Annotated in this window: 51 protein-coding genes and 1 riboswitch; of the genes, 39 read left to right on the top strand and 12 right to left on the bottom strand. The window is 50.0% G+C overall.

Going from position 1 to position 54181, the window contains the following annotated elements:
* Positions 1–82: 82 nt before the first annotated feature.
* Complete coding sequence (locus tag HJV72_RS16735; RefSeq protein ID WP_208072700.1) at positions 83–832, bottom strand: EFR1 family ferrodoxin; 750 nt, start codon at positions 830–832, stop codon at positions 83–85.
* A 42-nt stretch (positions 833–874) separates the two neighbouring features.
* Entirely contained in the window at positions 875–1453 is a 579-nt protein-coding gene (locus HJV72_RS16730; RefSeq protein ID WP_208072698.1) for a TetR/AcrR family transcriptional regulator, read from the bottom strand.
* 150 nt (positions 1454–1603) lie between these two features.
* Between HJV72_RS16730 and HJV72_RS16725 the strand changes: the two genes are divergently transcribed.
* The gene (locus HJV72_RS16725; protein WP_208072696.1) at positions 1604–2377 is read left to right on the top strand and encodes a nitroreductase family protein; all 774 of its coding nucleotides are present in this window, start codon (positions 1604–1606) and stop codon (positions 2375–2377) included.
* 120 nt (positions 2378–2497) lie between these two features.
* On the opposite strand, the gene HJV72_RS16720 is transcribed toward HJV72_RS16725, so the two are convergent.
* A complete protein-coding gene (locus HJV72_RS16720; RefSeq protein WP_208072694.1) occupies positions 2498–3742 on the bottom strand; it encodes an MFS transporter in 1245 nt (414 codons plus the stop codon).
* 458 nt (positions 3743–4200) lie between these two features.
* On the opposite strand from HJV72_RS16720, the gene HJV72_RS16715 reads away from it, so the two are divergent.
* The 20 genes from HJV72_RS16715 (at position 4201) to HJV72_RS16620 (ending at position 24475) form a co-directional block, all read left to right on the top strand.
* Entirely contained in the window at positions 4201–5658 is a 1458-nt protein-coding gene (locus tag HJV72_RS16715; RefSeq protein WP_208072692.1) for an FAD-binding oxidoreductase, read from the top strand.
* Positions 5659–5661: 3 nt separating this feature from the next.
* Positions 5662–6483 carry an electron transfer flavoprotein subunit beta/FixA family protein gene (locus HJV72_RS16710; protein WP_208072690.1) on the top strand — a complete coding sequence of 274 codons (822 nt, stop codon included), beginning with the start codon at positions 5662–5664 and terminating at the stop codon, positions 6481–6483.
* Positions 6480–7412 carry an electron transfer flavoprotein subunit alpha/FixB family protein gene (locus tag HJV72_RS16705; RefSeq protein WP_208072688.1) on the top strand — a complete coding sequence of 311 codons (933 nt, stop codon included), beginning with the start codon at positions 6480–6482 and terminating at the stop codon, positions 7410–7412. The genes HJV72_RS16710 and HJV72_RS16705 overlap by 4 nt, the downstream gene beginning before the upstream one ends.
* A gap of 17 nt (positions 7413–7429) precedes the next feature.
* Entirely contained in the window at positions 7430–8872 is a 1443-nt protein-coding gene (locus HJV72_RS16700) for an FAD-binding oxidoreductase (RefSeq protein ID WP_208072686.1), read from the top strand.
* Positions 8869–9666 (top strand): electron transfer flavoprotein subunit beta/FixA family protein, encoded by a 798-nt coding sequence (locus HJV72_RS16695; RefSeq protein WP_208072684.1) that lies wholly within the window; start codon positions 8869–8871, stop codon positions 9664–9666. The genes HJV72_RS16700 and HJV72_RS16695 overlap by 4 nt, the downstream gene beginning before the upstream one ends.
* Positions 9663–10682: an electron transfer flavoprotein subunit alpha/FixB family protein gene (locus tag HJV72_RS16690; protein WP_208072682.1), complete on the top strand. Its 1020-nt coding sequence runs from the start codon at positions 9663–9665 to the stop codon at positions 10680–10682. Before HJV72_RS16695 ends, HJV72_RS16690 begins: the two co-directional genes overlap by 4 nt.
* Entirely contained in the window at positions 10657–11172 is a 516-nt protein-coding gene (locus HJV72_RS16685; RefSeq protein ID WP_208072680.1) for a hypothetical protein, read from the top strand. The genes HJV72_RS16690 and HJV72_RS16685 overlap by 26 nt, the downstream gene beginning before the upstream one ends.
* Before the next feature lie 4 nt (positions 11173–11176).
* Positions 11177–12778, top strand: a complete 1602-nt coding sequence (locus HJV72_RS16680) for a BCCT family transporter (protein ID WP_208072678.1) — start codon at positions 11177–11179, stop codon at positions 12776–12778.
* A gap of 6 nt (positions 12779–12784) precedes the next feature.
* Positions 12785–13360, top strand: coding sequence for a glycerol-3-phosphate responsive antiterminator (locus HJV72_RS16675; RefSeq protein WP_208072706.1), 576 nt, complete (start codon positions 12785–12787; stop codon positions 13358–13360).
* A 16-nt stretch (positions 13361–13376) separates the two neighbouring features.
* Positions 13377–14261 carry a damage-control phosphatase ARMT1 family protein gene (locus HJV72_RS16670; RefSeq protein ID WP_208072676.1) on the top strand — a complete coding sequence of 295 codons (885 nt, stop codon included), beginning with the start codon at positions 13377–13379 and terminating at the stop codon, positions 14259–14261.
* A 247-nt stretch (positions 14262–14508) separates the two neighbouring features.
* The gene (locus HJV72_RS16665) at positions 14509–15294 is read left to right on the top strand and encodes an SDR family oxidoreductase (RefSeq protein ID WP_208072674.1); all 786 of its coding nucleotides are present in this window, start codon (positions 14509–14511) and stop codon (positions 15292–15294) included.
* Positions 15295–15380: 86 nt separating this feature from the next.
* A complete protein-coding gene (locus tag HJV72_RS16660) occupies positions 15381–16811 on the top strand; it encodes an FGGY-family carbohydrate kinase (RefSeq protein ID WP_208072672.1) in 1431 nt (476 codons plus the stop codon).
* A gap of 87 nt (positions 16812–16898) precedes the next feature.
* The gene (gene surE / locus HJV72_RS16655; RefSeq protein WP_208072669.1) at positions 16899–17687 is read left to right on the top strand and encodes a 5'/3'-nucleotidase SurE; all 789 of its coding nucleotides are present in this window, start codon (positions 16899–16901) and stop codon (positions 17685–17687) included.
* A 380-nt stretch (positions 17688–18067) separates the two neighbouring features.
* A complete protein-coding gene (locus HJV72_RS16650) occupies positions 18068–18748 on the top strand; it encodes a response regulator transcription factor (RefSeq protein WP_208072667.1) in 681 nt (226 codons plus the stop codon).
* Positions 18749–20215, top strand: coding sequence for a sensor histidine kinase (locus HJV72_RS16645; protein WP_208072665.1), 1467 nt, complete (start codon positions 18749–18751; stop codon positions 20213–20215).
* 39 nt (positions 20216–20254) lie between these two features.
* Positions 20255–20860: an imidazole glycerol phosphate synthase subunit HisH gene (gene hisH / locus HJV72_RS16640; protein ID WP_208072663.1), complete on the top strand. Its 606-nt coding sequence runs from the start codon at positions 20255–20257 to the stop codon at positions 20858–20860.
* A gap of 13 nt (positions 20861–20873) precedes the next feature.
* Positions 20874–21635, top strand: a complete 762-nt coding sequence (gene hisF / locus HJV72_RS16635) for an imidazole glycerol phosphate synthase subunit HisF (RefSeq protein WP_208072661.1) — start codon at positions 20874–20876, stop codon at positions 21633–21635.
* Positions 21636–21704: 69 nt separating this feature from the next.
* A complete protein-coding gene (locus HJV72_RS16630) occupies positions 21705–22373 on the top strand; it encodes a uracil-DNA glycosylase (protein WP_208072658.1) in 669 nt (222 codons plus the stop codon).
* Positions 22374–22396: 23 nt separating this feature from the next.
* Complete coding sequence (gene lpdA / locus HJV72_RS16625) at positions 22397–23824, top strand: dihydrolipoyl dehydrogenase (protein ID WP_208072656.1); 1428 nt, start codon at positions 22397–22399, stop codon at positions 23822–23824.
* A 120-nt stretch (positions 23825–23944) separates the two neighbouring features.
* On the top strand, positions 23945–24475 hold the full coding sequence (locus tag HJV72_RS16620) for a hypothetical protein (protein WP_066579220.1): 531 nt from the start codon (positions 23945–23947) through the stop codon (positions 24473–24475).
* A gap of 758 nt (positions 24476–25233) precedes the next feature.
* Here the strand turns inward: HJV72_RS16620 and HJV72_RS16615 are convergent.
* Positions 25234–26052 (bottom strand): zf-HC2 domain-containing protein, encoded by an 819-nt coding sequence (locus tag HJV72_RS16615; RefSeq protein WP_208072654.1) that lies wholly within the window; start codon positions 26050–26052, stop codon positions 25234–25236.
* 16 nt (positions 26053–26068) lie between these two features.
* On the bottom strand, positions 26069–26551 hold the full coding sequence (locus HJV72_RS16610) for an RNA polymerase sigma factor (RefSeq protein WP_208072652.1): 483 nt from the start codon (positions 26549–26551) through the stop codon (positions 26069–26071).
* A gap of 387 nt (positions 26552–26938) precedes the next feature.
* Here HJV72_RS16610 and HJV72_RS16605 point away from each other — a divergent pair, with 387 nt between their 5' ends.
* The 6 genes from HJV72_RS16605 (at position 26939) to HJV72_RS16580 (ending at position 34884) form a co-directional block, all read left to right on the top strand.
* Positions 26939–27784 (top strand): MerR family transcriptional regulator, encoded by an 846-nt coding sequence (locus HJV72_RS16605; RefSeq protein WP_208072650.1) that lies wholly within the window; start codon positions 26939–26941, stop codon positions 27782–27784.
* A 15-nt stretch (positions 27785–27799) separates the two neighbouring features.
* Entirely contained in the window at positions 27800–28510 is a 711-nt protein-coding gene (locus HJV72_RS16600; protein ID WP_208072648.1) for a cyclase family protein, read from the top strand.
* Between the two features lie 29 nt (positions 28511–28539).
* The gene (locus tag HJV72_RS16595; RefSeq protein WP_208072646.1) at positions 28540–29916 is read left to right on the top strand and encodes an APC family permease; all 1377 of its coding nucleotides are present in this window, start codon (positions 28540–28542) and stop codon (positions 29914–29916) included.
* Positions 29917–29955: 39 nt separating this feature from the next.
* A complete protein-coding gene (kynU, locus tag HJV72_RS16590) occupies positions 29956–31230 on the top strand; it encodes a kynureninase (protein ID WP_208072644.1) in 1275 nt (424 codons plus the stop codon).
* Positions 31231–31342: 112 nt separating this feature from the next.
* Positions 31343–33079 (top strand): CocE/NonD family hydrolase, encoded by a 1737-nt coding sequence (locus tag HJV72_RS16585; protein ID WP_208072643.1) that lies wholly within the window; start codon positions 31343–31345, stop codon positions 33077–33079.
* 14 nt (positions 33080–33093) lie between these two features.
* Positions 33094–34884, top strand: a complete 1791-nt coding sequence (locus HJV72_RS16580) for a CocE/NonD family hydrolase (RefSeq protein WP_208072640.1) — start codon at positions 33094–33096, stop codon at positions 34882–34884.
* A gap of 152 nt (positions 34885–35036) precedes the next feature.
* On the opposite strand, the gene HJV72_RS16575 is transcribed toward HJV72_RS16580, so the two are convergent.
* From HJV72_RS16575 to HJV72_RS16565, 3 genes are all read right to left on the bottom strand, one after another.
* Positions 35037–36008, bottom strand: a complete 972-nt coding sequence (locus tag HJV72_RS16575; RefSeq protein ID WP_208072638.1) for a LysR family transcriptional regulator — start codon at positions 36006–36008, stop codon at positions 35037–35039.
* A gap of 169 nt (positions 36009–36177) precedes the next feature.
* Entirely contained in the window at positions 36178–37440 is a 1263-nt protein-coding gene (locus tag HJV72_RS16570; RefSeq protein WP_208072636.1) for a Glu/Leu/Phe/Val family dehydrogenase, read from the bottom strand.
* Between the two features lie 23 nt (positions 37441–37463).
* Positions 37464–38729: an aminotransferase class I/II-fold pyridoxal phosphate-dependent enzyme gene (locus HJV72_RS16565; RefSeq protein WP_208072633.1), complete on the bottom strand. Its 1266-nt coding sequence runs from the start codon at positions 38727–38729 to the stop codon at positions 37464–37466.
* A 181-nt stretch (positions 38730–38910) separates the two neighbouring features.
* On the opposite strand from HJV72_RS16565, the gene HJV72_RS16560 reads away from it, so the two are divergent.
* From HJV72_RS16560 to trxA, 8 genes are all read left to right on the top strand, one after another.
* Positions 38911–40776, top strand: coding sequence for a PEP/pyruvate-binding domain-containing protein (locus HJV72_RS16560; RefSeq protein WP_208072704.1), 1866 nt, complete (start codon positions 38911–38913; stop codon positions 40774–40776).
* Positions 40777–40925: 149 nt separating this feature from the next.
* Entirely contained in the window at positions 40926–41633 is a 708-nt protein-coding gene (locus tag HJV72_RS16555) for a lantibiotic protection ABC transporter ATP-binding protein (protein ID WP_208072631.1), read from the top strand.
* Position 41634: 1 nt separating this feature from the next.
* Positions 41635–42417, top strand: a complete 783-nt coding sequence (locus tag HJV72_RS16550) for a lantibiotic immunity ABC transporter MutE/EpiE family permease subunit (protein ID WP_208072629.1) — start codon at positions 41635–41637, stop codon at positions 42415–42417.
* Positions 42414–43175 carry a lantibiotic immunity ABC transporter MutG family permease subunit gene (locus tag HJV72_RS16545; RefSeq protein WP_208072627.1) on the top strand — a complete coding sequence of 254 codons (762 nt, stop codon included), beginning with the start codon at positions 42414–42416 and terminating at the stop codon, positions 43173–43175. The genes HJV72_RS16550 and HJV72_RS16545 overlap by 4 nt, the downstream gene beginning before the upstream one ends.
* 2 nt (positions 43176–43177) lie before the next feature.
* The gene (locus HJV72_RS16540; RefSeq protein ID WP_208072625.1) at positions 43178–43837 is read left to right on the top strand and encodes a response regulator transcription factor; all 660 of its coding nucleotides are present in this window, start codon (positions 43178–43180) and stop codon (positions 43835–43837) included.
* Complete coding sequence (locus HJV72_RS16535; RefSeq protein WP_208072623.1) at positions 43828–45216, top strand: sensor histidine kinase; 1389 nt, start codon at positions 43828–43830, stop codon at positions 45214–45216. Before HJV72_RS16540 ends, HJV72_RS16535 begins: the two co-directional genes overlap by 10 nt.
* A gap of 83 nt (positions 45217–45299) precedes the next feature.
* Positions 45300–46982, top strand: a complete 1683-nt coding sequence (locus tag HJV72_RS16530) for a MutS-related protein (protein ID WP_208072621.1) — start codon at positions 45300–45302, stop codon at positions 46980–46982.
* A 70-nt stretch (positions 46983–47052) separates the two neighbouring features.
* Positions 47053–47364 (top strand): thioredoxin, encoded by a 312-nt coding sequence (gene trxA, locus HJV72_RS16525; protein ID WP_208072619.1) that lies wholly within the window; start codon positions 47053–47055, stop codon positions 47362–47364.
* Between the two features lie 46 nt (positions 47365–47410).
* Here trxA and HJV72_RS16520 read toward each other — a convergent pair whose 3' ends face one another.
* From HJV72_RS16520 to HJV72_RS16505, 4 genes are all read right to left on the bottom strand, one after another.
* The gene (locus HJV72_RS16520; protein WP_208072617.1) at positions 47411–48544 is read right to left on the bottom strand and encodes a glycerate kinase family protein; all 1134 of its coding nucleotides are present in this window, start codon (positions 48542–48544) and stop codon (positions 47411–47413) included.
* A 176-nt stretch (positions 48545–48720) separates the two neighbouring features.
* Positions 48721–49398, bottom strand: coding sequence for a Crp/Fnr family transcriptional regulator (locus HJV72_RS16515; RefSeq protein WP_208072615.1), 678 nt, complete (start codon positions 49396–49398; stop codon positions 48721–48723).
* A gap of 89 nt (positions 49399–49487) precedes the next feature.
* Positions 49488–50162, bottom strand: coding sequence for a hypothetical protein (locus HJV72_RS16510; protein ID WP_208072613.1), 675 nt, complete (start codon positions 50160–50162; stop codon positions 49488–49490).
* Complete coding sequence (locus HJV72_RS16505; protein ID WP_208072611.1) at positions 50159–50500, bottom strand: PadR family transcriptional regulator; 342 nt, start codon at positions 50498–50500, stop codon at positions 50159–50161. Before HJV72_RS16505 ends, HJV72_RS16510 begins: the two co-directional genes overlap by 4 nt.
* A gap of 150 nt (positions 50501–50650) precedes the next feature.
* On the opposite strand from HJV72_RS16505, the gene HJV72_RS16500 reads away from it, so the two are divergent.
* From HJV72_RS16500 to HJV72_RS16485, 4 genes are all read left to right on the top strand, one after another.
* Positions 50651–51808, top strand: coding sequence for an SAM-dependent methyltransferase (locus tag HJV72_RS16500; protein ID WP_208072609.1), 1158 nt, complete (start codon positions 50651–50653; stop codon positions 51806–51808).
* A 56-nt stretch (positions 51809–51864) separates the two neighbouring features.
* Entirely contained in the window at positions 51865–52620 is a 756-nt protein-coding gene (locus HJV72_RS16495) for a cyclase family protein (protein ID WP_208072702.1), read from the top strand.
* Positions 52621–52748: 128 nt separating this feature from the next.
* Positions 52749–52879: riboswitch (FMN riboswitch) on the top strand.
* 66 nt (positions 52880–52945) lie between these two features.
* On the top strand, positions 52946–53608 hold the full coding sequence (locus tag HJV72_RS16490; RefSeq protein ID WP_208072607.1) for an ECF transporter S component: 663 nt from the start codon (positions 52946–52948) through the stop codon (positions 53606–53608).
* Between the two features lie 12 nt (positions 53609–53620).
* Positions 53621–54106, top strand: a complete 486-nt coding sequence (locus tag HJV72_RS16485) for a pyridoxamine 5'-phosphate oxidase family protein (protein ID WP_208072605.1) — start codon at positions 53621–53623, stop codon at positions 54104–54106.
* Positions 54107–54181 lie beyond the last annotated feature (75 nt).

Here is a 54181-nt window from a genome sequence, read left to right as displayed (position 1 = left end):
ATACGTGAAATAGTCGGAGCCTCGGACGCATCGGAGCAGATGCCACCCGGCTCCCGGTCCGCAGCCACTTTACTTCCCCCATTTATTCCTCCATGATATAGTAGCGTCTCTTACCCTTGGAGATGGATTTGTACTCGATTGCATTGACGGGGCATCCGCAGATGCACGCCATACAGTGTGTACAGTCGCCGTTCCACACAGGACGCCCGCCCGTTATATCAATATTGTCCAACGGGCATCTCTGGGCGCATTTTCCGCAAGAGATGCATGTGTCCGATACTGTAAAACCTTTATCGTGGATGGCCAGCTTGTAATACAGTATATGGAGCGGGCCGCTTAACAGCCTGCCACCAAAGGATACCGGCGAAACAGGGAATGGTTCATTGTTCTGTATGTAACCGGCGAGCTCGGAATAGACAGGCTTTGCCCTCTCGATGATATCCGCGCATTCAGGCTCGCTTGGAGCTGCAGACAAAGCGATATAATTTTCCGGCATGCGTACAGAAACAAGTCCCTGATATTCCAGTCCCTTTTCCAGGCAGAGTTTTTCTGCGTATGCCGCCGCATTACCGTCGCTTCCTCCACAGGTCAGTACAAAATAGGCTTTCCGGCAGCCCTCAAACTTTGTCTCGCGAATCCAGCGTTGTACGACCCTCGGCACACGATAGGCATAGACAGGCGCGACAAATACGAGCGGGCGCTCCGAGCAGAACGTTTTTTTCTCCTTTTCCTTTAGACAATGGTTGACAGAAATGATTTCGTCATCGATGATTCCGGCAATGTGTTTTGCCGCAAGCTGGCTGTTGCCGGTACCGCTGAAATAAAAAACCATATGATACCTCCTCTGCAGAATGATTAACTTGTGACGGGCCAGTTATTGTACATCTATCCCGCTGACCATCTGATGCACATATTCTTTCGCCTGTTCCTTCGTGCACTCTTTCTTTTCCAGGTATTTCCACTCCAGTATGATCAACACGGCATCGCTGTATAGTTTTGCGGCCATTTCATGCGGTATCTTGAAGCGGTGCGAACAGGAACCGGCTTGAAATGCTTCCTCCATATTGGAAAGCAGATAGTACCGGATTTGGTTGATCAGATATTGGTCCGGTATATTGTTTTTCAATATTTTTTCAACCGTATCCAAATTACGGTCGAGGAAATCAAAACAGTTTTCCAGGAAAGCATCCATGCGCATCCTGCATGTACAAGCGTCCGCACAGCCGCTGTCAAGCTGCTTGCGGGCAGTTCTCAGGCAATACTCCAACAGATCATATTTGTCATCAAAGTAATTGTAAAAGGTTGCACGTGGCAGCATGGCCTGTTCACACAGCTCCCCTACAGCTATTTCTTCAAAAGATTTAGCAGAAAGCAGCATCAGCATAGCCTGTTGAAGAGAGGACAGCGTACGTGCCGCTCCAATCGTCATCTTCTTGGTAAAATCATATTTCATTTTGATCTCTCCTTTGACATTTTATTAAATTTGTCCAGATTCTTGCATCTATATCAGATTGGCACTTGTATATCTGCTTCATTCATCATAAACTAAAGTCAAGATTTATACAAGTGCAAAAAAATAGCAATGTGAAAAAAGGAGACTAGCATGACAAGAGAACATAAAATCAATATCAGCCGCAAAGAATGCATCGGCTGCGGGATGTGCGTAAAGGATTGCCCTGTAAATAATATCACTGTTAAGGACAAGAAGGCAGTAATCAAGATGCAGAAGTGCCTGATGTGTGGGCACTGCGTCGCCGTCTGTCCCAAAGCAGCAGTATCGATTACCGGATTTCATGAGCAGCCGGTAGAAATTGACAGGCCTGCCGTATTAGAACCGCAGCTTATGTTAGACGCTATCCGGTCCCGGAGGTCTGTCCGGCAGTTCAAACCGCAGCCAGTAGACGCGGAGGTCATAGAACAGGTCATAGAGGCAGGCCGTCTGACACCAAGTGCTGAAAATGCACAGGGCGTATCTTATATCGTCCTGCGTAAGGATATGGAGCGGTATGAGAAAATAGCAATCCGCTTTGCGAAGTGGATGCTGCCTTTGATGAAGCTTATAAAGCCGAATGCACGTAATATAATCATAGACGACCACTTTTTCTTTAAAAAAGCTCCCGCAGCCATTCTGGTGTTGGGAAAGGATAAGATCAGTGCATCGCTAGCCGCGTCTAATATGGAGCTTATGGCCGAAGCACATGGCCTGGGAGTCCTGTACAGTGGCCTGTTTGCCATGGCGGCAAACTATTCTTTTAAACTCCGGCGCAAGCTACATCTCCGTCATAAGAAAGTTGTAACGGTGCTGGTACTCGGATATCCAAATGTACGCTACCGGCGCACGGTACAGAAAGAGGAGGCAGATGTCCGTCACCTATAGGCATAGCTATCAGTGGCGGCTATGGCAAACTGCCTATTGTAAAAGAGGGTGCTGCACTCCTGAAAGGCAAAAAACGGGCGGCAGATGTATCAGAACATCTGCCGCCCAAATTTTCTTTGCTTAAGCGCTCATTTTCTGAGCGTTTTCTTTCTTGACGATACGGCTTAAGATAAAGGTTATGATTGCACAGAGCACTGCCGCAACCATAGCGTAAGTCCATGTCATGTTGTAGCCGGCTCTGCCGTAATTGTCCATCCAGCTTCCGACTAATGTATACATGAAGATGTCAGGCGTATAGCCGAGGCAGGATGCGATACCGGATACACGGCCGCTCATGTTAAGAGGGATGCCGGCATCATCGTGCACTGCAAAGTACTGGCTTCTAACAGCGTAGATGAAGAACAGTCCGACGAAGAAGTTGGCCACTACCATGACGCAGAGAGAAGCTTTTGACGGCATAACGATAAAGAGGCCGAATGATAATGCAAGTCCGATACAGCCGCCGATGATTACTTTAAAACGGGATTTGACCTTATCGGCAAGGAATCCTCCGACGATACCGCCGGCTCCCTGGATAAGATAACGGATACCGCCGAGCGTCGCAGCCGAAGCAGCGGACAATCCATAGAACTGCTGAGCGAACGTCGTTGCATATGCGATGAGGCCGTACACACTGTAGGCTGTGAATACGATTGCCACAAGCAGCCACACTCTTGGGATAAGAAGAGCCTTGAACATACCCTTTGTGACTTCCACAAAAGATTCAGGGTTTTCTTCCTTCTTCGTGTCTTCGATGAAGATAAAGTTGAGGATACCAATTATGATGACTACGATGGAGCATACTTTGATTGCCGCTGACGCTCCGGCAACTTCGTCTGCAAAGCGGGTAAATGCTGCTGTCATGCCGAATACGAGCAGCGCATTCATGATACCGCGCAGCCCTTCCTGCAATCCGAACAGACGTCCCTGCTCTTCGTCATTACCGAGCATACGTGTCGCTTTGATGCATGCGGACCAATATGTAATGATAGTAGAGATGCCCATAAGCACGAATATGACGCGGCTGATGGTATAGCCCGGGAACGTGGAAAACCACAGACCGAGGATACCCGTTGCGATGAACGAAAAGGTAAGCAGCTTCCTTGCCGAGAACTTATCGGCGATGATACCGCCTATAAAATAAGAGAATAGTGACATCGTTGCATAACCGGAAGAGAGCAGTCCCATCTGTGCGTTGGAAAGGTTCATGGCATTCTGAATCGGCACATAGAAGGTCTCACGGATATAGGGTAATTGAAAGATGATTCCGGCACCTGTCGCAAGAAGCAGCAGGGTACCATACTTTTTAATAAAAGCTTTGTTCATGATTTCGCCTCCAGATTAACTATAAATGTTGGTGGCACAGGCGCTGCAGTCGCCGTACCTGATATTAATGTAACAAAAAAAAGAGAAAAGTAATGCCAGGGTGGCGTTACTTCTCTCCTCACTCTTTGTAACTAATTCGAATCATAAAATATTTGTGGAAAAAAGTCAATCACTAAAAGGGCAAAAAAAGAAATATAATCATTGTGCACAAAAATAGAAAATCAATAATATGAAAAATAACCAATTGACAATCCGGCAAGAATGGTTTTATACTATATGCAGTTACCGAAAGAGATTTTCAGAGAAAAGTAACCAACGTGGCAGGCGTACTGCCCGTGTTGTGTTGCTTTTCTTTTTTTTGTCTTATGAGATATAAAGCTATCTGTTGGGCAGGAGCCTCTCTCTTTTGGTGAAGTATCAAAGAAAAAACGTGTGATTAATGAAAGGAGTCCAGTGTCATGGCAATTATTTCAAGAGAACAAATCGTAGAGGGGCTAGTCGATATCCTTGGCAGCGAACAGGTCATAACAGACGAGCAGGTATTGAAGGAGAGCAGTCTCGACAGATACAGAAAGTATGAGCAGGTATGTGAAGTGTATACACAGCCGATTCCTGCGGCAGTCGTATATGTAAAAAGTGCCGAAGAGGTATCCGAAGTGCTTACGTTTGCAAATGACAATGAGATAAATGTAGTACCAAGAACAGGACAGTCAGCCATTGAAGGGGGCCTTGAGACGGCTCTGAAGGACTCGGTAGTCATCGATGGCTCTACGATGAACAAGGTAATCAAGGTAGATGAATACAACATGCAGGTTACATGCCAGTGTGGTGTTCCGCTCCAGGAGCTGGATGACATGTTGAGAGAAAGAGGATATACGACAGGCCATTCTCCGCAGTCCAAGCCTCTGGCACAGATGGGAGGTCTTGTGGCGACGAGAAGTATCGGACAGTTCTCTACGCTGTACGGCGGTATCGAGGATATGATCGTAGGTCTGGAAGCAGTGTTCCCGAACGGTAAGATCTGCAGAATCAAAAACGTACCAAGGCGCGCGGCCGGGCCGGACATCAGACACATAATCTGCGGGAATGAAGGGGCGCTCTGCTATATCACGGAAGTCACGTTAAAGCTGTTCAAATGGCAGCCGGACAATAACCGTTACATCGGTTATATGCTGGATGACGAATATATGAAGCTTGGGTTTGACTGCCTGCGTGAGGTCATGGTAGAAGGATATAAGCCATCCTTTGCAAGGCTTTATGACGCGGCGGATGCACAGCAGCACTTCAGTGCCTGGCTGCCGGAAGGGAAAGCTATCCTGATATGGATGGCGGAAGGCCCTGCAAACATCACCCCGGCTATCGAGGCAGGAATCAAAGAGATGATGTCCAGACATCCGGAGCTGGAAGAAGTTGACCCGAAGCTTATCGAGAAATGGTACGGCGGCCTGAACTGGGGACCGGAACAAATCGCTGAGGAAAAAGAAGAGATCAAGGCCACGCAGAATATCGGCATCACGACAGAAGTATCTGGAAGCTGGGACAACATATATGACATCTATAAGACGGCCTGCGACAGAATACTGGAAGAAGTTCCGGATATGACACTTATGGGCGGACATTCCTCTCACAGCTACATCAACGGCACAAACATGTATTTCGTATACTATTACAATATCGTAGACTGTGCGCCGGAAGAAGAGATTAACAAATATCATGACAGGATTAACCAGATCATCTGCGAACAGGTTATCAAATACGGCGGTTCTATCGTCCACCATCACGGACTTGGCAAGGCAAGAGCAAAATACGTGACACAGGAATACGGCTCTTCCTATTACATGCTCAAGACGCTGAAGCAGGCATTTGACCCGAACGGCATCATGAACATGGGGACGCTGATTCCGCTTAGAAAATAAGCCATGAAGATACTAGGGTGTTTTAAGATAGTTCCGGATCTGGATCTGATAGCGGAAGAAGACTGGATTGCAGATGGCCAGCTTCAGGTAGATACCAGCTATGCGAAGCTATTGTGGAATTGTTTTGATGAAGGGGCACTGGAAATGATGTTAAAGCTTTCTGATTTATCAGAAGGCTTTGACGTCGTGTATGAGTTAAATGCGCTGACCGTGGGCAGACGCCGGCATGAGACCTTTTTAAAGACACTTTATGCGCTCGGGTTCGAGCACGCGGTGCGGGCAGAGGCAGAAGAAGACGTGGATATCCGTTTCTGCCCGGAGGTTATTGCACATATCGTGGCAGACTATGTTTCAGAAACTGCACCTCAAGACGTTGTGATTATGGGAACACAGAGTTCGGATGGAGGCAATATGAAGACGCCTCTTCTTTTGGCGGAGACGCTTGGATGGCCGTGTATCACCCAGGTGACTGGGATAGAACCGGTGGATGAAGGACATCTGAAGGTTACGAATGAGGAAGACGGACGGGTGGCAGAACAGGTCGTTGCGGTTCCTTGTGTCCTGGCGATGGGCAATGCGCCATCTGCCTATCTCCGTGTCCCTACATTAAAAGATAAGATGAAGCTTGGAAAGAAGCCGATTGAGCATATACAGCCGGACTGGGAGAAGATTTTGGAACAGGGGACTGATCAGGCGGTGGAGCTGACACGGCTGGAAGCTGTGGATGACAGCCGGGATACGGTACTTATCGAAGGGGATACTCCCGAGGAGAAGGCAAGAGAATTATATGAGTCATATTTGAAAGGAAGGCTTGATAAAATATGAGATATCATTGTATCATAGATGCATACTCCGAGGACGTAATACAACAGCTGGAGGAACTTGGTGCTTTTAAAGAAGCTTTCCTGTCTGTGGCAGAAGAAGGAGAATCATACGTTATGTGCCGGAACAGGGCGGATGTGGAGAAGCTGGGCAGATGCGTATGTGAGAGCGTCGTTGCCCTCACGGCGGAAGAATATTCGCCTGAGGCGGTTCTGGCGGTGCTGGAAAAGGAGATTGTCCAGGAAGACTTGTATATATTCGGAAGCGGATTTGCCGGAACGGAATTGTCCGTACGGCTGGCAGCCCGGGCGAAGGGCAGTTCTGTGGCCGCTGTCCACAGCCTGAAGCTTGCAGAGACGCTGACAGTAAAGAAGATGGTCTATGCCAATCATATGGAGGGCACATTTTCCATGAAAAAGGGCCCGTACTGCATCTCTCTGGCGAAGGGCCTGGACAGGCAGGAGCCGGAGGAAGGCATATGCCATGTCAGTAAGGAGATTCCTTGTCCGGCTTCGTCCGGCTTTGTCGTGTCGAGAAAAACTACTGCCAATGAAGCGGGGGGAGGCCTCAGGGAGGCAAAGGTCGTCATAGCGGCGGGCAGGGGAATTAAGAATAAGGAACGGGCAGATTTTGTGCAGGAGACGGCGGAGGCGCTAGGGGGCGAGCTCGGGGTTAGCCGGCCGGCTGCGATGAACGCGTGGGCTCCGATGAACAGGCTGATAGGCGTGTCCGGCGCCATGCTGCAGCCGGATATCTGCATCACGGCAGGCGTCTCCGGTGCAGCAGCCTTTTTTGCAGGGATAGAGAAGAGCAAGTTCATCGTTGCTATCAATACGGACGGACAGGCGCCAGTCATGAAGAAGGCGGACGTGGCGGTGGTGGATGATTTTGAGCCTGTATTAAAGGCATTGCGGGAACTGGCAGAAAAGTAGAGACAGGGGACAGGCATATGAGACAATTAATATATCCGATGAAGGAACAATATGAAGAATTTCTGATAGATGAGTCGAAATTTACCGGTTTTGCTGACAGCATATCTTTTCCGGAGAGCGAAGAGGAGATACAGGAAGTGCTTCGGGTGCTTAAGAACGAGAATGTCCCTGTCACAATCCAGGGCGGGAAGACCGGCATTACCGGTGCTGCCGTGCCGGAAGGGGGACATGTGATGAACCTGTCCCACATGGACAAGGTAAAGAGCAGCGTTCTGCTTGAAGATGGGACAGGACGGATAACCGTGGAGCCGGGAATCAACCGGATAGACCTGGATAAAGAAATCGCCGCGGCTTTCCGCAGGAACCCTCAGTTCTGGCCGCCAGATCCGACGGAGACCTCGGCGACGGTCGGAGGGATTGCGGCGACGGGAGCGCAAGGCATCAGCCGGCTGTTGTATGGATCCAGCAGAAAGTATATCGAATCAGTAAGGCTCGTAGACGTTGACGGACATGTCATAACGGCGGGGAGAGAAGAGAAGCTGACACTTCCTTCCGGGCGTGTGATAGACTGGATTGATGCGGTTCTTGGAAAGGAGGGTATCACAGGAGTTATCAGTGAGCTGACGCTCAAGCTTCTCCCGAAGCCGGAAAGCGTCTGGGGCATCGCATTCTTTTTTTGCAAGACGGCGGAAGCAGGGAGATTTGTCGATATGCTGAGGCAGGACCTGCCGGAATGTGAGAATGCTGCAATAGCAGCAGTCGAATATATCGACAGGGAGGCAATAGGACAGATTGAAAAGCACAAAAACGTTATGACGAAAATCAAAGAGCTTCCCGATGTAGGGGAAGGCATCGAAGGAATGGTATATATAGAGCTCCACGGAGTGGAAGAGGAGATTGAGATGCTGGCAGAGTCTCTGATGGAGTCAGCGATGGTGTGCGGCAGTAATCCGGATGAGGCTTGGGCCGTATCAGGCGAGGCGGATGTAGAAAGGCTACATGCGTTCCGGCATGGTGCTGCCGAGACTGCAAATCTTTATATAGAAGAAGCTCGCAGGAACGATGCTCGTATTACAAAACTCGGGACCGATATGGCTGTTTCTGACATGCCGTTTTCAGAGGTACTTGCAAATGTGAAGGAAGATCTGGAAGATGTAGGACTGAGAGGGTGTGTCTTTGGTCATGCGATGGAGAACCACCTTCATGTCAATATCCTGCCGGATGATTATGATGACTATGTAAAGGGAATCAGCCTTATAAGAAAATGGGTGTCCGAAGTCAGAGAACATCACGGGCAGATAGTTTTGGAGCACGGCATCGGCAAGCTGAAGCGCCGGATACTGGACGGGCTGCTTCCTGAGCAGCATGTAAAGCTGTGCGGGGAACTAAAAGCAGAGCTGGATGCCGGAAACGTATGGAACAGAGGCAACATTACAGGAGGAAAGGCGGACCGCGTATGAGGATTGCAGTGTGTATGAAGCAGGTACCTGCGGCTTCAGAGGGGAATATGGATCCGGAGACAGGGGTGCTTATACGGACAGGCCTTGAGACCGTTGTGAATGTATATGACCTGGCTGCCCTGGAAGCCGCCCTACGGTTGAAAGAGGCGTATGGCGCAGAGGTACACGTATTTACGATGGGACCGGCAAAAGCAGAAGGAGTACTGCGTGAAGCATTTGCCATGGGAGCAGATGAAGGGTATCTTATCTGTGACAAGGCATTTGCCGGGGCAGATGTGCTTGCCACGTCATATACCTTAAAGCAGGCCATAGAATGTGCAGGAAATTATGATCTTATCCTGTGCGGCAGACAGACGACAGACGGTGATACGGCGCAGGTGAGCGGCGCCCTCGCAAAGTGGATGGACATTGCCCATGTCAGCTGGACGGCAGAAATAACAGATATATCAAAAGATACCGTGAAGGTGCGTTATAATATGGATAACCGCATGATATGCGCGCAGGTACAGCTTCCTTGCGTCATATCCGTAGAAAAGGACCCATTTATACCAAGGATGCCCTCCCTCAAGCTCAAAATCAGCGGGAGGAAGAAGGAAATATGCACCTTCTCTTTACAAGACTTAGAAGACGGTGATGAGGAGAATTATGGGCTTAAGGGCTCTGCCACGAGAGTGAGGAAAATCTTTCCGCCGCAGCGGACCCAGAGGCAGGAGCTTGTGAGCATGGACAAAGAGAAGGCAGCAGATTATATCTTGCAGATACTCGATGTGGCTGCGCGGGAGGAACGGATATGAGACAGACAGATACGGCGGCATGGTCCGGGATTCTCGTATACATAGAATGCAGGCAGGGAAACGTACATCCGGTAGTACGGGAATTACTTGCAGAGGCCTGGCGGCTCGCCGGGAAGCTCGGAGAAGACGTATATGGAGTGGCAGTGGGAAGGGGACTGGAGGCAGTTCCCGGACAGCTTGCAGGCTGCCCGCTGGCAAAACTCTGGCTGTATGAGACAGAAGATGAATATAACCCGCTCCATTATGAAAAGATTATGGAAGAGTGTATTGAGGAGGTAAGACCTTCCGTCGTGCTTATCGGCGGGACACAGGAAGGCCGCGCCCTTGCCCCCCGGCTTGCAGTGGCCTTTGAAAGCGGCCTGACGGCAGACTGTACCTCTCTTGACATAGAGGAAGACGGCTGCCTTGTGCAGATTCGGCCTGCCTTTGGCGGGAATGTGATGGCCAGTATCGTGACCCGGCACACGAGGCCGCAGTTTGCGACAGTAAGGCAGGGAATCATGGAGGCCTCCTGCGGGATGCCTGCCAAAGCGCCGGAGATATTGAGGAAATGTGTGCCTCCTGCGGATGATAGTTTTCGCATATTGGAGGTAGAAAAGAAAGAGGTTCCAGGCGGTATAACGGATGCGAAACTGCTTGTCGTGGCAGGCAGAGGGGTGAAGAAGAAAGAAGACCTGGAGATGCTTGAGGAACTGGCAGAGCTGCTTGGAGGCAGGCTTGCCTCAAGCCGCGCACTCGTAGAGAAAGGCTGGATGCCGCCGCAATGTCAGATTGGGCTGTCAGGCAGCACCGTAAGCCCGGAGTACATGATTACGTGCGGCGTCTCCGGGACCGTGCAGTTTATGGCAGGCATGAGACATACGAAGAATATTGTCGCCGTCAATACAGACCCGGATGCCAGGATATTTGAGATTGCCCATTACCCGGTATGCGGTGACCTGTATGAGATAGTGCCGGAGATGATTAAAAGGCTGAAGGCCGGGAAAGGTGATGAGCTGGTTGAAATTCACATATAAACTAGAACAAGAAGAAATAGAGGAGGCCCTGCTTGATCTGAACTGGCGCAGAGAAGGAAGGTTCCGGACAGTCAATCTGTGGACGCTGAGCTTGCTGGGCGTCCTGGTTTTGATAGGATATATAAGAAATCCGGAACTGTTTTATCTGTTCCTGCTGCTGTTGTTCATTATACTGACGCTGTTCTATATGGCGTATGGCATGACTTATGGCAGAAAGCGGAGGGCAAAAAAGATGGCTGCCAGGGACGGGGAATACCGTTTGGAGATTACAGACTCAGCCATTATATCAGGAGACAAAAGTGAGAAAATAAAGCTGGATGGAAAGAAGCTGCAGTTCCTTTGTTCGGACAACGTCCTCGTTATCCGTGCTGATAGGGATGTATATACGATACCGAGGCGGATACTGGAAGACGGTGAGCTTGAAGCTTTCAAAAGGATTGCAGGAAGATACAAGTGCAGCTTTATTCGCATTGAAGTGAGAAAGGAGTGAGAGTATGGAAGCGGAAGTAAGAGAGAAAAGTGTGAAGCTGTCATTGAGAAAAGGGGTGTTCTTCCCTCCGTGGCTTCTTCTTGTGGCGATGGTTGTCGTAAGCCTGACGAACGGCGAAGCGTTCATGGATGGGCTGAATACGGTGACGAACTGGATACTCGGCAATTTCGCGTGGGCGTTCAACCTGACTACGGTTGCCTGCGTCATCACGGTTATCATGGTGTACTTTTCCCCGCTTGGGAAAGTGCGCATCGGAGGCAGCAAGGCAAAGCCGATGATGAAGTTCCTGGATCTCGTATGGATTACGCTCTGTACGACGATTGCGGCAGGTATCTTATTCTGGGCGTGTGCAGAGCCATTGTACCATATGTATGCCCCGGCAGTCGCAGAAGGAGTGGAGGCAGGTACGGCAAGTTCCGCGCTCTTCGCCATGAAGACGATGTTCCTCGAGTGGACGTGGTCTCCATATGCCATCTATACAGTGGCGACTTTGATATTTGCCTTTGTATTCTATAATATGAAGCAGTCTTATTCCATGGGTTCTGCTCTTGTCCCGGTGTTTGGAGAGAAAGTTAAGCGGTATAACGCTGTTGTGGATGTCATCTGCCTGTTTGCCCTTGTGGCCGGTATGGCGGCATCGCTTGGCACTGGCACTATGACAATAGGCGGTGGTGTGGAGAAGGTATTTGGAGTTGAAAGTGGTCCGTTATCGTGGGGGATCATCATTGCCGTGATTGTGACGACATTTATTATCTCAAGTATATCCGGTATCATGAAAGGCATCCGTGTACTGTCCTCCATCAATGCCAAAGTATATATGGTTCTTCTCTTGTTCTTATTTGTATTTGGACCGACGGCATTTATGCTGAATCTTTCTGCGGAATCCTGGGGAGCCTATATACAAGACTTCTTCCGGATGAGCCTTATGACGGGCGATATCTTCCAGGATGGATGGGCGAAGAGCTGGCCTATATTCTACTGGTGCAACTGGCTGGCATGGACGCCGATTACAGCAGTGTTCCTCGGAAAGATACTGAGAGGGTATACGATAAAGGATGCCATCAAGTGCAACTTTGTCATACCGGCAATTTTCAGCACAATCTGGATGGGGCTGTTTGCGACCGCGTCTATCTATTATGAGATGAACGGTGTCGGACTGTATGACACCTTACTTGACAAAGGAACAGAATCTGTCGTGTACGCGGTATTCGACCAGCTTCCTCTTGCGGTAATCGTCATCCCGTTCTATCTGTTTATCGTGTTCATCTCCTTTGTCACAGCATCTGATTCGAATACAAACGCTATGGCAGGGCTTTGTACGAACGGCATTACGCAGGATGAGCAGGAATCTCCGGCATGGCTTAAGATTGTATGGGGAATCTCTATCGCGCTCATGACATGGCTGCTGATCAGCTTTGCGGGAATCGATGGTATCAAGGCCGCATCAAATCTGGGTGGCTTTCCGAATATGTTCCTCATTCTCCTCATGATTGTCGGATTGTGGAAGATCAGCCGGAATCCGCAGAAGTATGACGTGCACAAGGAAGACTACGACAGCAAGGGGCGGCCGATAGAGACGCCGCGTCTGCCAATTGAAAAGGAGTAAAAAATGATGTCTTTGACAAAAGAATATTTTATGGAGGCGACGGAAGCCTGCCCGGTCATTCCGGCGGTCAAAAATGATGAGTGGCTGGAGGGGTGCAGGGAATCGGAGTGCGGCATCGTGTATATCATATATGGGGATATCTGTACAATCGCGGACATTGTACGTAAGGTAAAAGATATGGGCAAGAAAGCGATTGTACATGTAGATTTGATTGTGGGATTGTCCTCTAAGGAAATCAGCGTAGATTTTATACAGAAGTATACGGAAGCCGACGGCATCATCAGCATGAAGCCGGCGCTTATCAAGCGTGCGAATGAACTTGGCATGTTTACGATTCAACGTTTTTATATGATGGACGCGTTGACATATGCCAACATTGTAAAGCATGTCAAGAACTGTAATCCGGACGTGGTGGAATTCCTCCCGGCAGGGCTGCCGAAGGTCATACAATATCTTTTGGAAGAGATAGACAAGCCGGTGGTTGCAAGCGGTCTTATCCTGGACAAAGAGGATGTGATGGGCGCGCTTAAGGCGGGTGCCTTTGCCGTCTCAACCACGAACCGGCAGATGTGGGACTGTTAAGAGTAAGGAGATTAAGATGAGAGCAGACAGAGAATGTTATACGTGCTGCGTGGACAAAGCAAGAACGCTGCTTGGGCAATACGATGTGCCGGAGCATGACGCGGCAAAGGTGCTGTCGCACATAAAAGGGAAGCTTGAGACGGCGGGGGCGGATACTTCCGCACCGATACTCATGGCGCAGGCCATGCGTATGCTTGAAGAACAGACCGGGATTACGGATGCGTTTGACGTACCGAAAAAGAGATATAATAAACTGCTGCTCGGTATGGAAGATTCCATCTATGACGAGATAATGAGGGAAAAGGACCGCTTTCTGGCGGCGCTCCAGTATGCCATTACCGGGAATTACATAGACTTTGGAGCCATGTCAGATGTGGAGGAAGAGAAGCTTTACGAACTTTTGTCTGACAGGGCGGAGGTGAAGCCCGACTGCGAAGAAGCGACAAGGCTTGAGGCAGAGCTTTCGGGCGCTTCCAGACTCGTATATATCACCGACAATGCAGGGGAAATCGTGCTTGACAAGGTGTTCTTGCGAGTGATAAAAGAGCTGTATCCGAAGCTTCAGATAACCGTAATCGTACGTGGGAAGCCGGTTTTGAACGACGCGACGGCGGAAGATGCTAAGCTTGTCGGAATTGACACGATAGCTGCCATCATACCGAACGGGACAGATATCCCGGGGACTCCGATAGACGGTATCAGCCGGGCAGCGAGGGAGGCGATAGAGGCCGCCGACCTCTGTATCGCCAAAGGACAGGGGAACTTCGAGACGTTGCGGGGCTGCGGAAAGAACATCTACTATCTGTTTCTCTGCAAATGTGAGCTGTTTGTCAGGAAATTCCAAGTGGAACGTTTTACCCCCGTTCTCAGCAATGAAAAACGGATTGTACAATATGCATAAAAAGCATATGCGACTTTTAAGTATAATCACGATATTGACAAATGATATTGTACGATTTACAATGGACATAGTTACTAAAAGAGCGGAAGAGAGAGTAACTTTTACCTACGTGAAGTGGGTAGAAGTTGCTTTTTTTTGTGTCTGACGAGGAAGATTATTTTCCAACGGATCTTCTGATTCTATTGTGCGCAGATAGAAGCAGTCTGGCTCTTTTTCAATAATCACAAAGTATATGGAGGTATGAAAGATGAGTTTAAATATTAATGATTTTTCTATGGATTTCTTTTCACTTAAGGGCAAAAATGCTATCGTTACAGGAGGAAACAGCGGTCTTGGACAGGCATTTGCGCTTGCACTTGCCAAGGCGGGAGCCAACATCTTTGCATTTGCATTTGTGGACGATGACGGGACGACAAAGAAGCTCATTGAAGACTGCGGTGTCAAGTACACGTTTATGCAGGGAGACCTGACAGAAGACGGGATGTGTGATAAAGTTGCCGAGAAGTGCGTGGAGACGTACGGCAGCGTCGACATATTAGTAAACTGCGCGGGCATCTGCAAGATTGCCGACGTACTTGATTTTGGCAGAGCGGAATGGGATCCGATGATAGCTATCAACCTGACCGGTGCTTTCGATTTAAGCCATGCGGTCGCAAAATACATGATTCCGCAGAAGAGCGGTAAGATTATCAATATCTGCTCCTTATTCTCTTTCCTTGGCGGACTCGGCTCTCCTGCGTATGCAGCTATGAAGGCCGGCCTTATGGGACTTACGAAAGCTTACGCCGATGAGCTTGGCAAGTACGGCATATCTGTGAATGGCATCGCACCTGGATATTTCCAGACGGCGATGACATCAGGGACAGGTAGTGCGAACGACGAAAAATACAACAAGATTAAAGACCACATACCGGCCGACCGTTGGGGCGAGAGGCAGGATCTGATGGGTGCTACCGTATTTCTTGCAAGCCAGGCGTCTGATTATGTGAACGGAACGGTACTGGTTGTAGACGGCGGATACCTTGTAAGGTAGTATGACACAGGCAGCATTACTAGAAAACATGCTTAAGGAACGACGAATGTTCCATAAAGCATAGACGAAGAAAGAGGTTTGGACCAATGAGTGAGAAATATATCATCGGAGTAGATGAAGGCTCCCAGAGCGCGAAGATTCTTATCTTTGATACGAAGGGAAATATCGTATGCGAGGGAAAGCATCCGCTGAAGCCTTACAACCTGCCGGAACCAGGACTTGTAGAGCACCCGGACGACGACTGGTGGGAGGCCATCTGTGAGGCGGGCAGAAAATGTATGGCCAGCTTTCAAGGCAGGACAGAGGATATCGTAGGAATCGGCCTGTGCACCATCCGTTACTGCCGTGCTTACCTGAAGGCGGACGGGACACTTGCACAGCCGGCGCTGAGCTGGATGGACGTGCGTGTGGCGCAGCCATACGAGCATAAGAATCCAGACATCAAATATATCGTGGCGTCTTCCGGCTACATCACCCACCGCCTGACAGGCGAATTCAAAGATACGGTTGCCAATTATGAGGGCGTATGGCCGATAGATGTGGACAGATGGGACTGGTCGGATGACCCGGCAGCCTATGAATCGACCGGAATGCCAAGAGAAATGCTTTTTGACCTTGTGATGCCCGGGGATGTGCTCGGCTATGTGACAAAAGAGGCTTCTGAAGCCACCGGATTCCCCCAGGGGCTCCCGGTTGTGGCGACCTCCAACGACAAAGCGGTGGAAGGGCTTGGAACCGGCTGCATGGGAGATACGACGGCGTGCATCTCTCTCGGTACCTACACGGCAGCTATGATGGAAGGGAAGGAATTCTTAAGAGATACGAAAAGCGTATGGCCGAAATTCTCTTGCGTGCCGAACAAATACCTGTACGACAGCAACGGGATCCGCAGAGGGATGTGGACGATCAGCTGGTTCAGAGATATCCTCGGGGACAGCTACATACAGGCTGCCAAAGAAAAAGGGCTATCCGCAGAAGAGCTCCTGAGCGAAGAGGCGGAAAAGGTGCCGGCAGGCTCTGACGGGCTGATGACCGTGCTGGACTGGCTTGCTCCGGTAGATGCCATGTACAAGAAAGGCATCATGATAGGATTTGACGGACGGCATACAAGAGGGCATATCTACCGCTCCATACTGGAAGCGGTAGCGCTTACGATGAAGAAGCACCTGGACGATATGACCGCAGAGATGGGCGTAACGCTTGACAAAGTCATCATCACCGGTGGAGGGTCCAACAGCGACCTGTTCATGCAGATCTTCGCGGACGTGTTCAACATTCCGTCCGTGCGCAATGAAGTCAACGGCGCGGCCGGCCTCGGCTCCGCAATCTGTGCGGCAGTAGCCGCAGGCATCTACGATAGCTTCGATGAGGCAGTAGCCAATATGGTAAGAATCAAAGACAGCTTCACGCCAGATTCGGAAAAGGTGGCATTCTACGAGAAGATGCTTCCGATATATACAGATATCACAAATCACACGGATGATATATTAAAGAAATCGTATGAACTATTTCATTAATTTTGAAAGGGGTCAGACCCCCTCGGGCCATAGGGGTCAGACCCCTATGCCCAAGGGGGGTCTGACCCCTTTCGCGAGGTGACGTGCATGAAACCACTTATTTTGATTACGAACGACGACGGTGTCCGCTCTCCCGGCCTCAGGGCAGCAGCAGAGGCGGTGGCAGACTTAGGTGATATCCTGATTGCGGCCCCTCACACGCAGCAGACAGGGATGGGGCGTGCATTTCCGAGGGCAGAAGATACGGGCATGATTGAGGAAGGGACGATGGAGATACGTGGCCGGTCTGTCCCGGCTTACGCTGTCCACGGCTCGCCTGCTCTGGCTGCAGCTCATGGCATATTGGAACTGGCGGGGCGTAAGCCTGACCTTTGCATCAGCGGCATCAATTACGGGGAAAATATGGGAGCCGTGCTGACATGCAGCGGCACGCTGGGTGCAGCCTTCGAAGCGGTGAGCCACGGCATGCCCGCCATAGCGGTGTCGCTGGAAGCAGACCTACACATACAGCGTTCCAACGATTATGGAGAAGCCGGCTGGGATAATTCCAGGGAGATTCTTCACATATGGGCCCGTCAGATGCTGGAAGAGGGCATGCCAGAAGGGGTGGACATACTGAATATCAATGTTCCGGCATTCCCGGACCGGCAAGGCGCATACCGAATCACAACCCAGAGCAGGCAGAACTATTTTGAATTTATCAAGCCCGGGAAAAGAGACTTGAGACAGCCTTTTGCCTTGAAGTCCCGCCTTTATGTAGACGAAGAGACATTAGAAAGAGACAGCGATATCTATGCAGTATATATAGATAAAATCGCATCCGTGACCCCATTGAATATGGTCATGTCAGTAGAACTGAGGACGCGTCCCCGTTAATGGGGCGCGTCCTCAGCTATACCTTATCTCATATCATATCAACCCAAGTGCTCTTACCTTCAATACAGCATCCAGTGAATTTTAGTATATTGTATGCTGCGTGGACGCCGGCTGCTCTTGTAGGCGGCGTGCTGGTGGTGGTGAGAAGGCGCGGTGGGAAAAGACGTGGCGGTAAGAAACGCCGCAGATAGACGTAGAAAGCGGGAACAGGCAGACTGATACGGCAAGGACCGGGAACCCTAAGAATAGTTGGAGTCCCGGTCCTTTGTTCTTTGTGCCGAATTATGGTAAGATAAGAACAGGTATTTCACAGAAATGTCATAAATGTCTGCTATGATTAGAAAAATGTGAGTAAATGATATGCTGCGGAGGTATGTTACATGGATAAGGTTAAAATATTAGTGGTTGACGATGAGAGCAGGATGCGCAAATTAGTCCGTGATTTTCTTGGACGGGAAGGGTACACGGTACTGGAGGCCGGGGACGGTATGGAGGCCATGGAAATCTTCTATGAACACAAAGACGTCGCACTTGTCATTCTGGATGTCATGATGCCGAAGATGGACGGCTGGCAGGTGTGCAGGGAGATCCGCCAGTCCTCTCAGACGCCGATCATCATGCTGACAGCCAGGTCTGAGGAGCGGGACGAGCTGCAGGGGTTTGAGCTTGGAGTCGATGAATATATATCCAAGCCGTTCAGCCCGAAGATACTCGTGGCAAGAGTGGAGGCGATACTACGTCGTTCACATGTGCTCGGCTCGGAGGAAGTGATGGATGCGGGAGGGATCCGGATCAACAAAGCAGCCCATGAAGTAACAGTGGGCGAAGGACAGATTGACTTAAGCTATAAAGAATTCGAGCTCCTCGTATACTTTGTGGAGAACGAAGGAATCGCCCTGTCCAGGGAAAAGATACTGAACAATGTGTGGAATTATGATTATTTTGGTGATGCGCGCACGATAGACACCCATGTCAAGAAGCTCAGGAACAAGCTTGGAGAAAAAGGGAATTATATTAAGACCATCTGGGGGATGGGCTATAAATTCGAGGTAGAAGAATAGATGAAACGTTCAATCAAGAAGCAGATGATCGCGGTGTTTGTCGGACTCACCATATGCCTGCTGCTGGCGCTCGTAGTTATCAATGTACGGTTCCTGGAACCGTATTATATCAGCAACAAAGAGGCCGAGTTTGTCAGTATGTATGAGAAGCTTGCAGAGTCTGTCCACAGTGGTACGTGGAAAGGCGAAGACGCCCAGACGGAACTCAGGCATATGGCGGAGAAAGGGAACCTGTCCTTTCTCCTTATGAATATAGAGACAAAAGAAGGGATATATAATGTCCCGGATATCGACATGCTCAATGACCAGCTCACCGGCTATCTCCTGGGACAGGCACAGAAGGAGAGCAAGGTGCTGGAGAGTGCGCAGGAGTACCAGATTGCCCAGTACAAGGATCCGAGGACACAGACGGAGTATATCGTCCTGTGGGGGTCTGTCGACGGAAAGTATAATACGTTTTTAAGGAGCCCTCTTGAGAGTATCAAGGAGAGCGTGTCCGTTTCTAACCGCTTTCTTCTCTATATCGGAGGAATCGTAACATGCATCTGCATCTGCCTGGTCTGGTACTTTTCAAAACGGCTGACAGACCCTATCAAGGAGCTGGCCCTTCTGTCTGAAAGGATGGCGGACCTGGACTTTGATGCCAAGTACAAAAGCGGCGGAGAGAATGAGATTGGAGAGCTGGGGGCGAATTTCAACAGGATGTCGGAGAAGCTTGAAAGCACCATCTCAGAACTGAAACGGGCCAATAACAGCCTGCAGAAGGATATAGAGCAGAAAGAGAAGCTGGAGCAGATGCGCAATGATTTTCTCGGCAATGTATCCCACGAGCTCAAGACGCCGATTGCCCTCATACAGGGATATGCCGAAGGGCTGAAGGAAGGGGTCAGTGACGATCCTGAGAGCCGGGAATTCTACTGTGATGTCATAATGGACGAGGCCGGCAAGATGAACCAGATGGTCCGTAATCTTCTGACATTGAACCAGCTGGAATTCGGAGATGAGGATATACAGTTCGAGCGTTTTGATATCCGGGAGCTTATACAGGGCGTTCTCCAGAGTATGGAGATTATCGCGCAGCAGAAAGAGGCCCGGGTTATTTTTAAGCAGGAAGAGCCGGTATACGTATGGGCGGATGAGATTAAGACAGAGCAGGTGGTCCGCAATTATGTGAGCAATGCATTCAACCATCTGGAAGGTGATATGGTTGTGGAAGTTAAGATTACCGTAAGCAAAGAGAAAGCCAGAGTCAGCGTATTTAACACAGGTATGCCGATACCCCAGGAAGATATCTCACGCATATGGGACAAGTTCTATAAGGTAGACAAAGCCCATACGAGGGAATACGGGGGAAATGGAATCGGCCTGTCTATCGTCAAGGCTATAATGGAGTCACTCCATCAGAAATATGGGCTGCACAATTATGATAACGGTGTGGAATTCTGGTTTGAACTGGACGTTAAATAATGGTACACTATATCCTATAGGGAAAGGATGGGCGTTATTGTGATTGCGATTATTGATTATGATGCGGGAAATATAAAGAGTGTGGAGAAGGCCATGACGCTTCTTGGCCAGGAGGCGGCCGTAACGAGGGACAAAGATACGATTCTGTCTGCGGACAAGGTGATACTGCCCGGGGTGGGCTCCTTCGGCGATGCGATGGGGAAGATAAGGCAGTATGGGCTAGAGCCGGTCATACGGCAGGTGGCAGAGAGCGGTACTCCGTTTCTCGGAATCTGCCTCGGCCTTCAGCTATTATTTGAACAAAGTGACGAGAGTCCCGGAGTGCCGGGGCTTGGGATACTGAAGGGGAAGATTCTGCGCATACCTGAAGCGGAAGGGCTCAAGATTCCCCATATGGGATGGAATTCTCTGGCATTCCCCGTAAAGGGCAGGCTGTTTTCGGGGCTCCCGGAAGAGCCATACGTATATTTCGTACATTCATATTATCTGGAAGCAGCGGATGAGCAGATCGTAACGGCGGTGGCAGAGTACGGGACAAGGATCCATGCCTCCGTGGAGCAGGGAAATGTATTTGCCTGCCAGTTCCATCCGGAGAAAAGCAGCGATGCGGGCCTTCACATATTAAAGAACTTTGTGGAATTATAGACGGAGGATACATATGCATACAAAGAGAATCATTCCATGTCTGGATGTAAATAACGGAAGGGTCGTCAAGGGCGTGAACTTTGTAGACTTAAAAGATGCCGGAGACCCGGTGGAGATAGGGAAGGCATACGATGCGGCAGGGGCGGACGAGCTGGTATTCCTGGATATCACGGCGTCCTCTGACGCGCGGGAGACAGTCGTCGATATGGTACGGAAAGTAGCGGAGACGGTGTTCATACCGTTTACGGTAGGCGGCGGCATCCGCACGGTAGACGATTTCAAAGCGCTGCTGCGGGAAGGGGCGGATAAGATATCTATCAATTCTTCTGCCATCAATACGCCGCGTCTCATATCGGATGCTGCGGAGAAGTTTGGAAGCCAGTGCGTCGTAGTCGCCATAGATGCCAAGAAGAGGCCGGACGGAAGCGGCTGGAACATATATAAGAACGGCGGACGCATTGATGTCGGGATGGATGCGCTCGAGTGGGCCTCGCAGGTGGAAAAGCGCGGTGCAGGAGAGATTCTCCTAACGAGCATGGACTGTGACGGGACAAAAGGGGGCTATGACCTGGAGCTGACCAGGGCTGTTGCGGATGAAGTGTCCATACCTGTCATCGCCTCGGGTGGTGCGGGGACGTTGGAGGACTTCTATACGGCGCTTACGGACGGACGGGCAGATGCCGCGCTGGCCGCCTCTTTGTTCCATTACAAAGAGCTGGAAATCAGGGAAGTAAAAGAGTATCTAAGGGGAAAAGGTATCTCGGTACGTCTCTGACACATCGGTGCCGGCAGCAGGGAATAATGTACAGTAGGATAAAATGATAAGGAAATGAGGTAGCATACAATGGCAGCAATTAATAACGACTGGCTTGAAGCACTGCAGGGAGAGTTTAAGAAGCCTTATTATAAGAAGCTGTTTCAGACGGTGAATCAGGAATATAGGACAAGGCTTATATTTCCGCCTGCGGACGATGTATTCAACGCATTCCATCTTACACCGCTGAAGGATGTGAAGGTCGTCATACTCGGGCAGGATCCATACCACAATAACGGGCAGGCCCACGGCCTGTGCTTTTCGGTTAAGAAAGGGGTGGAAGTTCCCCCGTCGCTTGTGAACATATATCAGGAGCTTCACGATGACCTCGGCTGTACGATTCCAAATCACGGATGTCTTACGAAATGGGCCGGACAGGGCGTGCTGCTTCTGAATACCGTACTGACCGTGCGGGCACATCAGGCCAATTCTCACAGGGACATCGGATGGGAACAGTTTACAGATGCCGCAATTACGGCACTGGACGCCCAGGACCGTCCGATTGTATTTATCCTGTGGGGGTCTCCGGCGCAGAGGAAGAAGGCGATGCTGCATAACCCGAAGCATCTCATCCTGCAGGCGCCGCATCCGAGCCCTCTGTCTGCATACAGAGGATTCTTCGGCAGCAGGCCATTTAGCAGGACGAATGAATTTCTGAAGGAAAATGGGCTGGAGCCGATAGACTGGCAGATTGAATAGGCCATAACAGGAGGGGGATACATATGGAACAATATTATGATTTATTGATAATCGGTGCAGGGCCGGGCGGATATGTGGCAGCAAAAAAAGCAGCGAAGCTTGGAATGTCCGTGGCTGTGATTGATAAGGATGAACTGGGGGGTACGTGCATCAACCGGGGATGTATCCCGACCAAGGCGCTCATACATGCGGCATCCCTGTTCCGTGAGATGCGGGAATGTGAGCGGTTCGGACTGTCTGCCAGGGAAGTAGGGTTTGACCTCCGGAAAATATATGAGTATAAGGATCTGTCTGCGGCAGAGATGAGGGCGGAACTGGAACGGGAATTTGCCCAGGCCGGGATCCGGTTTATCAAAGGGAAGGCCGTCATCCAGAGTGACCGCAGGGTGCGCGTTGTATCAGATGGAAACGATACGGCATACTATAAAGGAAAGTATATTCTGATAGCCACAGGTGCGAAGGCGAACATGGTGGATCTGCCAGGCATCGACCTGCCGGGCGTCATGACGAGCGAGGAACTGCTGACGGCAAATGAGAGTCAGTATGCGAAGCTTCTTATACTCGGAGGAGGCGTAATCGGACTGGAACTTGCTACAGTGTTTAACGCACTTGGCACCGAAGTCACTATAGTGGAAGTGTCAGACCGGCTCCTTCCTAATATGGACCGGGAATTTTCAGATGTACTTGAGGAGATACTGGCCCACAGGGGGATACGTATCTACAAGGAAAGCATACTGGAAAGGGTGGAGAAGCATGGTGACAACATCAGCTGCCAGTTCGTGTGCGAAGGAAGCAATCAGGAGATAGAGGTGAATGCGCTTCTTGTATCCGTCGGAAGAAGTGCCAATACGGAAGGGCTGTTTGATCCGGATGTGTCAGTGAAGATTGACAATGGAAAGATTGTGGTAGATGACTTTTACATGACGAGCATGCCGGATGTCTATGCGGTGGGAGATGTAACCGGAGGCATACAGCTTGCCCATGTGGCTTCCGCCCAGGCGACATACGTCGTTGAGCGGATGAATGGCGTACAGCCGTCGGTTATCATCGAGATGGTGCCAAGCTGCCTGTTTACGCCGATTTCTATCGTACCGAGCTGCCTGTATACGGATCCTGAGATTGCGTCTGTCGGAATAACGGAGGAAGAGGCCAGAAAGAAGGGCGTGCCGGTGCGGTGCGGACGATATACGATGAGCGTGAACGGCCAGGCAATCATCTCGAAAGAAGAGAAGGGATTTATCAAAGTGCTGTTTGCGGCCGACAGTGATGTACTGCTCGGGGCGCAGGTGATGTGTCCGCGCGCTACGGATATGATAGGAGAACTTGCCACGGCGATTGCCAACGGGCTTACGTCCACTCAGCTCATGTATGCCATGCGTGCACATCCTACATTCAATGAAGCCATATCCTGTGCGGTGGAGAACAGCAGGGAAAGCAAGAGCAGATGGTAGAGCGTCGGATTTTTCTACGATAGTGGGAGAATAAGACGTGTAAACTTATTGAACTGCTGATGTTCAATATGTATAATAGTTATAGAAGTCAAAGGCAGGAAGGGAAATGGAGGGCCAGTTATGGAATTAAAACAGACAAGAACTCTTATGGATGTCCGCAGAGGGTTTTTAATGACAGTGCTTAGTGTAAGCGTCGTAGCCATACTTATTGCAGGCATAGTGTCAAATTATTTCTTTTACAGCATCCCGATATTCACAATATGCGTATTTGCCATATTCATCGTCATGCTGTCGATATTTTACGATATCTATATCAATTCAACTTACCGCATCTTTCTTGTGGACGGTGAAGTATACATCTATTACCCGACTTATAGTTCGAGGGCCGGGAATGAATTCATCTTCTACCGTGTAAAAGAAGTGGAATACTCAACGGTAAAAGGCAGCTCCATCTTGTTCAGCGGAACGGTAGAGGTAAGGACGGAAGGCGTCGAGCGGGAAGGGATGAAAGAAGTGGCAGACCCGAAGGCACTGTTCGAGGATGTCTTCTCCGGAGAGACTTATAATATCCAGAAGAGATTCCGTATCTCAAGGATATTTGAAAATGAGAACGAGCTTATGGGACTGCTGTCGGAGAAGCGTAAGAAGTAAAGGGTTCGTAAAGTGGCTGCGGACTGGGAGTCGGGCGGCATCTGCTCCGATGCGTCCGAGGCTCTGACTATTTCACGTATCCCTAACCCTGCGGAATGTGCGCCGATAGTGGCTTACATCCCGCAGGATAAGGGCTACGGAAAGGATTCTCCGCCTCTTCCGCTTACACCTGCGCATCTCCCACCCGGCTCCCCGCCCGCTATCTACTTCACTTAACAAGGGCGAGGGCGGCTGTGTGGCGTTACTGGCCAGTGGATGGCCGCTGGCTGCGTGAGATGAATGATAAAATATAACAAGCTTAACATGTGCAACATAGAGAACAAATTAGCCGTTGTTTAGAGGCGTGCACGCCGTTGCTGCAAGAAGAGCCGGAACCAGGCAGGGGATGCCATCAACATCCCCGTACCTGATTCCGGCTCTTCTTCATGACGATTATTTTCATCTAAGGTTATCAACTTGCCAAGCCCTTAATCACTATGCTCACATAGCCAAATCCCTTCCATTAGCAAGTAGCGTCACACAGCCACCCTCGCCCGTGCCAGTAAAGTAGATGGCCGATGGGGAGGTAGGGGGCAGATGCGAAGGTCTAAGCGGAAGGGACGGAGAATCCTCACCAGATTCCTTGGCTTGTGGGGTGAGAGCCGCTATCGGCGAACATTCCACAGGCTTAGGAATCTGTGTGATAGTCGCAGTTCCCGGACGCATCACAGCATCTGTCCCCTACCTCCCCATCGGCGTCCACTTCACTAAACTACCATTTAATAGATAACCAGCACATCCCCGATTTTCAGCTGTTCTGTGGAAACGGAGGGGAAATAATCGGGAACGCTGCTCTCCTTAAGCATCTTTTCTATGCGCTCCGGCGCTGGTTCTAGCGTCTGGCCCTCCTTCCAGATGACAAGCTCTTCGTTGAACGGGCCTTCGTATTTTATAGTGCGGCAGTGGCTGTCAACGTCTTTTCCTCCTACTGTCACGCCTCCATATTCCACTTTTTTTGCCGTAGTAAATATAAAGCTCTGGGAACGGATTAATACAGGAAACCGTTTCTTGCTGCTGTCAAGCATTGTCGTCAGGGCGGAGGGAGAACCGGCCGCTATCACACCGTCGCAATACTCCCTGCCCTCTTCATCTTTATCGCCAGACATGAGATTTCCCGCAGATAATGATGATATGGCCTTGCTGCTCTCTATCGTACAAAAGATATCCCCGTTCGACAGTTCATACAGTTCCGTTACCTTGATATCATCGGCATGTATGGCTGAGAGTTCAGCATGGATATACGGTGACAGTATGAGCAATAGGACAAATATCGGTACCAGTATGAAGATGACGACGAGCTGACGGCGGGTGAAGCGCCGTTTCACATTGCGGATAAACGCAATATCATCCTTTAGTTCCGGGTCTAGTGTGATTTCAGACCTTTCCGGCAGGTTCTCCTGCATGGTCTCGTACATTTCACGGCAGCTTTCGCATGTACGAAGATGTTCTTCGACAGATACCTTCGTCTGCTCGCTGCAGACGTCATCGGTATATAATGGCAGCAGATCTTTTATCAGATTACAATGTAATCTACTCATATAATAATCCTCCCTTCTATTCGTCCGCCAGCAGTTCCCGTATCTTAAGTCTGGCCCTGTGATAAGTGACTCTGGCCCATGTTTCGCTGTGGCAGAAGATATCTCCGATTTCCCGGTATGTGAGTTCGCCGAGCGTCCGCAGCAGAAAGACTTCCTTGTATGGTTCGTCCAAGGTATGCAGCACCCCGTATATAGAAAGGGCAGCCTCTTTCTTCAGATATGTCTCTTCGATGTCCACGGAAGAGGGCAGGACGGGCATCTCTTTGTCAACCGTGTATTTCTGTCTGCGCAAGTGTGAGATATATAGATTCTTAGCTATCTGGCAGAGCCACGATTTCATAGTACAGCTGCCCTGGAAGTGCCGGATTTCTTTTAAGGCTCTAAAGAATGTTTCCTGTGTGATATCTTCCGCTAGCGCGGGGTTTTTGCTCAGCGTCAGCACAAAGAGATATACGTCTTTAAAGTATCGGTTATACATTTCTTCAAAATCTATGTCCAACGATCTTCCCCCTTCCCTGTGGCATCTGTCATCTGCATGTAATACAAGTATACTTGATATGCCCATTAGACGCACGAGAATACAATATGTTACAAGTAATTGGAAAATATTTATTATGCACAATTTGACTATTAAGAGACAAAATGTAACTATATAAGGACATACAGTCAATAAGAGATTAAAATGAACAGCGAGTATGTATTTCTTTTTTTGGAAAGAATAAGTAAAAATACTATGAATTAATTGTGCAATATGCACTAAAAAACACCGTAAAATTTAGGGTTATAGTTTAAATTGTAAGAATGTATTGACTTTGCCCTTGGGGAAATCTTTTACAATGTGATCAGACAATTTAAACATATGATTCAGGCGCTAGGAGGCGAAGATATGTTTCGGATTGGACAGTTGGCAAGTATTTACAGAATCTCGGGAAAGACGCTCAGGTATTATGACGAGCTCGGGCTGCTGCGGCCCAAGTATGTAGATGAGGTGACAGGCTACCGGTATTACACTTCATCACAGATACCTGTACTGAACGAAATCTTCCTGCTTAAGGAGATGGGGCTTTCTTTAAAAGAGATTACTTATCTGATGAAAGAGGAGGTTGATAAAGACCATACCCTGCTGAAGGGAGTGCTGGAGCTGAAGCAGCTGGAGTTTGACAGGCAGATCCAAGAGCTGAATGAGAAGAAGCAGACGATTGAACTACTGAAAAAGAAGCTGGATAAAGGTGGAGGAATTGAACTGTCATCCTTCAAAGTGGGAATCAAGAAGGTCGAAAAGATGCAGGTGGCGAGCCTGAAAGCATCTATCAGCACCTATTCCACACAAGAGGCGCTCTGGGCGGAGCTGCTTGACTATCTGAACAAATGCAGGGCGAAGATTGGAAACGAAAGATACACTATCTATTACGATTCCGTATACAAAAGTGATGAGATCCAGGTGGAGATTCTGAAAAGGGTACTGGCTCCATTTCCCGAAACGGAGAGGATACAGTACAAGAGACAGGAAGGATATGAGGAGGTCGCATATCTTCTGCATACGGGTGAACATGAGAGCGTGATCGACTCCTATGAAGCGATACTTACGTGGATAGAGGAGAATGGATATAAGGTTGTGGGAAACATACGGGAGGAGTTCCATATGGATGATTTTACGACAGACGATCCAAAAGAATTTGTAACAGAGATACAGATTCCGGTCCACAAAAGAGGAGAGGAATTTGTCAGATAGAAAGGAGGATATAAGATGAAGTTTATCGATTTGACGAGGGAAATCAACAACAACACCCAGGTGTGCCCTTGTGACAAGGTGCCGGTCGTAGAGGATTATGCTACGACGGAAGAGGAGGGGGTCAATGTCAAGTTCATGAAGATGGGGACGCATACATCAACCCACATTGACGCGCCGTACCACATCAGCAAAGAGGGCAGGAATCTGAATGATTTTCCGGTGGATCGCTTTATCGGTAAAGGCATTGTGCTGGATTTCAGCGATAGAGGAGAGATATACGAAATCACCCGTGAAGATATCATGGCCCATGCAGAGGAACTGAAGCAAGTGGATTATGCAATCCTCAATACCGGATGGGCGTCATATTACGGCACATGGGATTTCTTCCGCCATCCTTACTTAAGCGGTGATGCGGCATTGGCGCTCGTGGAGCTTGGGATTAAGATTGTGGGGACGGACGGAAGCTCTGCGGATGCGGCTTATGGGTTTTCAACGGCAAAGCGGCTGGAGAATCCTACGTTTTCAGAGATTCTGGAGAATATCGAACGGGAAAATATCAAAAACGACGCACATACGGCACTGCTCGGGAACGATTGCCTTATCGTCGAGTACCTGTGCAATCTGGATCAGCTGCCGAAGGAAGCGGCCACATATTCCTTCCTGCCGCTGAAACTCGTGGAAGCGGACGGTTCGCCGGTACGTGCGGTATGTATGACAGAAGAGTAGAAGGATAGAGAGAGAAGGAGGGTAATTTTATGGGTAATTCGAACGAAGCAACGGCAAATGTAACGGAAGAATATACGACCAAAAAGCTGCGGCGTGTATTGGGGAAAAAAGAACTGATATCCATGGGCCTCGGTCAGATCATCGGCTCCGGCGTGTTTTCACTGACCGGCGTAGCCATCGGATTTACGGGGCGCTCTGTAGTATTCGCGTTCCTGTTTGGAGCCTTGTTTTCACTGGCGGTGACGATACCAAGCATCTTTGCCGGAAGTGCGGTCCGCTTAAGGGGCGGCCAGTATACGATGGCGAGCCTGCTGCTCGGTGAACGTTTCTCAGGTTTTTACATAATTATCTATATCGTCGGCAACATATCTATCGGAATGTATGCCCTGTCCCTTGCGGACTATCTGCTGGCACTCGTACCCGGGATTCCGAGAGTGCCGCTGGCTGTAGCCGCGCTGACCTTGTTCTTTGTCATCAATCTGTTCGGCGTAAAAGACGCCGCGTTTATCCAGAATATACTTGTTATCATCCTGGCGGCCGCGCTTGCAGTATTTGCAGCGGTAGGCGTGTTCAATGTAGAGCCCGGATATTTTACAAGCGTTGAGCCTCCGCTCTTCATGGGCGGCTGGAAAGGCTTCGCCATGGCGGCGATATTTACATCGTTTGCCACCACCGGCGGCGGAAACCTTGTCAATTTCTCCGGTGAATGTAAGAATCCTACGAAGGACGTACCGTTTGCAATCGTGCTTTCGACCCTGATCGTCACGGCACTCTATGCTGTCATCGGTTTCGTAGCAGCAGGCGTGCTCCCGGTGGAAGAAGTCATGTATCAGCCATTAAGCGTAGCAGCAGGCGCATTTCTCCCGAAAGCCCTGTACGTGTTCTTTGTAACGGGCGGAGCGCTTCTTGCACTGTCTACGACGCTGAATGCCACCTTCGGCTGGGTGACGAAGCCGGTGCTCCAGGCGTGTGTTGACGGATGGTTTCCGAAAAAGCTTGGTAAGATCAACGATAAGTACGGCACGCCACATTATCTGCTCATACTGTTCTACATCGTAGGCCTCATCCCGGTTGTGGCGGGACTTGACATCGACCGCATTGCCAACATGTCCATGATACTTATGAATATCACCACGTTCCTTGTCGTAGTGGCAACCGCACGGCTGCCGAAGCTGCTTCCTGACGCGTGGGCGAAGTCTACGTTCAAGATATCCAACGTAGCCCTGAAAGTGATCTGCTACTTGTGCGGAGCGCTGCTTGTCTTCCAGAATTACTTGCTGATTGAAGACAATACGCCGGAAATCATCATCGGCAATATCATACTTCTTGTACTGACCTTTGTATTTATGGTAGTGCGTTATAAATCAGGAAAGGTGAAGGTAGAGGTCAGCTGGGAAGAGGAATAAAACATATCAGAGATGGCACGATGCCTGGGAGGTTATAAGATGGCAGAAATAACAAGCAGAGAATATGCAGCCGTCATGGATGCAGAAGACAAGTTGAGCACGTATAAAAAAGAATTTTACCTTCCGGACCATCTGTATTACGAAGCGAACGGCCTGGGACCTATGTCCCACCGTTCGGAAGAGACGCTGATGCGGGTGGCGGATGAGTGGAAGAACCAGCTTGTAGCCGGATGGTTCTGCGGTAAGATTCCATGGTTCTATTATCCGGAGCGGATCGCCGCCATGGAAGAAGGAATCGTGGGAGCAGCAGATAAGGAGCTTATCATAAACGGGACGACAACCACGAACATCCATAGCGTGCTCGCCGCATTTTACCGTCCCGCAGGAAATCGGAAGAAGCTCCTGTGCGACAGCCAGATATTTTCTTCTGACAGATATGCGGTAGAGGCACAGATAAGGCTCAAGGGAATCGATTCCGATGACGCCCTCGTACTTGCGGGAGGAAGCAGCCCCATCCTGGATGAGGATGAGCTGATCGCCCATATGACGGAGGAGACGGCGCTTGTATTCCTCCCTTCCGTCGTACATTCGACCGGACAGCTGCTTGATGTAGAACGTCTGGCAAAGGCAGCTGCAGAAAGAGGCATACCGGCAGGCTTCGACCTGAGCCATTCTGCAGGCGTCGTACCGCATAAGCTTCATGACTGGGGCGTAGACTTCGCCGTGTGGTGCAATTACAAATACCTGAACGGAGGGCTTGGATGTCCCGCTACCATCTATATCCATGAAAAGAACTTTGACATCCCTGTTGCGATGCCCGGCTGGCACGGCTATGTGAAGAGCCGCCAGTTCCAGAAGCTCCCTTATTTTGAGGCAGAGACAGGCGCAGGAGGGTGGCAGCACGGGTCTCCGCTTATCCTGAACATGGCCCCTCTTGAAGGAGCTCTGGATATGATAAACGAGGCAGGCATAGACGCAATCCGGGAAAAGTCTCTGGCCATGACCGGATATTTTATGGATCTTGTGGACACTATGCTGTCGGCCTGCGGTGTCAGCATACTTACTCCCCGCGAGGAGGCAAGAAGAGGCGGACATGTGACGATTCTGCATGCGGCCTCTGAAGAGATTACGGAATTTCTCGACAGCGGCTCTCAGATGACGGACCGGCTACGCGCCGCAGTTATGGATAAAAGAGAATCTGGCGTTGAGGCGACCTGGAACAATCAGGTGAGAATAGCGTTTTCACCGCTTTTTGGAAGCTTCGAAGATGTGAGGCAGACTGCGGAAAATCTGTATCTGCTGCTGAACGTTTAGGTCTTGACATTGCCCCGAAGGGGAAAGTGTAGAATAACCTTGGCAGAGAACAAATAATAAATGCTTATTGAGCTGCTGAGGTTCAATAAGGTGATGTGATTGGAGGTAAAACGTGAACAGTCAAATTATAAGAGAACCAGAATATGAAATCAGGGTGGAAAGAGACCGTCCGATTGTGATGAAAGATGATGTCCGCCTCTACTGTGACGTTTACAGGCCGGATGACAAAGAGAAGCATCCGGTGCTGGTGGGCTTTTCCCCATTTGGCAAGGCAGCCCAGGAAGCAGGGAGAAGAAGGGATCCGATTCAGCTTGGAAAATTCATGTATGAGCAGGGAATCGAGGTCGGGGGCATTGACTTCTTTGCATCCCGGGGATATACCGTGGTCGTAGTGAACCCGAGGGGAATCCAGAATTCGGAAGGCGTATGGACCGGCGTCTTAAGCAGGCAGGACCAGATTGACTGCTGTGAGGTTATCCGGTGGGCCGGACATTATCTGTCAGATGGCAGCGTCGGCATGATCGGATGCGGCTATGCAGGGAAGATCCAGCCCCTTGTTGCAGCGATGAACCCGCCTTACCTGAAAGCAATCATGCCCGTGGACGTCATCGATGACATGTACCTTGACTGCTATCCGGGCGGTATACTAAGCGATATCAACTATCCGCTCTGCAGCTATATTCCGCATACGAACACGATATCAGAAGCTGAGATGGAAAACAGCCCGGAAGATCTGAAGGAGATGCTTGCGGAAGCGAGAAGACAGCCGGAGATTGCAACCAATTCTTACTATTACAGAGGGCTCGACAGCTTCCCGCCGAGACACTACACATGGAACATTGATGTCATGCTCCATCCATACAGCGGAGAGTGGTGGGACAGAAGAAGCTTCAAGGACCGCAAGGTGACGATACCTTCCTATATCGTAGGGCTCTACTATGAGTATGGACATACGACCATATCTGCCTATGACATCTATAATAAGATTGATGACGAAGTGCCGAAGAAGCTTATGATGATAGACCCTGCATCTGCCAAGACATCCCCGTATGAGAAGCCAGTGGCAGAACAGCTCAGGTGGTATGACTACTGGCTCAAGGGCATCGAGAACGGCATCATGGATGAACCTCCGATGAAGCTGCTTGTCATGGGTGAGAACAAGTACCGTTATGATACGCAGTGGCCGGCGGCAGATACGGAATATAAGAAGATGTATTTCAGGAAAGAAAGCCGCCTGACGGAAGAAAAAGAGACGGGCAGCACTGCACCGGACGAAATCAGGCATATACCGCCGACACGTCTGTCCCAGATGCCTGAAGATGTACCTGCGCTGACATATACGTCTGCACCTCTTCAAGAGGAGATAGAGCTGTGCGGGCCGGTTACGGGCTGCATACAGGCTGCTATTGACACGGACGATGCCCACCTGGCTATGAAGCTGTGGGATAAGGATTCGGAGACAGGATACCGTACGCTCCTCTCCTGTGGATATCTGAAATGCTCTCACAGAGAGCTGGATCCGTCCGGTACGGAGCACAGGCCGAAGAACGACCATACGAAGAATGTGCCCGTAGAGCCTGGAAAAGTATATGACTATATCTTTGAACTGGCACCTGTCGATAACCTGTTCAAGAAAGGGCATCAGATCGAGGTGGAATTCAAGACGATGGACCAGCAGTATTTTGACTTTAATGAAATGGCCAGCCTGCCTAGGCTGTATACATCCGGACGTGTGGCAGGACCGCATCCACTTGCAAGGGAAGTGAACTTTGAGATTCATGTAGACGGCGATGCCGCTTCATGGATTGAGCTTCCGATTGTAAATGGTGAGAAAAACTGGGTGGAATAGAGTAGGAGGACACAATGGAAAATAAAGAAAAATTAGAAATCGTCGGTCTGGACGAAAAGCCAAGATATTGGGATGAACGGTACATGGACGGTATCGAGAAGATGACGCCGCGCATGTATGATGTCATCAAGGAAGAAGATGTGCGCATGCAGGTCAGGGACGGCATAACGCTTGCGGTGGACATCTACCGTCCTGACACAGATGAGGACATCAAGTTCCCGGGGCTCGTGGCATTTTCCGCATATGGGAAATCCATCCAGACGATGGACCGTATCTCGATGCAGTTCAAGACCGTATTATTTGATCATACGATAGAAGCGGGAGATATATACGAGTATGTGAAGCATGGCTATATCGTAGCGGTGCCGGATCCGAGAGGAATCGGCAAATCCGAGGGGGCATGGGACGGCCTCTACGGAAGACAGGAGCAGGAAGACTGCTATGATGTCATCGAATGGGTGGCAGAGCTTCCTTACTGTAATGGAAACATAGGTATGATAGGCATCTCATACTTCTCGATACTGCAGCCGGTAGTGGCGGCCCTCCAGCCGCCGCACCTGAAGGCTATCATGATGGTAGAAGTCGTAGACAACATGTATCACCATAACTATCCGGGCGGAGTATTTGTGAACCGTTCTTTTATGTACACGGATTTCTGCCCGGACGTAAACGCTATGTCAACGGCGGAGCGCACCTATACGACGGAAGAATTGAAAGCGCGCATTGAAAAGAGGCTGTCCGATCCGGACATCAGCCACAGTGCGCTCTACTCCGGCATATTGAGCTGCTGGCCGCCGCGGAACCAGACATATTTCTTCGATATGCTGCTGCACGATGATGACAGTGATTTCTGGAAGGAACGCTCTATCCAGAGCCATCCGGAGGATATCAAAGTGCCGATGTACCTGATCTCTGAATATTATGAGCTTGGAAGATTCTCTCAGGGTCCGTTCTTCCTGTTCACACACGGCGACATGTCCGTACCGAGGAAGCTTGCCGCTCCGGAAGAGCATGATGCCCTGCATCTGCCGCACCGGATTATGACGCCGGAATACCTGCGCTGGTATGATTACTGGCTCAAGGGCATCGACACCGGAGTCATGGATGAGCCACCGATGAAGCTGCTCGTAAGAGGCATCAACAAGTTCCGCTATGAACATGAATGGCCGCTGGCTCGTACGCAGTGGACGAAATACTACTTAAGGGACGGAGGGCTGCTCTCCACAGAGAAGGAAAAGGATGAGCATGTACAGCCGACTATCCTCAACCATAAGAGCCCGTATGAAGGCGGATCTAACGAGACTTATGCAGTGCCGAACGTCGTATTTAGCACGCCTGTGCTGGAAGAAGACGTAGAAGTGACCGGCCCGATTGTCATGCACCTCATGTGTGCCATCGACAAGACAGATGCCAATTTCACCATCATGCTGAATGATGTTCCGCCGGAAGGCGAGGGACGTCCGCTGAATCTCGTTACAGGGAACCTGCGGGCCTCTCACAGAGGTCTGGAAAAGAAAGAGCTAAAGCCGTGGGAGTTCAACAATGACCATACGAGGAAGGTTCCGGTCGTTCCAGGTGAGATCAACGAATATACGATAGAGGTCATGAATACGTCCAACGTCTTCAGAAAAGGCCATCGTATAGAGGTGGAAGTGAAAAACTACGATGCGAATCCGTACCACTGGATGGTACAGCTGCCGAACAGCCAGGATATTGAATATAAGATATTTGTGGACAGCATCCACAATTCCTATATCAATCTGCCGATCATTCCATACTCCGATGAGGATCAGTGGATCCGTTGACAGACAGGAGCCGGGCGGTCTGCAGGCTTAAAGAGAAAGAAAAAAAGCGAAAAAGAACTGTTAGAGTTTCCAAATCTTGTATATGAAATGATGTGTGAAACCCTCCGGGATGGTAAGATACGACTTGCCATCCCGGAGGGTTGTTTTTGATATTATGAATTATATCGTATCTGCATGAGCTCTTCCGATTGCTCCCGGGCAACTTTCAGAAATTCTTCCATCGCCCTTGTCACGTATTTTGTCTGCTTATGGTAAAAATAAATATTGCGCCCTGTGTGGCCGCCATGGACTTTGTAGTAGAAGCAGTCTCTTTCGTTCGGCATGTGCTTCAGGAGAGAATCGCTCACGAAAGTGACGCCCATCCCATAGCAGCATACGTTGAACGCAGTGACCTGCTGGTCAAGCTTCAGTATGATATTCGGAGTAAAGGACTGTGCCTGGCAGATCTTATCCGCCCGGGAGCGGGTGTCATTGCCGGAGCGCAGGAAGATAAAAGGCTCTTCTTTAAAGGAGGCAAGGGGGACGCACGGTGTCTCCTCTTTCAGATGCCGGTCAGCCAGAATGTCTTCTATCGTAAGCCGGAATCCGGAGGCCATCTCATTGGAAGGGAATGCCTTCGGAACGGCAAGGAGAAGCGTCTCTTTCGTATAGAGATGATGCTGGTAGATCGTATCAGGGAAAGAAGAGTTGTCTATCACAAGATCCAGTGAGCCGTGGAAGAGCTGGTCGATGAGCTGCGGCGTGTTGTCTTCTATGAGGTGGACCTTTACGAGAGGATACTTCTGGGTAAACTTCGTGATAATCGGAGGCAGTATGTAAGAAGCGAACAGATTGCTGCCGCCTATGGCAACCTGCCCGGTCTTAAGCTCGTTCATGTCAGTCATATAGGTTTCAAACTGGTTCTGGATATCCATGATCTCTTCTACGGCTTTTATGTAATGGCGCCCGCAGTCGGTGAGCTTTATCGGGCTTACGCTTCTGTCGAAGATAGGGGCGCCGATCTTCTCCTCCACCTTTTTGACGGCGGCGCTTAAGGACGGCTGGCTTATGTAGAGATTGGCCGCAGCTTTGGAAAAGCTGCGTTCTTTATACACTTCATATACGTAATGCATGGAATTGAACATGTTTAGATTCCTCCGGTTATCCTGTTGAATATATGGTATCGGTCACAAAAGTTACGGCCTGTTGACCTTGCTATTATAATATTATAACTTTGCTTACGGATGAAAGCAACACAATGTACGCGAAATAGAAGGCGTACATTGTGCTGCTTCCTTGCTGGAAAGAGAATCTTTAAGGCCAGATTGCTCTCGCTTTCTTAGCTTCTACGACGCGTTTGACCGCGATAAGGTAGGCACCGGTACGGAGCGTCCCTTTATTCTTATGGGCGATATCCCATACGGCTTCAAAAGCAGGATCCATGATATTCTTAAGTTTTTCATTAACCGTCTCTTCGGTCCAGCTTACAGACTGGATGTTCTGTACCCACTCGAAGTAAGATACGACGACACCGCCGGCATTTGCCAGAATGTCCGGTACGACAAGGACACCTTTTTCCGCCAGGATGTCATCGGCCTCGGAGGCGATTGGACCGTTGGCTGCTTCGACGATGATATCGGCGCGGATGCGCTCCGCATTGGAGTCATTTATCTGATTCTCAAGGGCGGCGGGAATGAGGACCTTCACATCCAGTTCCAGCAGCTCTGCGTTGCTGATGCGTGCCATGCCCTCCTCCTCATATCCGGTGAGCAGGTTCTTCCTGTTCTGTGACAGGTAATCCAGGATTTCCGGTATATTCAGGCCGCTCTCTTTGTAGATGCCGCCGGATACGTCACTGACTGCCACGACCTTCATTCCTTCCCTGTGGAGCAGCTTCGCTGTGATGCTTCCTACATTTCCCATACCCTGGATGGCGACCGTCGTGTTTTTCGGATCTATGTCCAGCTTCTTCAACACATTCTTTGTCGTGAACATGACGCCGCGTCCGGTTGCCTCGCTTCGGCCAAGTGCCCCGCCGAGCTCGATCGGCTTGCCTGTCACGACACCGTGTACACAGTGGCCTTTCAGCATGCTGTAAGTGTCCATCATCCAGCCCATGACAGCCGCGTTCGTTCCGACGTCAGGAGCCGGGATATCCTGCTCGGGGCCGATAAGCGGGGCGATTGCCGCCGTAAACCGTCTTGTGATGGCACGGATCTCATCTTCGGACAGCTTGTTCGGGTCGCATACGACGCCGCCTTTGCCGCCGCCGTAAGGGATATTCACGACCGCGCACTTGAAGGTCATCCAGGCGGCAAGCGCCTTGACTTCGTCCAGATTGACGTCAGGATGGAAACGGATTCCTCCTTTGGCCGGCCCTCTTGACGTGGAGTGCTGTATGCGGTATCCCTCGAATACTTTCGTGCTGCCGTCATCCATCCGGACCGGAATGGCCACTTTCAGTTCCCGCTCCGGATATTTCAGCGCCTCGATGTCGCTGTCCGTATAACCTAAGATATTAGCTGCTTCAGATACTACTTTTAATACATTGTCATATGGATTGTATATGTGATTCATAACTGCCGTTCTCCTTTTTTGATTTATTTGCTGTTATTCGTTTCCAGTGCTGCAATTTTAATACATAAGATAAAGATATCCATGGCGGCGGCCAGTTCTTCCAGTGTCGGATAAGATGGAGCGATGCGGATATTGCTGTCTTTTTCATCTCTGCCGTAAGGGTACGTCGCTCCTGCATCTGTCAGCACGACTCCTGCATCTTTTGCGAGGGCCACCGTCCGTTTTGCGCAGCCGGGCCGTGTGTCGAGCGAGATGAAGTATCCTCCTTTTGGACGGCTCCAGGATGCAAATCCGGTGCCCTTAAGTTCTGTCTCCAGTTTGGAGAGTACGAGATCGAACTTGGGGCGGAGTTCATCTGCCAGCATGGCCATATGTGCCCGGATATTTTCCGGTGTCTTGAAGTGCCGTACGTGCCGCAGCTGGTTCAGCTTGTCGTAGCTTATAATTTGTGCGGACATGTGCCCTTTGAGCTCCTTGATGTTGCCAGGACCGGAGGCGATGAGTGCGACACCGGCGCCGGGAAACGTAATCTTGGAGGTGGAGAAGAAGTAGTAAGCCCGCTCTGGATGTCCGTGCCTCTCACACGCATCCAGAATATTCTTAAGCGGAACCTCTTCATATATATGGTGGATGCCGTATGCATTGTCCCAGAAGATTCGGAAGTCACGTGCTGCTGTTTCCATGGAAGCAAGCTGCTCTACCACCCGGCTGCTGTAGCAGACGCCCCCGGGATTGGAATGAAGCGGTACGCACCAGATGCCTTTGATAAGAGGATCCTGCCTGACAAGCGTTGTGACAAGATCCATATCCGGCCCTTCTTCATTAAGCGGTATCGGTATCATCTCGATGCCCAGTTCTTCACATATTCTGAAATGGCGGTCGTATCCAGGTGACGGGCAGAGGAACTTGACTGGAGTCCCTGCGTATCTATAGTGCTGCCACGGGCGGTTCCCCCCTGTACCGAAGAGACTCAAAGCGGCAGCCGTGTCGAACATGAGGCTCAGGCTTGAGTTGCCTCCGATGATCATCCTGTCCGGATTGAGGTCAAGCAGGTCTGCGAATAATCGCCTGCATTCCGGGATGCCGTCCAGGATTCCGTAGTTTCTTGCATCTGTCCCGTCTTCCGTGATGTAGCTGTCCAGAGCTCCCAGGAGCGCGTTGCTCAGGTCAAGCTGGGATGGGGCAGGCTTTCCGCGGGACATATTTAGTTTTAAATGCTTTCCCCTGGCGTCCTCGTAAGCGTCCTTCAGCTGCTCCAGGGATGTGGTATTGGCTGATGTATCAATCATGTGCGTTCCTCCTTAAAGGCCTTTGTTTTCTTGCCTTCATTATAGGTAAAATGTTATGATAGAAGCAAATACTTATATTTGTATAAGAAGTATAGGCATTTGGCTATCTTGATGCGGAGGCTGCAGAATAGGCGGCAGGAGCATCTCGGACGGCCAGGTGCAGGAGAAAAGGGAGGCGTGGATAGTGAACTGGGAAGAAATCAGGAACAGGGACAGCCTTACGGCGAAGGAGAGCAAATATATATGCAATGAATTGATGACGACGGACATGCGGATGGAGCGGCTGATCGTAGAACACTTTACGCCGGAGGATTACTGCCGCGTCAAGGAGCGCAGCATCGGTAGCGGGAGGATCGGAGGCAAGGCGTGCGGCCTTCTCCTTGCGAGGAAGCTGATTGCGGTTCGGACGCCACAGTATATGGAGCATATCGAGCCCCACGATTCATTTTTTGTGGGTTCGGACGTGTTCTACCAGTATCTTGTGGATAATGACTGTATGGAACTTCGCAGACGCCATATGGAGGAGAAGGAGCGGTTTAAGGGAGCGGATGAGCTGCGTGCCCGCTTAAGCGGAGGCACATTTTCCGAAGCGTTGATGGAAGAGCTCAGGAAGGTGGTCCGGCATTACGGAGACACTCCGGTTATCGTACGGTCCAGCAGCTTTCTCGAGGATGGATTTGGCAATGCATTTTCGGGGAAATATGAATCTACCTTCTGCATGAATCAGGGGAGTGAGGAGGAACGTCTCGAGGAACTGATGGATGCGATACGGAGCGTGTATGCCAGCACGATGAATCCGTCCGCCATCGAGTACCGGAGAAGATGGAAGCTGCTCGATACAGATGAGCAGATGGCGCTTCTCATCCAGAAGGTGGAAGGGCAGAAGTACGACGGATTCTATATGCCGGTGGCAGCGGGGATGGGCTGTTCCTACAATCCGTACAAATGGATGGAGAACATGAATCCGGATGCCGGAATGCTCCGTATGGTGATGGGGCTTGGCACGCGGGCGGTGGAGCGTACGCCCGGCGATTATCCGAGGCTTGTATGCCTGGACAGGGCGCAGGCGAACTTAAGGACTACCGTGGCGGAACGGCATAAGTATTCGCAGCGGAAAGTGGATGTGATGGATTATGAGACAAATTCTCTTGGTACGCGGCGGCTGGAAGAAGTAATCCAGGCGCTGCCGGGTTGGCAGAAGAAGCTTGTGTTAAGCCATGACACCGATGCAGAGGACATGCTTGCGCAGCGGGGCGTCTACAAGAAAGTATATTTTGCAGACTGCCAGGGGATGGTGAACAATGATGATTTCATCCAGCTGATGAAGCATATCCTTGAGATGTTGGAAGAAGAGTACGGCAGGCCGGTGGACGTGGAATTTGCCGTCAACAGCCACGCGAAAGAGGAATGGAAAGTGAACCTGCTCCAGTGCAGGCCGCTTCAGGCAAGCGTATCGGAGGAGATACATATCCCGGAAGATAAGGCGCAGGAATTCCTGTTCGATGTGCGCAGGACATCCATGCGCCGCTCCAAGACAGAGAAGCTGGACCTCATCGTCTGGGTGGACCCGCGGAAGTATTACGAATATCCGTATGCGAAAAAGTTCGGCGTGGCCCGTAAGATTGACGAGATAAACCAGCATTTTGAGGAAGAGGAGAAGAAGATGCTCCTCCTCGTGCCGGGGCGCATCGGTACTTCATCCCCGGAGCTCGGGGTACCGGTCGTGTATGCCAACATCAGTGAATTCTGCGCCATCTGCGAGGTGGCATACAGCGAAGTCGGATACCATCCCGAACTCTCCTACGGAAGCCACATGTTCCAGGACCTCGTGGAAGCCGACGTATACTACGGCGCCATCAACGAGAACAGCAAGACAAGGTGCTACCAGCCGCAGCTGCTGAAGCAGCACAGAGATATCTTCGCCGAACTGTGGCCGGAAGACGGTGAGCTGAACGAGATAATTAAGCTGTACGACGTGTCAGACTGCCGGGCAGAACTTATGCTGGACGTCAAACAAGGGCGGGCGGTCTGCCGCCTCGGGAAGTAGATTTGGTCAATTAGGGACGTGATCTTTTTCAAAAGGGTTACGTCCCTAATTGGCTTTTATGGTGTACCCAAATGCATTTTTTTGTTTCTTCCTTATAATTTCCTTAGATTTGTCTTATATCTTAATTCTCGTAAGGAGGTTATTTGAGGATGGAACATTTATTGTTGGAAACGAAGGATTTATGTAAGAGCTTTAAGGGGCAGCAGGTGGTGTCGCATGTATCGCTGCAGGTGCCTCGGGGGTGCGTATATGGGCTTCTTGGACCGAACGGGGCGGGGAAGTCTACGCTTCTTAAGATGATTACCGGTATGATGCGCCCGGGTTCTGGAGAGATATTGTATGACGGAAGGCCGTGGAGCAGAGAGAACCTCAAGGAGACAGGTGCTCTCATCGAGACGCCTCCGCTTTATGGAAACTTGAGCGCGAGGGAGAATCTGCTTGTACGTACGAAGATTCTTGGACTTCCGGAAGATAGGATAGAGGAGGTGCTGCTTTGCGTAGATCTTAAGGATACCGGAAGAAAAAGAGCCGGTCACTTTTCTCTTGGGATGAAGCAACGCCTTGGTATCGCGGCAGCGCTGCTGAATCATCCAAAACTGCTCATACTGGATGAGCCTGCAAACGGGCTGGATCCGTATGGAATACAGGAACTGAGGGAGATGATCCGGTCCTTCCCGCAGCAGGGAATTACCGTCATCTTATCCAGCCATATTCTCAGTGAGGTAGAGCAGATGGCAGATTATATCGGTATCCTGGCCGACGGTGTACTCGGGTTCCAGGGAGGGATGCCCGCTAAGGGCCATCTGGAGGAGAAGTTTATGAAGATTACGGGCAGATACCGGAAGGAGGAATGGTAGGATGGGTTCATTTTTTCAGACGTATTATCCCGCGGAGCAATGGAAGCACAGGCATACGTTATATTCAAGACTATACATTGTCATGCCGGCAATTGCGGTAACCATGGCATTTCTTCTCGCCAGCAGCTATGGAACAATAGATTCCTACAACTGGTGGTATATGACGCTTCTTCCGGGCATGGTGTCAATCGTGTGCTGCATGGCCTCACGGGCAGACAAGAAGCTGCACAACCGTGCGGTCGTAGCTCTTCCGGTAGACTTAAGGCGCGTTTGGGATGCAAAAGTAATCTTCTGTATACGATCAGCAATACTTGGAAATATTATTCTATCTCTGCTTACAGCGGTGGCGGCCATCGTATCAGAGCATGTGGCGGGAGTGACGATGCTGGCGGATATAACGCTTGTGCAGGGAGCGGCCGCCGTGGTGGTCATGTCGATAGGCTGCATATGGCAGATACCGCTCTGCCTCTGGGCAAACGAGAGGTTCGGCCTGTATTCGACGCTGCTTGCCAATCTGGCGCTGAATCTATATGGCACTATCGTCGCCTCGCTCGGAAGCTGCTGGCTTATCAATCCGTATTCCGTGACGGCAAGGCTGATGTGCCCCCTGATTCAAGTATTGCCGAACGGCCTTATAGCGGAGAACGGCAGCCTCACATATTCCCCGGAGCTGATGGATATGAAAGCGGTTCCGATTGGTATGCTTGTCTGCCTGGCCTGGCTCGCCATCCTATGGGCAGCCGCCAGGAGATGGTATGGAAAAAGGGGAGGTGAGACGATATGAGGGAACTGATACACTCCACCAGCAGCGAGTTCATCAAGATGCGGCATACGAAGCTTTTGTGGATCCATGTTCTCGTACCATGTGCAGGGGCAGCCGCCTTCCTCTTCTATTATACATTTGCCCCGTGGAGCGCGGCGGCCAGGGTACAGGCATATGTAGAAGCCCTTGCCGTCGCATACCCATTTCTGTCCGCGCTCGCCTGCTCCATGTCGGTAGAGCTGGAAGAAGAAGGGAAGATGCAGACGTTTCTGATTCTGTGCAGGAAGAAGCGCCACGCTTTTCTCGGAAAATGGCTAGCGCTGAATCTCTGTTCCCTTGCGGCCGGCGTAATTGCCGTCCTTGGATTTGCCGCGGGGTATACGCAGATGATAGGGCGGAGCCCTTATCCCTCGCATCGCTACTTTCTGATTGCCCTTCTGCTATGGCTCGGACAGACGGTACTGTATACATTCTATCTGTTCTTAAGCCTCAGGTATGCCAAAGCTGCCACAGTGGCAGCGGGCATTATCGGAGCTGTCCTGGCTGCACTCATGCTGACCGGGCTTGGGGACGGCTGCTGGCCGTTTGTCCCCTTCGCCTGGAGTGGCAGATGGAGCAGCTATCTGCTATTATATGAAGGAGGAGACCAGAACAGATGGAACCACGTGTCAGGGGCTCTGCCGGCGGAGCTGGCAGTATGCGCGGCTGTGGCAGTCCTTATTACGGCTGGAATCTTTCTCTGGTTTCACTATTATGAAGGAAGGCAGTGTGAAGAATAGCGATGGAAAGGATTCTTGCAGTGGATGATGAAAAGAATATCCTTATGCTTATAAGAAATGCGTTGGAAAAGGATGGATATGTGGTGGATACCGTGGCTGATTCCCGGGAAGTTCTGAAGCTTTCACTGCCACAGTACAGCCTCATACTGCTGGATGTGATGATGCCGGGACTTGACGGTTATACGCTGTGCGAAAAAGTAAGGAGCAGTACCGACTGTCCCATCCTCTTTCTGACAGCCAGGACGGACGAGGCGGATGTCATGAAAGGCCTTGGCATCGGGGCAGATGATTATATTACCAAGCCGTTCGGCATCGGTGAGCTGCGTGCAAGGGTGCAGGCGCATCTGCGCAGAGAAGGCCGGAAGAAGCGGCATCTGCTCACCGTCGCAGGAATGCAGTTTCTGCTGCAGGAAAAGAAAGCACTGTATGAGGGCCGGGAGATACCGCTTACGAAGAGCGAATATGCCATCTGTGAATATCTGGCTCTGCACCAGGGACAGGTGTTTTCCAAAGAACGTATCTATGAGCATGTATTTGGTTATGAAAAAGAAAGCGACAGCACGGCGATAACAGAACATATTAAGAATATCAGGTCAAAATGCCAGGCATTGGGAGCGGCCCCGATTGAAACCGTGTGGGGGATAGGATACCGATGGAAATAAAAAGAAAGAAAAGAATCTACACGATATTTATTACTTACCTCGCAGTGTTTCTCGGGCAGTGTGCGTTTCTGGCTGCCATCGCATATATAGCTCTGAATATCATGATCAACACAGGGTTCCTGCTGCCGGCGGTATATACGCTGAACGGGCTGGAGGCAGCGACAGGGGCTATAAAGGAGGCCGGCCGGGTGGAGCAAGACATCATTCCGGATGGAGCCGGATATGGAGTCTATGATGCACGGGGGAACTACCTGTACGGCAATTATGGAGAAGAAGAGCAGAAAAAGGCGTGGAAGTGTAAGGAAAGCGGCGATACACAGCCTGGCTTCAAGACCTTTTACCGGTTTATCGAGAGAGAAGGAGGGGAGGTATGTATCGTCCGTTATGACATTCTTGCACAATTCGCAGATCCTGCACTTCGGGAACGGCTGCCGAATGCGGAATGGATGTTCTGTGCGGCCATACTCGCAGTGTTCTTGCTGCAGACGGCATGGACGGCAAGAAGCTTCGGCAGATATCTGTCAAGACGGCTTAAGGTGCTCAATGAGGCCACGGACAGAATCAAGGAGAGCAATCTGGAATTTGCCAGAGAATACTCGGATATCCGGGAGATTGACGATGTGCTGGAATCGCTGTTCAAGATGAAGGAAGCGCTTAAGAGATCACTGGAAGAACAGTGGAAGTCAGAGGAGGTCAAAAAGGAGCAGGTAGCGGCACTTGCACATGATATCAAGACACCTCTTACTGTCATCAGGGGCAATGCAGAACTGATTCATGAGACGGCATGTGATGCTGAAGTTAAGGAATACAACCGGTACGTGACAGATAGCGTGAAAGAGATCGAGGACTATCTCGTCGCACTGCAGGAGACGCTGCGCTCCAAAGGAGAAACCCAGGAGGAAAAGAAAAGGCTGAGCGCAGAGGCTTTCATAAGACAGCTTGCAGAAAAGACGGAAAATCTCGGAATCGGTAAAAAGATTAAAGTAAATACCAATATCGAGGCCGAGGGAGCAGATGTGCTGGTCCAGGAGGAAAAGCTGTACCGTGCATTTATGAACATACTTGCCAATGCGGTAGAATACACGCCGGTAAACGGCTGTATCTGCATCGATGCCTGTGTAAAGCGGGAGGAGTCCGGGGAATGGCTGGAAACAGTCGTCACCGACAATGGTCCCGGATTTACCCGGGAGGAGCTTAAAGCCGCACCGGACCAGTTCTTCCAGGGAGACAGAAGCAGGCACAGAAGAGGCCATTATGGTATGGGGCTCTATATAGCCGACAGCTTTATACGGCAGCAGGGAGGCACGTTGCAGACGGGCAACTGTGCGGAGTCGGGAGGGGCCCGGATAAAAGTACGTATTCCGTTATACGTCTGTTGACTTTCCGTAAAGACGATGATAAACTGTATTAAAGAACTAATACAGTGATACGATTGACATGATGTAAGAAGGAGAGTCAAATTATGGATGTGTATACACTGGCCCTTGTCGCAGGAGCGATAGTTTCTATTTTTATCATTGCGGTCTGGTCAAGATACGCCGGCCAAAAAAGGGTGCGGGATTCTATACGGAAGCAGTATGGGAAAAAGCCGGATAGGAAAGAGATGGATTTTCAGCTCACCGGCCAGTATTTTGCAGAGGCTGAGCACAAAGATACAGACGGGCTTGTTGACGATGAGACATGGAATGATCTTGACATGTCCGAAGTGTTCCAGCGGTTAAATGCAACATGCTCTTTTGCAGGCGAGCAGTATTTGTATGCATCACTTAGAATCTTATCGCAGGATGAGGAAAAGTTCTCCAAATATGAACGCAGGATGTCCTACTTCGAAGAGAATCCAAAGGAACGTGAAGAGATACAGTTTGAGCTCTACAAGATAGGTAAGCGGCCGAGCTACTATTATCTGCCTTCATTTTTTAATAATATAGATGCATTTAAAATGAGCCGTGTTACGTTCTACAGAGTAATGCAGGCTGCAATCCTGGCAAGTCTGCTGCTTTGCCTTGTCCTTCGCACAAAATGGATACTTATTGCCACATTCTGTCTGTTTCTTATCAATATTGTCATCCATGGATTGATGAAGGGAGAATATGATACACAGCTGGAAGTGATAGAAGGGATATATGGCCTGATGCAGGTAATGCGGAAGCTGACCGGAAGCAGGGCAGGCGAGTTTGGAGAAGAGTTTAAGGAATTCTACCATATTGCCGCCGATTTGAAAGATTCTGAAAAGAAATTCTCATATCTGCTCGGTAGAAAGAGGGCATCGGCGACCGGCGATTTCATGGAAGTGGCGGCGACATATATAACGGGAGCATTCCTCCTTGACTGTACGATGTATAATAAGATAATCCGGGAGATAGAGGAGAGGATAGATACGTTTATCTGGCTGTATGAGCTGGTCGGAGAACTGGATATGCTCATATCCATCGCATCATTCCGAAAGAGCCTTCCGGCCTACTGTCTACCGGATTTCCATGAAGAGCTGTCCATAGAGATGGAGGACATCTATCATCCGCTTATCGACAATCCTGTATACAACAGTGTCAGGCTGCACAAAAATACCATCATCACAGGCTCCAATGCATCAGGAAAGTCGACGTTTATCAAAGCGGCAGCAATCAACGAGATATTTGCTCAGACAATCCATACATGTACGGCCCGGAGATTTGTGCTTCCTCCGACCTATGTAAAGTCTTCCATGGCCGTGAGGGACAACCTGATGGCAGGGGAAAGCTACTATATACGTGAAATCAAGTCGCTGAAGAGGACAGCTCTAAGTACGGATGGCAGGCTGCCCGTATTCTGCGCCATTGACGAGATACTGCGTGGGACGAATACCGATGAGCGTCTGGCCGCGTCGGCGTCCATCCTCCGGTATCTGCAGGATAAGAACTGCATCGTCCTCGTGGCTACGCATGACCTGGAACTGCTGGATATGCTGAAGGACAGCGGCTATGACAACTATTACTTCAGCGAGCAGCCGGAGGCGGAAGATGTCATATTCGATTATAAGATTCACAGCGGGGTCAGCAAAAACACGAATGCCATAAGGCTTCTTGAAAGGATAGGATTTCCAGAGGAAGTGATTGGATGCGCCAATCATTTTTATCAGCAGATAATTGTGACCAAATCACAGAAATGAGGCTCAGATGGTGTATAATAAAGACAACAACAAAACAAAATAAGATTATCGATAGAAAGGAAGTAATATTATGGCAGCAATACATGTAACGAAGGACAATTTTAAACAAGAGGTGTTAGAAGCGGATGTACCGGTACTGGTCGATTTCTGGGCTGAGTGGTGCGGACCGTGCCAGATGGTCCTGCCGATTGTCGAAGAGCTGGCTGGAGAAGTCAAGGACGCGAAAATCTGTAAAATCAATGTCGACGAACAGATGGAACTGGCAAAAGAATTCCGCGTCATGTCGATACCGACGCTTATGGTATTCAAGGATGGACAGAAAGTCAAATCAGAAGTGGGAGCAAAGTCTAAAGAAGAGCTGAAGGCGATGCTGGGAGTGTAGAAGAAAGCGGAGACAGACCCCTGTAAAGACACAGAGGTCTGTTTTTCTATCCGTCCAGAAGCCGGAACACCTGCTCCACTGCCGCAGTTATGTTTTCACGGGCGGTATCGGGCTTCATGGCCTCTTCAAGCGTTGTGACGCCCCGGATGACAGTGAAGTAGGCGTCGATGCCGGCATCGATGCAGGCTGACGCTTCTTTTGTTACGGTTCCGGCAAATGCAATCACTTTTATACCATATTCTTTCGCAAGCCGGGCAACTCCTGCCGGCGCTTTTCCCATCGCTGTCTGTGCATCGAGGCAGCCTTCTCCGGTGACGACGATATCGGCATCGGCCAGCTCTTCCCTCAGTCCGACTGCATCCAAGACCAGGTCGATTCCCGGCGAAAGTGAAGCCCCCAGATAACTTAGAAAAGCAAAGCCGAGCCCTCCTGCCGCTCCGGCACCTTCCACTTTGGCATAATGGCTGCCAAGTGTTCCGGCCGTGACGGCAGCATAGTGGGCCATGTCTTTATCCAGCTTATCCAGCAGTCCTTCCGTTACCCCTTTCTGTGGGCCATAGATATAAGTTGCCCCGTTTTTTCCGCAGAGCGGGTTCGTGACATCACAGGCAACCTGAAAACGACACCCGGCCAGCAGCGGGTTACATCCTTGCGTATCTATGAACATTATCTTGCCCAGCGCCTGGCCCCCTTCTCCGGCGTCCCGTCCATCCTTGTCGAGGAAGCGGAAACCGAGCGCCTTTAACATGCCGATGCCGCCGTCGTTCGTAACGCTCCCGCCGATACCGATGATAAAGTTGCGGCAGCCCCGTAAAACCGCGTCCTGTATAATCTCCCCGACCCCATACGTACTGGCAGTAAGAGGATTCCTGTCTTCCGGAGGTACGAGCGTGATACCGGCTGCAGCTGCCATCTCTATCACTGCCGTGGAAGAGACGCTAAGATACCCGTAGCAGGCGGGGACCGGATGCCCCATAGGGCCCGTGACGGTGATGGCGATTTTTCTTCCGCCAAGCCCTTCAATAAGGGCGTCGGTCGTCCCCTCCCCGCCGTCCGCCAGAGGCTTTATGATGACAGAAGCGTCTGGTCTGGCGGCAAGTATGCCTGCTTTGGCCGCACGACCGGCCTCCATGGAAGAGAGGCTACCCTTAAATGAATCCACAGCAATTACAACCTTCATAATCTTCGCTCCTTTTCTCAATCTTGTTACTTAAAGCATATCATATATGTGGGTCTGGCGGGAAATGCTTTCCGCGATACATAGAAACAACCTGCCGGACTGCATAAATCCGGCAGGTTGTTATGTGACGATATGTTCTTGGTAAAAGTCTGCAAGAGCCATGGGACTCGGTAGTTTCAGATGAGAGATTTGAGCCTGCCTTTATCCGTAATCTTCACAGTTCCTCTTGAGAGCTCCACATAGCCTTCGGAGGAAAAATACTTGAGCATGCGCGTCACGACCTCTCTGGCGCTCCCCATAAGCTTTGCAATCTGCTCGTGCGTGAGCTTGATTTCGTCCGAGTGCAGCGAAGCAGCTTCATCGAGGAGAAAGATGGCAAGCCTTTTGTCAAAGCTCATAAAGAGAATCTGCTGCATGGCCCACATGACATCTGAGAATCGTTCTGTGGTGAGCCGGTAAGTAAAGGCCTCCGCATATACATTTCCTTCGATGATGGAGGCAAATGCCTTGGAACAGAGCTGGATCAAATCACAGTCTGACACGACGTCGATGTAGACATCGAATGTTATGGACTGCAGGACACAGGATGCGGACAGGACGCAGACTTCTCCTTCATTAATTCGATATAAGGTTATCTCCCTTCCGTCTTCCGAAAGTATGTAGACTCTCAGGGAACCGGATTTGACGATGAGCGTACCGATGCATTCATAGTCTGCACTGTGAAGTATCGTCCCTTTCTCATACGAGCCGGACGCCGCGCTTTCTATAAGCATAGACTGCTGTGTATGTGTAAGCTGGTTCCAGAAAGTAAGCGTCTCTTTCAGTAAATGTATATCTTCTTGTCGTGTCAGCATAGAACCATCCTTTCATATCATATTCTTTCTGTTTTAAACAGTATATCACAATTCACGAAAAAGAATGAAAAAGAATGGCAAGGATACGGTCAGCACGTGTATTTTCCTGCGCAGCGCCGCCAGTATATGTTAGAGAGCATAGTAGCTGCAGCGGCAATCGCAGCTGCGACAGTTATGACAAGCCAGCCGTCTGCTATCAAAATTGGTCTGTTAACAGGTTCATAAAATCTGCTTAATAACATGAATGCGCTTAAAAACAGGAAGAAGATGAAAAGATAAGGAAGGTGGCGCACTACTGGACTAGAAGCTATGGAAAACCTGTTGCGTATGTAGGACGCCAGAAAGTTACATCCCATGTAGTATAAGAAGACAAGCAGCAGATCGCTCCATGCGATTGTGTAAGGGGAAAAAAGGAAATACTTTATGAAGAGCCATATGGCGGCAAACTGGATCGTATTTACAGCGGCATTCAGCAGATGTTCGCTGCGCGCGCTGCTTTCCCCGTTCTGGATAATATCATCGCAGAATTCCTTCGGTGCCACGCCGAGCTTATCCTGAAGGGCAAGCCCTTCCTTATCAGCTTCCAGCGCCATGCCTATCAGGTCCTTGCGGATTACCTGTATCTGGAAGAGAGAGAGGGAAGAGGATGAAAGGTAACGGACCATATTCTGTACAGCCGCATAATTCTCTCTGCATTCGATATCGGCAGCCAAGTCGTTGTTTTCTCTGTCCAAGATTTTGAGTTCATTTCTTAATGGATTCATATGCGTTCCTCCTTCATATTCTCTTCATTAAAAATCCGGTTTACTGAAATGCAAGTCTCTTTCCAGCTGTTATAGAAGCTGTACAGATATTCTTTTCCATCCTTCGTCAGAACATAATATTTCCGGCTCGGGCCGAGGGGGCTTGGCTTGTAAGTGGCGGAAATCAGCTTTTTCTTCTCCAGCCGCAGAAGCAGGGGATACAGAGTACCTTCTCTTACATCTTGAAATCCATTTTCCTGAAGCTTCACGACAATCTCATACCCATATGTCTCGGACTTGTCTATTATCTTCAGGATACAGCCTTCCAGTATTCCTTTCATAAGCTGGGATTTGTCCATCTTACATCACATCCTTCCGCTACCTTGCATTGCAATATTCTTTACTATATTGTATCACAAGATAGCTGCATGTCAACCAGATAATGTATTTTTCTGGAAGAACTGGAAATAATTAATACGTATCTGATTCAGACTGGAGGGTGGAGAACGATGAATGAATTTATTACAGGCTATCTGCAGAAGATCATACCGGTCAGCTTTAATCTGGAGACAGCGGAGGAATTTATAACAATTGGGGACGCGGATCCTGCATTTACGTTGAAGATCAACCGTAATATCCCGAAGCGGGAGCTTCTCAACAGTACGTCGCTGGCGCTTGGAGAAGCCTATATGCGGGAAGATATCGATGTGGATAAGGACCTGTTTGAAGTGCTGGACAGCTTCCTTGGGGAGATGGGCAAGTTCAGCGTAAACCGCGGGGCGCTTCACCGGATTCTTTATACGTCGAAGAACATCCGAAGCCAGGAGAAGGAAGTGACGTCCCATTATGATATAGGAAATGATTTCTATAAGCTCTGGCTGGATGAGACGATGAGCTATTCATGCGGTTATTTTAAAGAGGATACTGATACGCTTTATGAGGCGCAGGTTAACAAGGTAGAACATATACTGGGCAAGATGCATCTGAAGGAGGGGATGACGATACTGGATATCGGCTGTGGATGGGGATTCCTTCTCAAGTATGCCGTGAAGCATTACGGCGTGAGGGGAGTCGGTATTACGCTGAGCCGGGAACAGCATGCCAAATTCCAGAAGGATATAGAGGATGAGGGGCTCCAGGACAGGCTTGAGGTACGGCTGATGGATTACCGCAAGCTGAAGGCGTCGGGCCTTGCGTTTGACAGGGTGGTGAGCGTAGGGATGCTGGAGCATGTCGGAAGAGGGAATTATCCTCTGTTTCTCGAATGTGTACAGTCTGTCCTTAAGCCGGGCGGCTTATTTCTATTGCACTACATCAGTGCGCTGCAGGAGTTCCCGGGAGATGCGTTCATCAAGAAATATATATTTCCGGGCGGGGTCATACCGAGCCTGCGGGAAATCATCCATATCATGGGCGATAAGAAGCTGTACACGGTTGACGTGGAGAGCCTGAGACGCCATTACACGAAGACGCTGCTCTGCTGGAGGGATAATCTGCTGAAGCATAAGGGGGAGATAACGAAGAGATACGGGAAAGAATTCATGCGTATGTGGGAACTGTATCTGGCATCCTGCGCAGCTACTTTCCACAATGGAATCATTGACCTGCACCAGATTGTGATGACAAACGGAATCAATAACGAACTGCCGATGACAAGAGTCGTCTGATACTTGCCGCACCTTTAAAATCAAGGTATAATGCTTGGTAAAGGAGGTGCGTTATGATGTATGAATTATGGAAAGAGCTGGAAAGACTGAAAGGCTGCCAGTGGGTGGAACTGTCCCATCCCCTGAATAATGACAGCCCGTATTGGGGAGGGATTCCTGACGGGGCGGTGGAGCTGTCCAGCACGGTGTTTGACTGGGGAAATGAAATGCTGGATTGTCTCATACAGACATTTAAATTCCCGGGGCAGTTTGGTACGCATATTGATTTCCCGGGACATTTTATCAAAGACAGAGAGCTGTCGGAACAATATGGTGTCAGGGATATGGTCTATCCGCTCGTAGTTATCGACATCTCAGAAAAAGTGAAGGAAGATGTCCACTACGCGGTTACTGTGGAGGATATCCAGGCCTTTGAGAGGCAGTATGGGGACATCCCTGACGGGGCGTTCGTGGCGCTTCGCACGGACTGGGGAAAGCGCTGGCCTTCGATGGATGCCATCTGCAACTTTGACGAGGACGGGGGAGAGCATACGCCTGGCTGGTCGATGGAAGCGCTTAAATACATCTATGAAGTGCGCAACGCCGCGGCGAACGGACATGAGACGCTGGATACAGACGCTTCGACACTGGCGGAGCAGGCCGGAGACCTTGCGTGTGAACGATATGTGCTGGATAAAGGGAAGCTTCAGGTCGAAGTGCTCTGCAATCTGGATCAGGTGCCCCCGGCAGGAGCGATTATCTTCGCGGCCTTTCTTCCGATTGAAGGTGCTACGGGACTGCCGGTACGCGTGTGGGCAATCACAGAGGATTGACGGGACCGGCTGATGTAAGCCTGGACCGCCTTATAAATGTGAAATATATGTTTACATGTACATGAGACAGGTATATAATGGTAACCAGCAGATGATGTTACTGCAATCACCTATTCAAAAAAGAATATAGAAGTCTTTGTGGCAGGGTGCAAGTCCCTACCGATGGTATAGTCCATGACCCGCGTAAAGCGGCTGATCTGGTGACCCCTCAGCGGGAATTCCAGAACCGACGGTATAGTCCGGATGAGAAAAGGCATTTTCTGCGTAATTACGCCCGGGACATTATTTTTGATGTGCCGGGTTATTTTTTTGAGGAGGATTCAGTATGAACGAGACAAATGAAACAATGAATGTAACTGCGGGCAAGAAGGTACAGACCCGTGACGACGCAAGGATGAGGGTGAAGAAGATTGCCTTTATTGGCCTGATGGGTGCTGTCAGTGCGGTGCTGATGCTGTTCCGTTTCCCGATTCCCTTCATGCCGCCGTTCCTGTCGTTTGACTTTTCCGGTCTGATGGAGATGCTTGGCGGGTTCATGTTCGGTCCGATGGCGGCGGTATGCATCATAATCGTTAAGATTATGCTGCAGCTTGTGATGCAGGGCAGCTTTTCCCTCGGGACAGGTGAGCTGCAGAATCTGATACTGAGCTGTGCGTATGTGCTGCCGGCTCTGATTATCTATCACCGCAGCAAGTCGAAGAAGATGGCAGTTGCCGGTATGGCGGTCAGCTCTGTGTTTGTGGCGGTTGTTGCCGTATTTACCAACCTGTACCTGATTATTCCCTTCTACGTAAAGTTGTTTGGCATGTCTATGGATGATATCATCGCCATGTGCAGTACGGTGAATCCGGCAATGAAGAATGCGGTGACGATGGCACTGTTTGGCATCCTGCCGTTCAATCTCATCAAGTACGGCGTTACATCTCTGATTACATTTATCATATATAAGAGGCTGAGCAAAGTTATAAAAGGAATCATAAGCAGATAAAGGAGAGCGGTTATGAAGTTTACATTGGATAAGGATATTACTTATGAGCAGGCGGTGGGCCGTATGTTTGAGATGCTTGGAAACAGCCAGATTATGGCGCTGGCCTCCAGCCTGAACGATTATGTCATGGTGAGGAACGTCAGCTGTCTGTTCTACGACGAGAAGATCTACTTCAAGACGGATAAGAACTTCCGTAAGACAAAGCAGCTGTTCGAAAACCCAAATGTGGCCATGTGCTGGAGCGGGGTGCAGGTGGAAGGCATAGCTGTCAATAAAGGGCTTGTGACCAAGGAGCCGGGGCAGAGGTTCGCAGAAGGCTATAAGAAGTATCTGTGGCAGAGTTATAATAAATACAGCCATGAAGATACGGAGATACTTATAGAAGTGATTCCAAAATATGTAGAGATTTGGGATACGAGCGATGATGGATACGCCTTCCAGCTGTTCATAGATTTTGAGGAAAAGCAGCTAGAGATAAAATTATACGATGAGAAGTAACTGGGAGTTTAAGTAAACTAAGACGCCGATGGGGAGGTATGGGGCAGATGCTCCGATGCGTCCGGGAACTGCGAC

Origin of the sequence: Extibacter sp. GGCC_0201, assembly GCF_017566055.1 — a bacterium.
Lineage (GTDB): Bacteria > Bacillota > Clostridia > Lachnospirales > Lachnospiraceae > Extibacter.
This window is presented reverse-complemented; position numbering and strand designations above follow the sequence as displayed.

Bases quoted from the DNA above. Each gene is read 5' to 3' on its own strand.
- HJV72_RS16535 (WP_208072623.1), top strand. From the start codon at position 43,828: ATGGAAATAAAAAGAAAGAAAAGAATCTACACGATATTTATTACTTAC.
- HJV72_RS16545 (WP_208072627.1), top strand. From the start codon at position 42,414: ATGAGGGAACTGATACACTCCACCAGCAGCGAGTTCATCAAGATGCGG.
- HJV72_RS16650 (WP_208072667.1), top strand. From the start codon at position 18,068: ATGGATAAGGTTAAAATATTAGTGGTTGACGATGAGAGCAGGATGCGC.
- HJV72_RS16580 (WP_208072640.1), top strand. From the start codon at position 33,094: ATGGAAAATAAAGAAAAATTAGAAATCGTCGGTCTGGACGAAAAGCCA.
- HJV72_RS16495 (WP_208072702.1), top strand. From the start codon at position 51,865: ATGTATGAATTATGGAAAGAGCTGGAAAGACTGAAAGGCTGCCAGTGG.
- HJV72_RS16735 (WP_208072700.1), bottom strand. From the start codon at position 832: ATGGTTTTTTATTTCAGCGGTACCGGCAACAGCCAGCTTGCGGCAAAA.
- HJV72_RS16725 (WP_208072696.1), top strand. From the start codon at position 1,604: ATGACAAGAGAACATAAAATCAATATCAGCCGCAAAGAATGCATCGGC.
- HJV72_RS16665 (WP_208072674.1), top strand. From the start codon at position 14,509: ATGAGTTTAAATATTAATGATTTTTCTATGGATTTCTTTTCACTTAAG.
- HJV72_RS16490 (WP_208072607.1), top strand. From the start codon at position 52,946: ATGAACGAGACAAATGAAACAATGAATGTAACTGCGGGCAAGAAGGTA.
- HJV72_RS16690 (WP_208072682.1), top strand. From the start codon at position 9,663: ATGAGACAGACAGATACGGCGGCATGGTCCGGGATTCTCGTATACATA.
- lpdA (WP_208072656.1), top strand. From the start codon at position 22,397: ATGGAACAATATTATGATTTATTGATAATCGGTGCAGGGCCGGGCGGA.
- HJV72_RS16685 (WP_208072680.1), top strand. From the start codon at position 10,657: ATGAGCTGGTTGAAATTCACATATAAACTAGAACAAGAAGAAATAGAG.
- hisF (WP_208072661.1), top strand. From the start codon at position 20,874: ATGCATACAAAGAGAATCATTCCATGTCTGGATGTAAATAACGGAAGG.
- HJV72_RS16715 (WP_208072692.1), top strand. From the start codon at position 4,201: ATGGCAATTATTTCAAGAGAACAAATCGTAGAGGGGCTAGTCGATATC.
- HJV72_RS16520 (WP_208072617.1), bottom strand. From the start codon at position 48,544: ATGAAGGTTGTAATTGCTGTGGATTCATTTAAGGGTAGCCTCTCTTCC.
- HJV72_RS16530 (WP_208072621.1), top strand. From the start codon at position 45,300: ATGGATGTGTATACACTGGCCCTTGTCGCAGGAGCGATAGTTTCTATT.
- HJV72_RS16660 (WP_208072672.1), top strand. From the start codon at position 15,381: ATGAGTGAGAAATATATCATCGGAGTAGATGAAGGCTCCCAGAGCGCG.
- HJV72_RS16565 (WP_208072633.1), bottom strand. From the start codon at position 38,729: ATGATTGATACATCAGCCAATACCACATCCCTGGAGCAGCTGAAGGAC.
- HJV72_RS16555 (WP_208072631.1), top strand. From the start codon at position 40,926: ATGGAACATTTATTGTTGGAAACGAAGGATTTATGTAAGAGCTTTAAG.
- HJV72_RS16605 (WP_208072650.1), top strand. From the start codon at position 26,939: ATGTTTCGGATTGGACAGTTGGCAAGTATTTACAGAATCTCGGGAAAG.
- HJV72_RS16615 (WP_208072654.1), bottom strand. From the start codon at position 26,052: ATGAGTAGATTACATTGTAATCTGATAAAAGATCTGCTGCCATTATAT.
- HJV72_RS16630 (WP_208072658.1), top strand. From the start codon at position 21,705: ATGGCAGCAATTAATAACGACTGGCTTGAAGCACTGCAGGGAGAGTTT.
- HJV72_RS16515 (WP_208072615.1), bottom strand. From the start codon at position 49,398: ATGCTGACACGACAAGAAGATATACATTTACTGAAAGAGACGCTTACT.
- trxA (WP_208072619.1), top strand. From the start codon at position 47,053: ATGGCAGCAATACATGTAACGAAGGACAATTTTAAACAAGAGGTGTTA.
- HJV72_RS16720 (WP_208072694.1), bottom strand. From the start codon at position 3,742: ATGAACAAAGCTTTTATTAAAAAGTATGGTACCCTGCTGCTTCTTGCG.
- HJV72_RS16550 (WP_208072629.1), top strand. From the start codon at position 41,635: ATGGGTTCATTTTTTCAGACGTATTATCCCGCGGAGCAATGGAAGCAC.
- HJV72_RS16705 (WP_208072688.1), top strand. From the start codon at position 6,480: ATGAGATATCATTGTATCATAGATGCATACTCCGAGGACGTAATACAA.
- HJV72_RS16710 (WP_208072690.1), top strand. From the start codon at position 5,662: ATGAAGATACTAGGGTGTTTTAAGATAGTTCCGGATCTGGATCTGATA.
- HJV72_RS16540 (WP_208072625.1), top strand. From the start codon at position 43,178: ATGGAAAGGATTCTTGCAGTGGATGATGAAAAGAATATCCTTATGCTT.
- HJV72_RS16510 (WP_208072613.1), bottom strand. From the start codon at position 50,162: ATGAATCCATTAAGAAATGAACTCAAAATCTTGGACAGAGAAAACAAC.
- HJV72_RS16595 (WP_208072646.1), top strand. From the start codon at position 28,540: ATGGGTAATTCGAACGAAGCAACGGCAAATGTAACGGAAGAATATACG.
- HJV72_RS16675 (WP_208072706.1), top strand. From the start codon at position 12,785: ATGTCTTTGACAAAAGAATATTTTATGGAGGCGACGGAAGCCTGCCCG.
- HJV72_RS16645 (WP_208072665.1), top strand. From the start codon at position 18,749: ATGAAACGTTCAATCAAGAAGCAGATGATCGCGGTGTTTGTCGGACTC.
- HJV72_RS16485 (WP_208072605.1), top strand. From the start codon at position 53,621: ATGAAGTTTACATTGGATAAGGATATTACTTATGAGCAGGCGGTGGGC.
- HJV72_RS16575 (WP_208072638.1), bottom strand. From the start codon at position 36,008: ATGTTCAATTCCATGCATTACGTATATGAAGTGTATAAAGAACGCAGC.
- HJV72_RS16730 (WP_208072698.1), bottom strand. From the start codon at position 1,453: ATGAAATATGATTTTACCAAGAAGATGACGATTGGAGCGGCACGTACG.
- HJV72_RS16600 (WP_208072648.1), top strand. From the start codon at position 27,800: ATGAAGTTTATCGATTTGACGAGGGAAATCAACAACAACACCCAGGTG.
- kynU (WP_208072644.1), top strand. From the start codon at position 29,956: ATGGCAGAAATAACAAGCAGAGAATATGCAGCCGTCATGGATGCAGAA.
- HJV72_RS16670 (WP_208072676.1), top strand. From the start codon at position 13,377: ATGAGAGCAGACAGAGAATGTTATACGTGCTGCGTGGACAAAGCAAGA.
- HJV72_RS16505 (WP_208072611.1), bottom strand. From the start codon at position 50,500: ATGGACAAATCCCAGCTTATGAAAGGAATACTGGAAGGCTGTATCCTG.
- HJV72_RS16695 (WP_208072684.1), top strand. From the start codon at position 8,869: ATGAGGATTGCAGTGTGTATGAAGCAGGTACCTGCGGCTTCAGAGGGG.
- HJV72_RS16680 (WP_208072678.1), top strand. From the start codon at position 11,177: ATGGAAGCGGAAGTAAGAGAGAAAAGTGTGAAGCTGTCATTGAGAAAA.
- HJV72_RS16700 (WP_208072686.1), top strand. From the start codon at position 7,430: ATGAGACAATTAATATATCCGATGAAGGAACAATATGAAGAATTTCTG.
- HJV72_RS16570 (WP_208072636.1), bottom strand. From the start codon at position 37,440: ATGAATCACATATACAATCCATATGACAATGTATTAAAAGTAGTATCT.
- HJV72_RS16500 (WP_208072609.1), top strand. From the start codon at position 50,651: ATGAATGAATTTATTACAGGCTATCTGCAGAAGATCATACCGGTCAGC.
- HJV72_RS16620 (WP_066579220.1), top strand. From the start codon at position 23,945: ATGGAATTAAAACAGACAAGAACTCTTATGGATGTCCGCAGAGGGTTT.
- surE (WP_208072669.1), top strand. From the start codon at position 16,899: ATGAAACCACTTATTTTGATTACGAACGACGACGGTGTCCGCTCTCCC.